60 protein-coding genes and 1 other RNA gene (2 of these 61 only partly in view) are annotated in these 53,783 nt (G+C 64.4%); 26 read left to right on the top strand and 35 right to left on the bottom strand.

Annotated features, from left to right (window positions below; all coding sequences use genetic code 11):
* Positions 1-624 carry the 3' portion of a glutathione S-transferase family protein gene (locus tag ACJ8FR_RS01930; protein ID WP_407826918.1) on the top strand. Its footprint begins 18 nt before the window's first position, so the window shows 624 of its 642 coding nt (coding positions 19-642); its start codon lies beyond the left edge, outside the window; it ends in the stop codon at positions 622-624.
* Between the two features lie 9 nt (positions 625-633).
* Here the strand turns inward: ACJ8FR_RS01930 and ACJ8FR_RS01925 are convergent, their stop codons facing one another.
* Together ACJ8FR_RS01925 and ACJ8FR_RS01920 are read right to left on the bottom strand one after the other, a co-directional pair.
* Positions 634-1,500 carry a dienelactone hydrolase family protein gene (locus ACJ8FR_RS01925; protein WP_407826917.1) on the bottom strand — a complete coding sequence of 289 codons (867 nt, stop codon included), beginning with the start codon at positions 1,498-1,500 and terminating at the stop codon, positions 634-636.
* A gap of 308 nt (positions 1,501-1,808) precedes the next feature.
* Positions 1,809-2,555, bottom strand: a complete 747-nt coding sequence (locus tag ACJ8FR_RS01920; RefSeq protein WP_407826916.1) for a Bax inhibitor-1/YccA family protein — start codon at positions 2,553-2,555, stop codon at positions 1,809-1,811.
* A gap of 192 nt (positions 2,556-2,747) precedes the next feature.
* Between ACJ8FR_RS01920 and ACJ8FR_RS01915 the strand changes: the two genes are divergently transcribed.
* Together ACJ8FR_RS01915 and ACJ8FR_RS01910 are read left to right on the top strand one after the other, a co-directional pair.
* A complete protein-coding gene (locus tag ACJ8FR_RS01915) occupies positions 2,748-3,800 on the top strand; it encodes a metallophosphoesterase (protein ID WP_407826915.1) in 1,053 nt (350 codons plus the stop codon).
* 18 nt (positions 3,801-3,818) lie between these two features.
* On the top strand, positions 3,819-4,850 hold the full coding sequence (locus tag ACJ8FR_RS01910; protein ID WP_407826914.1) for a hypothetical protein: 1,032 nt from the start codon (positions 3,819-3,821) through the stop codon (positions 4,848-4,850).
* On the opposite strand, the gene ACJ8FR_RS01905 is transcribed toward ACJ8FR_RS01910, so the two are convergent.
* Complete coding sequence (locus ACJ8FR_RS01905) at positions 4,843-5,508, bottom strand: DUF4956 domain-containing protein (RefSeq protein WP_407826913.1); 666 nt, start codon at positions 5,506-5,508, stop codon at positions 4,843-4,845. The genes ACJ8FR_RS01910 and ACJ8FR_RS01905 overlap by 8 nt on opposite strands.
* 42 nt (positions 5,509-5,550) lie before the next feature.
* On the bottom strand, positions 5,551-6,375 hold the full coding sequence (gene ppk2, locus ACJ8FR_RS01900) for a polyphosphate kinase 2 (RefSeq protein ID WP_407826951.1): 825 nt from the start codon (positions 6,373-6,375) through the stop codon (positions 5,551-5,553).
* 194 nt (positions 6,376-6,569) lie between these two features.
* On the opposite strand from ppk2, the gene ACJ8FR_RS01895 reads away from it, so the two are divergent.
* Both ACJ8FR_RS01895 and thpR read left to right on the top strand, forming a co-directional pair.
* A complete protein-coding gene (locus ACJ8FR_RS01895; protein ID WP_407826912.1) occupies positions 6,570-7,133 on the top strand; it encodes a hypothetical protein in 564 nt (187 codons plus the stop codon).
* Between the two features lie 43 nt (positions 7,134-7,176).
* On the top strand, positions 7,177-7,710 hold the full coding sequence (gene thpR, locus ACJ8FR_RS01890; RefSeq protein WP_407826911.1) for an RNA 2',3'-cyclic phosphodiesterase: 534 nt from the start codon (positions 7,177-7,179) through the stop codon (positions 7,708-7,710).
* Between the two features lie 34 nt (positions 7,711-7,744).
* Here the strand turns inward: thpR and ACJ8FR_RS01885 are convergent, their stop codons facing one another.
* Both ACJ8FR_RS01885 and ACJ8FR_RS01880 read right to left on the bottom strand, forming a co-directional pair.
* A complete protein-coding gene (locus tag ACJ8FR_RS01885) occupies positions 7,745-8,146 on the bottom strand; it encodes a nuclear transport factor 2 family protein (protein ID WP_407826910.1) in 402 nt (133 codons plus the stop codon).
* A 129-nt stretch (positions 8,147-8,275) separates the two neighbouring features.
* On the bottom strand, positions 8,276-10,342 hold the full coding sequence (locus ACJ8FR_RS01880; protein WP_407826909.1) for a M13 family metallopeptidase: 2,067 nt from the start codon (positions 10,340-10,342) through the stop codon (positions 8,276-8,278).
* Between the two features lie 238 nt (positions 10,343-10,580).
* On the opposite strand from ACJ8FR_RS01880, the gene uvrA reads away from it, so the two are divergent.
* Positions 10,581-13,559 carry an excinuclease ABC subunit UvrA gene (uvrA, locus tag ACJ8FR_RS01875; RefSeq protein ID WP_407826908.1) on the top strand — a complete coding sequence of 993 codons (2,979 nt, stop codon included), beginning with the start codon at positions 10,581-10,583 and terminating at the stop codon, positions 13,557-13,559.
* Between the two features lie 168 nt (positions 13,560-13,727).
* Here uvrA and ACJ8FR_RS01870 read toward each other — a convergent pair whose 3' ends face one another.
* Positions 13,728-15,746: a P-loop NTPase fold protein gene (locus tag ACJ8FR_RS01870; protein WP_407826907.1), complete on the bottom strand. Its 2,019-nt coding sequence runs from the start codon at positions 15,744-15,746 to the stop codon at positions 13,728-13,730.
* The gene (locus ACJ8FR_RS01865) at positions 15,747-16,241 is read right to left on the bottom strand and encodes a hypothetical protein (protein WP_407826906.1); all 495 of its coding nucleotides are present in this window, start codon (positions 16,239-16,241) and stop codon (positions 15,747-15,749) included.
* A 399-nt stretch (positions 16,242-16,640) separates the two neighbouring features.
* Here ACJ8FR_RS01865 and ACJ8FR_RS01860 point away from each other — a divergent pair, with 399 nt between their 5' ends.
* Positions 16,641-16,826, top strand: coding sequence for a hypothetical protein (locus ACJ8FR_RS01860; protein ID WP_407826905.1), 186 nt, complete (start codon positions 16,641-16,643; stop codon positions 16,824-16,826).
* Between the two features lie 447 nt (positions 16,827-17,273).
* Positions 17,274-17,588 (top strand): PepSY domain-containing protein, encoded by a 315-nt coding sequence (locus tag ACJ8FR_RS01855; RefSeq protein WP_407826904.1) that lies wholly within the window; start codon positions 17,274-17,276, stop codon positions 17,586-17,588.
* 53 nt (positions 17,589-17,641) lie between these two features.
* Here the strand turns inward: ACJ8FR_RS01855 and ACJ8FR_RS01850 are convergent, their stop codons facing one another.
* A complete protein-coding gene (locus ACJ8FR_RS01850; protein ID WP_407826903.1) occupies positions 17,642-18,367 on the bottom strand; it encodes a hypothetical protein in 726 nt (241 codons plus the stop codon).
* A 476-nt stretch (positions 18,368-18,843) separates the two neighbouring features.
* On the opposite strand from ACJ8FR_RS01850, the gene ACJ8FR_RS01845 reads away from it, so the two are divergent.
* Together ACJ8FR_RS01845 and ACJ8FR_RS01840 are read left to right on the top strand one after the other, a co-directional pair.
* Entirely contained in the window at positions 18,844-19,488 is a 645-nt protein-coding gene (locus tag ACJ8FR_RS01845; protein WP_407826902.1) for a hypothetical protein, read from the top strand.
* A gap of 105 nt (positions 19,489-19,593) precedes the next feature.
* Positions 19,594-19,812 (top strand): hypothetical protein, encoded by a 219-nt coding sequence (locus ACJ8FR_RS01840; protein ID WP_407826901.1) that lies wholly within the window; start codon positions 19,594-19,596, stop codon positions 19,810-19,812.
* Positions 19,813-19,828: 16 nt separating this feature from the next.
* Here ACJ8FR_RS01840 and ACJ8FR_RS01835 read toward each other — a convergent pair whose 3' ends face one another.
* The 6 genes from ACJ8FR_RS01835 to ACJ8FR_RS01810 form a co-directional block, all read right to left on the bottom strand.
* Positions 19,829-20,014 (bottom strand): DUF3606 domain-containing protein, encoded by a 186-nt coding sequence (locus tag ACJ8FR_RS01835; protein WP_407826900.1) that lies wholly within the window; start codon positions 20,012-20,014, stop codon positions 19,829-19,831.
* A 156-nt stretch (positions 20,015-20,170) separates the two neighbouring features.
* Positions 20,171-20,368 (bottom strand): hypothetical protein, encoded by a 198-nt coding sequence (locus tag ACJ8FR_RS01830; protein WP_407826899.1) that lies wholly within the window; start codon positions 20,366-20,368, stop codon positions 20,171-20,173.
* 137 nt (positions 20,369-20,505) lie between these two features.
* Positions 20,506-20,877, bottom strand: coding sequence for a GFA family protein (locus tag ACJ8FR_RS01825; RefSeq protein WP_407826898.1), 372 nt, complete (start codon positions 20,875-20,877; stop codon positions 20,506-20,508).
* 6 nt (positions 20,878-20,883) lie between these two features.
* Positions 20,884-21,399, bottom strand: coding sequence for a superoxide dismutase family protein (locus ACJ8FR_RS01820; RefSeq protein ID WP_407826897.1), 516 nt, complete (start codon positions 21,397-21,399; stop codon positions 20,884-20,886).
* Entirely contained in the window at positions 21,392-23,260 is a 1,869-nt protein-coding gene (locus ACJ8FR_RS01815; protein WP_407826896.1) for an acetyl/propionyl/methylcrotonyl-CoA carboxylase subunit alpha, read from the bottom strand. The genes ACJ8FR_RS01820 and ACJ8FR_RS01815 overlap by 8 nt, the downstream gene beginning before the upstream one ends.
* Before the next feature lie 654 nt (positions 23,261-23,914).
* Complete coding sequence (locus ACJ8FR_RS01810; protein WP_407826895.1) at positions 23,915-25,516, bottom strand: carboxyl transferase domain-containing protein; 1,602 nt, start codon at positions 25,514-25,516, stop codon at positions 23,915-23,917.
* A 116-nt stretch (positions 25,517-25,632) separates the two neighbouring features.
* Between ACJ8FR_RS01810 and ACJ8FR_RS01805 the strand changes: the two genes are divergently transcribed.
* From ACJ8FR_RS01805 to ACJ8FR_RS01785, 5 genes are all read left to right on the top strand, one after another.
* Complete coding sequence (locus ACJ8FR_RS01805; RefSeq protein WP_407826894.1) at positions 25,633-27,708, top strand: M13 family metallopeptidase; 2,076 nt, start codon at positions 25,633-25,635, stop codon at positions 27,706-27,708.
* A gap of 247 nt (positions 27,709-27,955) precedes the next feature.
* A complete protein-coding gene (locus ACJ8FR_RS01800) occupies positions 27,956-28,852 on the top strand; it encodes a TSUP family transporter (RefSeq protein WP_407826893.1) in 897 nt (298 codons plus the stop codon).
* Entirely contained in the window at positions 28,849-29,910 is a 1,062-nt protein-coding gene (locus ACJ8FR_RS01795) for a 2-oxoglutarate and iron-dependent oxygenase domain-containing protein (RefSeq protein WP_407826892.1), read from the top strand. Before ACJ8FR_RS01800 ends, ACJ8FR_RS01795 begins: the two co-directional genes overlap by 4 nt.
* A gap of 81 nt (positions 29,911-29,991) precedes the next feature.
* Positions 29,992-30,624 (top strand): DUF1326 domain-containing protein, encoded by a 633-nt coding sequence (locus ACJ8FR_RS01790; protein WP_407826891.1) that lies wholly within the window; start codon positions 29,992-29,994, stop codon positions 30,622-30,624.
* Positions 30,608-31,351, top strand: a complete 744-nt coding sequence (locus ACJ8FR_RS01785) for a DUF2182 domain-containing protein (protein ID WP_407826890.1) — start codon at positions 30,608-30,610, stop codon at positions 31,349-31,351. Before ACJ8FR_RS01790 ends, ACJ8FR_RS01785 begins: the two co-directional genes overlap by 17 nt.
* On the opposite strand, the gene ACJ8FR_RS01780 is transcribed toward ACJ8FR_RS01785, so the two are convergent.
* The gene (locus ACJ8FR_RS01780) at positions 31,348-32,499 is read right to left on the bottom strand and encodes an isovaleryl-CoA dehydrogenase (protein ID WP_407826889.1); all 1,152 of its coding nucleotides are present in this window, start codon (positions 32,497-32,499) and stop codon (positions 31,348-31,350) included. The two genes, ACJ8FR_RS01785 and ACJ8FR_RS01780, sit on opposite strands and share 4 nt — an antisense overlap.
* 57 nt (positions 32,500-32,556) lie before the next feature.
* Positions 32,557-32,994 carry a c-type cytochrome gene (locus ACJ8FR_RS01775; RefSeq protein ID WP_407826888.1) on the bottom strand — a complete coding sequence of 146 codons (438 nt, stop codon included), beginning with the start codon at positions 32,992-32,994 and terminating at the stop codon, positions 32,557-32,559.
* A gap of 203 nt (positions 32,995-33,197) precedes the next feature.
* Here ACJ8FR_RS01775 and ACJ8FR_RS01770 point away from each other — a divergent pair, with 203 nt between their 5' ends.
* The 3 genes from ACJ8FR_RS01770 to ACJ8FR_RS01760 all read left to right on the top strand — a co-directional run bounded on the left by ACJ8FR_RS01770 (position 33,198) and on the right by ACJ8FR_RS01760 (position 35,476).
* A complete protein-coding gene (locus ACJ8FR_RS01770; protein ID WP_407826887.1) occupies positions 33,198-34,391 on the top strand; it encodes an acetyl-CoA C-acyltransferase in 1,194 nt (397 codons plus the stop codon).
* A gap of 140 nt (positions 34,392-34,531) precedes the next feature.
* Positions 34,532-34,954 (top strand): hypothetical protein, encoded by a 423-nt coding sequence (locus ACJ8FR_RS01765; protein WP_407826886.1) that lies wholly within the window; start codon positions 34,532-34,534, stop codon positions 34,952-34,954.
* Between the two features lie 135 nt (positions 34,955-35,089).
* Entirely contained in the window at positions 35,090-35,476 is a 387-nt protein-coding gene (locus ACJ8FR_RS01760; RefSeq protein WP_407826885.1) for a hypothetical protein, read from the top strand.
* A gap of 10 nt (positions 35,477-35,486) precedes the next feature.
* On the opposite strand, the gene ACJ8FR_RS01755 is transcribed toward ACJ8FR_RS01760, so the two are convergent.
* The 10 genes from ACJ8FR_RS01755 to ACJ8FR_RS01710 all read right to left on the bottom strand — a co-directional run bounded on the left by ACJ8FR_RS01755 (position 35,487) and on the right by ACJ8FR_RS01710 (position 42,811).
* Entirely contained in the window at positions 35,487-35,879 is a 393-nt protein-coding gene (locus tag ACJ8FR_RS01755; protein WP_407826884.1) for a RidA family protein, read from the bottom strand.
* A gap of 16 nt (positions 35,880-35,895) precedes the next feature.
* Positions 35,896-36,372, bottom strand: a complete 477-nt coding sequence (locus ACJ8FR_RS01750) for an SH3 domain-containing protein (RefSeq protein ID WP_407826883.1) — start codon at positions 36,370-36,372, stop codon at positions 35,896-35,898.
* Positions 36,373-36,374: 2 nt separating this feature from the next.
* The gene (locus ACJ8FR_RS01745; protein ID WP_407826882.1) at positions 36,375-37,781 is read right to left on the bottom strand and encodes an NAD(P)H-dependent flavin oxidoreductase; all 1,407 of its coding nucleotides are present in this window, start codon (positions 37,779-37,781) and stop codon (positions 36,375-36,377) included.
* A gap of 146 nt (positions 37,782-37,927) precedes the next feature.
* Positions 37,928-38,317 (bottom strand): hypothetical protein, encoded by a 390-nt coding sequence (locus ACJ8FR_RS01740; RefSeq protein WP_407826881.1) that lies wholly within the window; start codon positions 38,315-38,317, stop codon positions 37,928-37,930.
* Positions 38,318-38,457: 140 nt separating this feature from the next.
* A complete protein-coding gene (nadC, locus tag ACJ8FR_RS01735; protein WP_407826880.1) occupies positions 38,458-39,306 on the bottom strand; it encodes a carboxylating nicotinate-nucleotide diphosphorylase in 849 nt (282 codons plus the stop codon).
* Positions 39,307-39,314: 8 nt separating this feature from the next.
* Positions 39,315-40,148: a metallophosphoesterase family protein gene (locus ACJ8FR_RS01730; RefSeq protein ID WP_407826879.1), complete on the bottom strand. Its 834-nt coding sequence runs from the start codon at positions 40,146-40,148 to the stop codon at positions 39,315-39,317.
* Between the two features lie 39 nt (positions 40,149-40,187).
* Positions 40,188-40,703 carry an NUDIX hydrolase gene (locus tag ACJ8FR_RS01725; protein WP_407826878.1) on the bottom strand — a complete coding sequence of 172 codons (516 nt, stop codon included), beginning with the start codon at positions 40,701-40,703 and terminating at the stop codon, positions 40,188-40,190.
* Complete coding sequence (locus tag ACJ8FR_RS01720; protein WP_407826877.1) at positions 40,700-41,374, bottom strand: TPM domain-containing protein; 675 nt, start codon at positions 41,372-41,374, stop codon at positions 40,700-40,702. Before ACJ8FR_RS01720 ends, ACJ8FR_RS01725 begins: the two co-directional genes overlap by 4 nt.
* Entirely contained in the window at positions 41,371-42,210 is an 840-nt protein-coding gene (locus ACJ8FR_RS01715) for a TPM domain-containing protein (protein ID WP_407826876.1), read from the bottom strand. Before ACJ8FR_RS01715 ends, ACJ8FR_RS01720 begins: the two co-directional genes overlap by 4 nt.
* 1 nt (position 42,211) lies before the next feature.
* The gene (locus tag ACJ8FR_RS01710; protein WP_407826875.1) at positions 42,212-42,811 is read right to left on the bottom strand and encodes a LemA family protein; all 600 of its coding nucleotides are present in this window, start codon (positions 42,809-42,811) and stop codon (positions 42,212-42,214) included.
* Positions 42,812-42,955: 144 nt separating this feature from the next.
* Here ACJ8FR_RS01710 and mscL point away from each other — a divergent pair, with 144 nt between their 5' ends.
* Positions 42,956-43,381 carry a large conductance mechanosensitive channel protein MscL gene (mscL, locus tag ACJ8FR_RS01705; RefSeq protein WP_407826874.1) on the top strand — a complete coding sequence of 142 codons (426 nt, stop codon included), beginning with the start codon at positions 42,956-42,958 and terminating at the stop codon, positions 43,379-43,381.
* A gap of 12 nt (positions 43,382-43,393) precedes the next feature.
* On the opposite strand, the gene ACJ8FR_RS01700 is transcribed toward mscL, so the two are convergent.
* Positions 43,394-44,191, bottom strand: a complete 798-nt coding sequence (locus tag ACJ8FR_RS01700; protein WP_407826873.1) for a hypothetical protein — start codon at positions 44,189-44,191, stop codon at positions 43,394-43,396.
* A 56-nt stretch (positions 44,192-44,247) separates the two neighbouring features.
* Positions 44,248-44,630: a transfer-messenger RNA gene (gene ssrA / locus ACJ8FR_RS01695) on the bottom strand.
* Here ssrA and ACJ8FR_RS01690 point away from each other — a divergent pair.
* Together ACJ8FR_RS01690 and ACJ8FR_RS01685 are read left to right on the top strand one after the other, a co-directional pair.
* Complete coding sequence (locus ACJ8FR_RS01690; protein ID WP_407826872.1) at positions 44,616-44,951, top strand: hypothetical protein; 336 nt, start codon at positions 44,616-44,618, stop codon at positions 44,949-44,951. The genes ssrA and ACJ8FR_RS01690 overlap by 15 nt on opposite strands.
* Positions 44,952-44,969: 18 nt before the next feature.
* Positions 44,970-45,710: an NUDIX hydrolase gene (locus ACJ8FR_RS01685; protein WP_407826871.1), complete on the top strand. Its 741-nt coding sequence runs from the start codon at positions 44,970-44,972 to the stop codon at positions 45,708-45,710.
* Positions 45,711-45,794: 84 nt separating this feature from the next.
* Here ACJ8FR_RS01685 and ACJ8FR_RS01680 read toward each other — a convergent pair whose 3' ends face one another.
* The 3 genes from ACJ8FR_RS01680 to ACJ8FR_RS01670 form a co-directional block, all read right to left on the bottom strand.
* On the bottom strand, positions 45,795-46,061 hold the full coding sequence (locus ACJ8FR_RS01680) for an SWIB/MDM2 domain-containing protein (protein WP_407826870.1): 267 nt from the start codon (positions 46,059-46,061) through the stop codon (positions 45,795-45,797).
* Between the two features lie 75 nt (positions 46,062-46,136).
* Complete coding sequence (locus tag ACJ8FR_RS01675) at positions 46,137-46,949, bottom strand: LD-carboxypeptidase (RefSeq protein WP_407826869.1); 813 nt, start codon at positions 46,947-46,949, stop codon at positions 46,137-46,139.
* A 49-nt stretch (positions 46,950-46,998) separates the two neighbouring features.
* On the bottom strand, positions 46,999-47,736 hold the full coding sequence (locus ACJ8FR_RS01670; protein ID WP_407826868.1) for a hypothetical protein: 738 nt from the start codon (positions 47,734-47,736) through the stop codon (positions 46,999-47,001).
* Positions 47,737-47,923: 187 nt separating this feature from the next.
* Here ACJ8FR_RS01670 and murC point away from each other — a divergent pair, with 187 nt between their 5' ends.
* The 3 genes from murC to ACJ8FR_RS01655 are packed head-to-tail and all read left to right on the top strand — an operon-like array spanning position 47,924 to position 50,204.
* Entirely contained in the window at positions 47,924-49,321 is a 1,398-nt protein-coding gene (murC, locus tag ACJ8FR_RS01665; protein WP_407826867.1) for a UDP-N-acetylmuramate--L-alanine ligase, read from the top strand.
* A complete protein-coding gene (locus tag ACJ8FR_RS01660; RefSeq protein WP_407826866.1) occupies positions 49,321-49,698 on the top strand; it encodes a hypothetical protein in 378 nt (125 codons plus the stop codon). The genes murC and ACJ8FR_RS01660 overlap by 1 nt, the downstream gene beginning before the upstream one ends.
* Positions 49,698-50,204, top strand: a complete 507-nt coding sequence (locus tag ACJ8FR_RS01655) for a 5' nucleotidase, NT5C type (protein ID WP_407826865.1) — start codon at positions 49,698-49,700, stop codon at positions 50,202-50,204. The genes ACJ8FR_RS01660 and ACJ8FR_RS01655 overlap by 1 nt, the downstream gene beginning before the upstream one ends.
* 3 nt (positions 50,205-50,207) lie before the next feature.
* Here the strand turns inward: ACJ8FR_RS01655 and ACJ8FR_RS01650 are convergent, their stop codons facing one another.
* Together ACJ8FR_RS01650 and ACJ8FR_RS01645 are read right to left on the bottom strand one after the other, a co-directional pair.
* Positions 50,208-50,759: a hypothetical protein gene (locus ACJ8FR_RS01650; protein ID WP_407826864.1), complete on the bottom strand. Its 552-nt coding sequence runs from the start codon at positions 50,757-50,759 to the stop codon at positions 50,208-50,210.
* A 194-nt stretch (positions 50,760-50,953) separates the two neighbouring features.
* On the bottom strand, positions 50,954-51,181 hold the full coding sequence (locus ACJ8FR_RS01645; protein WP_407826863.1) for a hypothetical protein: 228 nt from the start codon (positions 51,179-51,181) through the stop codon (positions 50,954-50,956).
* Between the two features lie 143 nt (positions 51,182-51,324).
* Between ACJ8FR_RS01645 and ACJ8FR_RS01640 the strand changes: the two genes are divergently transcribed.
* Together ACJ8FR_RS01640 and ACJ8FR_RS01635 are read left to right on the top strand one after the other, a co-directional pair.
* Complete coding sequence (locus tag ACJ8FR_RS01640; protein ID WP_407826862.1) at positions 51,325-52,557, top strand: sensor histidine kinase; 1,233 nt, start codon at positions 51,325-51,327, stop codon at positions 52,555-52,557.
* Complete coding sequence (locus ACJ8FR_RS01635) at positions 52,544-53,290, top strand: LytR/AlgR family response regulator transcription factor (RefSeq protein WP_407826861.1); 747 nt, start codon at positions 52,544-52,546, stop codon at positions 53,288-53,290. Before ACJ8FR_RS01640 ends, ACJ8FR_RS01635 begins: the two co-directional genes overlap by 14 nt.
* On the opposite strand, the gene ACJ8FR_RS01630 is transcribed toward ACJ8FR_RS01635, so the two are convergent.
* A protein-coding gene (locus ACJ8FR_RS01630) for a dicarboxylate/amino acid:cation symporter (RefSeq protein WP_407826860.1) crosses the window boundary here: on the bottom strand, positions 53,287-53,783 show its end. Its footprint extends 787 nt past the window's final position; the window shows 497 of its 1,284 coding nt (coding positions 788-1,284); its start codon lies beyond the right edge, outside the window; it ends in the stop codon at positions 53,287-53,289. The two genes, ACJ8FR_RS01635 and ACJ8FR_RS01630, sit on opposite strands and share 4 nt — an antisense overlap.

Genomic DNA, 53,783 nt, shown 5'->3' with positions numbered 1-53,783 from the left:
TACACCAACCCGCAGTCGCGCGGACGGATCGTCCGCTGGATGCTCGAGGAGGTCGGCCAGCTCTACGAGACCGAAGTCATCGCCTACGACCGGATGAAGAGCCCGGACTATCTCGCCGTCCATCCGCTCGGTAAGGTGCCGGCGATCAAGCACGACGGCCGCGTGGTCACCGAATGCGCGGCCATCTGCGCCTATCTAGCCGATGTCTTCCCGCAGGCGGGGCTCGGCCCACGCGAGGAAGAGAAGGCCGATTATTACCGCTGGCTGTTCTACGCCGCGGGTCCGCTCGAAGCCGCCGTCTCCAACCAGGCGATGGGCTGGCAGGTGCCGCAGGAGCGCGAACGCATGTTCGGCTACGGCAATTTCGAAAGAGCTGTCGCGGCCGTCGACGAGCTATTGTCGCTGCACGATTATGTCTGCGGCAACCGCTTCACGGCCGCCGACGTCTATGTCGGCTCGCAGATCATGTTCCCGCTGCAATTCGGCATGCTGCCCGAGCGCGACAGCTTCCTCAGATACCGCGAGCGTCTGCAGGCGCGCGATGCGTACAAGCGCGCGAATGAGATCGACGAAGCGATCATCGCCGAGATGCAGGCAAGCCCTGCTCAGCCGCAGCCGGTCTAAGCGCCCGCGTCAGGCGAGGTTCGCGCGATACAGGCGCAGCAACTCGGCCCAGGCCCGCTCTGCTGACGCGTGATCGTAAACCTGGCTGCCCGGCACGCACCAGCCATGATCCGCGGGATAAACCTCGACCACCGCCGGACGCTTGGCGGCTGCGAACGCCGCCTTCAATATGGTCTTCGCCTCGGGCTGCTTCTGGTCGTCGTTACGCGCGATCGCCACCACGAAGCTCGCCTTCGTCTTGGGGATCAGCAAATGCGGGCTGTTCGCGTCCTTGGTTACCAGGCCGCCGCCATGGAAGCTGCCGACCGCGCGGATCCGGTCCGATCGGACCGCCGCGGCGTGGAATGCGAACGGGCCGCTGAAGCAATAGCCCTGCACCCCTGCGCCCTTGCGGCGATTGGTTTGCTTCTGCTTGTCGAGGAAGGTGATGAACGCCGCCACATCCTTGTCGATGGCGGCGTCGGTCAAGGTGGCCTTCAAGGCGAGGAGCGGCTGGACCTGCTTCGGATCATTGAAGTCGAACTCGCCGGTCACGATCGGCGCGCGCTTGGTCCGGTAGAAGGGGTTCGGCACCAGCACGACATAGCCTTCGGCCGCGAGCCGGCGACCCATTTCCCTGAATACGGGCCTCAGGCCGAGGATGTCGGGCCACATCAACACGGCCGGCCACGTACCCTTCCCCGCCGGATGAAACAGCACCGCATCCGCCGAGCCGTCGGGCGTCGGGACCATCACGTCCGTTTCCGTGACATTCGCGGCCAGGGCGGCGGTCGGCAGTCCGGCAATGGCGGCAACCGATGAAATGGTCAGCACGACCGACCGGCGGGTGAAGGACGTGTCGGCGATGTAACCCTGGTGATTGTCGCTATCGCACATCGAAATTCTCCTTCGCACGAGCGCCTGTGCTTTTGTCGATCGCTCGTTAGTCGATCCGAGACCGAGCAGCCAAGCGCCCGCATCGAAGGGCGCCGTTTCTTTTCGTTTCGCTAACCATGTCCATTCGATCAAGCTTAACACCGACTCGGTTAAACCGGTTTCGCAGCCACCTTACCCCCCGGCTGCTTTGCACAAGTCCGGTCCTGCCAACCGTCCGCTTGAACTGGCAGGACCGGAATTGCCCCTAAAGAAAAAGGGCCGGCGGATCGCTCCGCCGGCCCTCTCTTTTTTGCCCTGTCCCGCGGCGGTTAGCGGCGATTGCCCATGAACCGAAGCAGGAACAGGAACATGTTGATGAAGTCGAGGTACAGGTTGAGCGCGCCCATGACCGCGGTCTTGGCCATCGCCTCGCCGTTCCCCGCGACCGCGAAATAGATGCTCTTGATCTTCTGCGTGTCGTAAACGGTGAGGCCCGCGAACAGGAGCACTCCGATCGCGCTGATCGCAAGGTCCAGCGCGGGTGAGCGCAGGAAGATATTGATCAGCAGCGCGGCGAAAATGCCGACAACGCCCATGATGAGGAAGGTGCGGAAGCCCGACAGATCGCGCTTGGTCGTGTAGCCGTAGAGGCTAAGTCCGAGGAAACCTGCGGCCGTGGCGAAGAAAGCCTGGGCGATCGAAGCGCCGGTGTAGACCAGGAACAGGCTCGAGAACTGTACGCCGACAAGCGCCGCATAAAGCCAGAACAGCACTTGCGCGGTACCGGCCGAGATGCGGTTGATGCCGAAGCTCAGTGCAAACACGATCCCGAGTGGCGCGAACAAAGCGACCCAGAACAGCGGCGTCGCGTGCCCCGTCGCCGGATTGACGATCAGGTTGATCAGGCTCGAGTTCGCGAACAGCATCGAGACGATGCCGGTCAGCAGCACGCCCGATGCCATGTAGTTGTACACCGACAACATGTAGGACCGTAGGCCCACATCGCGGGCGGCGCGCGGTACGCTTACCGTCGCGGCGGTCGCGCCGGTCGTCTGCGGGTCTTGCCAGTTGGCCATTCTATCTCCTTTGCGCGGGCGAAGGGCCCGTTCGCTACGTTCGAATATATCGTGGATGCCCGAAGGGACTTCAAGCGAAACACGACAAACGGGCGAATGGCTGAACGCCTGTTCATGATTGCGTACGAAGCAGCCGCATTGCCCATCGCCCGAAGCAGTGCGACACTAAGGCCCATGCCGGAGGGGCCGAGAGTGACCCGCGTCAAGCCGATGGTCCGCATCGCAGCGCTCGCGCTTGCGGCGTTGAGCGGCATCCTCGCCGGCCCCGCAGCCGCGGCAGCGCCGCAACGCATCGTCGCTGTCGGCGACCTCCACGGCGACTATTCCGCGTGGCGTGACATCGCGCGCGCCGCTGGGCTGATCGATGGCTCCGGCCGTTGGGCGGGCGGCAAGACCGTTCTCGTCCAGATGGGCGACATCACAGATCGCTGGGCGGATTCGCTCAAGATCGTCCGCAGCTTGCAGCAGCTGCAAAAGGAAGCGCCGCGCAAGGGTGGAATGGTTATCGTCGTCCTCGGCAATCACGAGGCGATGAACCTGCTCGGCGACAATCGCTATACGACGCCGGGCGAATATGCGGCGTTTGTCGACGGCCAGTCCGCCGCGCGCCGCGAGCGCGTCTACCAGGCCAATCGCGCAGCGCTCGAGGCGGCTGCGCGCATCGCAAACCCCAAGGCGACCGCGGAGCAGGTTCGCGCGGCCTGGATGGCCGAGCACCCGCTCGGCTGGGTCGAGCACAGGCTCGCCTGGAGCCCGTCGGGCGAGCTTGGCAAATGGGCGACGCGCAACCCGGCAATCGCGCGGGTCGGCGGCACCCTGTTCGCGCACGGCGGCCTCAGCGCCGAATATGCCAGGCTGCCGATGGAAGAGGTCAACCGGCGGGTCGCTTCGGCCATGGCCGCGGGCGACGACAGCCCGGCGAGCATCCTGTCCGATCCGTTGGGGCCGTTATGGTACCGCGGACTGGTTACCGCCGATCCTGACGCGCAGGCCGCTCGCGCCGCTGCGAAACCGGCAACTCCGCCGCTGACACCGGAGCAGGAGCTCGGCGCCGTATTGGCCGCCTACCATGCGCAACGCCTGGTCGTCGCCCACACGCCGGGCCTTGCGGGGATCCAGATCCTGTTCGGTGGCCGTCTCGCGCGCATCGATACCGGGATCTCGCGGTTTTACGGCGGGCCGCTGACCTGGCTCGAGATTAAAGGCGACGTGATGACCGCGCACAGCGTGGCGCGCTCGCCGTAAGGAATGAAGGAGGGGGCCATGAGGACATGGATGTCGGCGCTTGCTTGCGCCTTGCTTGGCGCGGCGGCGCCCGTTGCAGCCCAGGCGCCGGAGCCTCTGTTCGCCGCCGGCGACCCGATCCACATCACGATCCGGGCGCCGGTGACGCAGCTTGGCCGCAACCGCGAGGGCAAGGGCGCCGTTAGTGGGACGCTGACCGACCCGGCGGGACAGGTCCTGCCTGTGAGTCTGCAGCTTCGCGGCATCACGCGTCGCAGCGCCGACGTGTGCGAATTTCCGCCGCTGCGCGTCGATTTCACATCGCCGCCGCCAGCGACCTCGCTGTTCGTCCACCAGGGCAAGCTCAAGCTCGTTACCCATTGCCGTAGCACGGCGGGCTTCCAGCAATATGTGCTGCTCGAATATGCGATCTACCGCATGGCCAACGTGCTGAGCCCGCGCAGCTTCCGCGTGCGGCTGGCCAACATCGATTACACGGACCCAAGCGGCCGCCCGATCACGTCGCGCATCGGTTATTTCATCGAGGATCTGAGGGACGTCGCCAGGCGCAACGGCATGAGGGAAGCGCACGCGCCGAGCCGAATCCCGGCCACGGACCTCAGCCCGGCCGACGCGGCGCGCTACGCCCTGTTCCAGCATATGATCGCCAATCACGACTGGTCGATGCGTGCCGGCCCGGCGGGCGAGGATTGCTGCCACAACGCGAAACTGATCGGCGTCACGGCGCCGGGGATGGCGGTGCCGTTGCCTTATGATTTCGACTTCTCGGGCCTGGTGGGGGCGCCCTACGCAACGCCGCCGGACGAGCTCCAATTGTCCAGCGTCAGGCAGCGCGCGTATCGCGGCTATTGCATGCATAATGCGGAGGCGCTCGCCGCGGCGCGTCAGTTTCGCGATGCGCGGCCTCAGCTGATCGCCGCGATCACCTCGACACCGGGGCTCGACGCGCGGACGCAGCAGCGCGCGATCGCGTTCCTCGACCCGTTCTTCGCTGACATCGCGACCGATCAATCGACCGGTGCGCGGGTGCTCAACCGCTGCGTCAACTAGACTTTTCTTCGACCACGACGACCGTCGTGCGCTCCTGGATGCCGTCATAGTCGGCGAGGAACCGCTTCATCCCCGCCCGCTCGCCATATTCGGTGATCCACAGCAGCGCGAAGCAGTAATTGAAGGCGATGCTGATCACCGCCGCAAGCTCGATCGCGCCGATCCCGCCGGCGAGCCCGATGCCGACCGACAGCAGGATGAACAGAGCGTCGCCCGAGCTCTTGAGCGAGTTTCGGAACCGTACCGCGCCGGCGATCCCTGCGAGCGAGAATGCCAGCGCCAGGCTGTTCTGCACGATGATCACGATTCCGGTGACGATCATCGGCAACACGATGATCGTGTTGACCAGCGACTGATCGTAATCGTCGCCGGCGCGCACCGCCATGTAGACCCAGCTGACCGGCAGCGAGACCATGATCGCGGAGATGATCGCGGCGACCAGCCAGAAGATGCTCTGCCCGAGATTGGCGACATGCGCCGCGCGCACCGCTTCGCTGGCCTGCAGCGGGTTCTTGGCCGGCTGGCTGATCAGCTGCTCGACCCCGCCGACCGGCAAATAGCCACGCACCCCGGGCCATAGCTTGAGCGCGACGAACACGGCCATGCCGATGACCAGATAATAGATGGTGATCTGAACTAGCAGCTTGCGTGCAGGCATCCCCTGTCCCCCTTCGAAGGCGCGGCGCATTCCCTGATTTCGTCAGCCGTGCCCGTGCTTGTGCCCGTGATCATGCTCTCCGATCCGATAATTCGCGATCGGCTCGAGCACGCCGAATCGCTCCTTCAACGGCTTGTGCCCGAGCGGCGGCCAGATGATCTCCGCCAGCGGCAGCTCGGTGTCGGGTACGCGGTCGAGCAGATCGCGCAGCAGCGTCAACCGGCCGAGCGGCTGATCGTTGAAATCGACCAGCGTCCAGGGCGCGAACTCGGTATGCGTTGCCGCCAGCATCATTTCGCGCGCCTCGGTGTAGTCGTCGTAATGCTCGCGCGCCTTGATATCGATCGGCGACAGCTTCCACCGTTTCATCGGATTGTTGAGCCGGTTCTCGAACCTTTCCTCCTGCACCGCCTGGTCGCAGCACAGCCAATATTTGAACAACAAGATGCCGTCGTCGACCAGGTGGCGCTCGAACTCGGGCGCGGCGTTGAGGAAGTCCTGCGTCTGGTCGGGCGTACAGAAATCCATCACCTTCTCGACGCCGGCGCGATTGTACCAGCTGCGGTCGAACAGGATGATTTCGCCGGCCGCGGGCAGATGCTCGATGTAGCGCTGGAAATACCATTGCGACCGTTCGCGCTCGTTCGGGCTCGGCAGCGCGACCACGCGGCATTGGCGCGGGTTCAGGAGCCGCGCGAACATGTCGATCGATCCGCCCTTGCCGGCCGTGTCGCGCCCTTCGAACAGGACGACCATGCGCTGGTTCGTCTCCGATACCCAGCGCGCCATCGCGCCGAGCTCCTTCGCCATCGGCTTCAGGAGCTCGTCATATTCCTCTTCGCTGAGCCTGCTCTTGCCGCTCACCAGCGCCCCCTGCCGAAGCGCTGTTGTGGCATGGGCAGGGGCCGATTGGAACCACCCGTGAACGCACAGTAAACGACGGCGGTGAGCGTGGCCGAATGGATCGCGGGTTTGCCGCGCTCACAGAAACATCCGTTACGGTGTGAAGCTTATTGGGGCTTTAGCAGTCGCCCGCCTACGCAACCGTAATGGAAGGCGCGGTGGCAATTCAGGCAATGGAACCGGAACAGGAACGGCGCGCCGGCACCGACTCGCGGAGCAATATCTTCGTCGTCGCAACGATCGCCTCCGCCGAGGCGTTCGGGCCAGTGCGGGTCCGCAACATGTCTCCCTACGGCGCGTTGATCGAGGCGGCCGTCTTGCCGGCTGCGGGTTCGCCGGTGCGAGTGAGCCGCGGCCACTTGACCGCATCGGGGATTGTCGCGTGGCACAGCGGCAATCGCGCAGGCGTCCGTTTCGACTCTGCCATTTCCCTGGCGGACTGGCTGCCGCGCGGCGTCCGGACCCAGCAGCAACAGATCGATGAACTCGTCTACTCGCACAAGAGCGGCACTTCCCCGCGGGGAATGGCTGCAGCCGGCTCGTTGACGCCCAAGCGAGCCAGCGACGTCCGGAACGAGCTTCTCGAACTCGAACAGACGCTCCGGCGAGTGGCCGAGGATCTCGCACAGGACATGCCGACCTGCGAGCGACACCTCGCCCAAATCCAGCTGATCGACGTTGCGGCGCAAAGGCTCGCCGCACTGGCAGCCATTTCCACGTAAGCGGTCGCTCGTCCGGCGCCGGGCAATGCGCTAACCGGCCGCCATGCATCGGCTGTTCGTCGCCATCCGCCCGCCCGAGCACATCCGCGACCTGCTGATCGACGCGATGGACGACAGCGCCGACTTCCGCTGGCAGGACGACGAGCAGCTGCACCTGACCTTGCGCTTCGTCGGCGAGGTCGAGCGGCCGTTCGCCGAGGACTTGGCAGATGCGCTCGGCCGGATCCGCGCCGAATCTTTTCAAATGCGCGTCAGCGGCGTCGGCCGCTTCGAGCAGCGCAATTCCGGCGCATTGTGGGCCGGCGTCGACCCCAAGCCGCCGCTGGCCGCGCTCGCCGCCAAGGTCGAGCGTACGTGCGTCGCCGCCGGCCTCGAGCCCGAACGCCGCGCCTTCCACCCGCACATCACGCTCGCGCGCTGGAAAGGCCGCCGTGCGCGCGAGCTCGCGAGCTTCCTCGAGCGCACGCGGGGCCTGGCGTCCGATCCGTTCGAAGTGCACGAATTCACCCTGTTCGAAAGCCGCCTGTCACGGCACGGCGCGCATTACGAGGAGGTGGCGAGCTATGCGCTCGCCTGAGTCTTGATTGCTCGCCTTCGACCCATAGCGACCATCAGCGCTCGCCGCTGGACGAAAGCGAATACAATGGCTGTCCGGGGAGCTGGTCGAAAAAGAGATAGACGGCGGCGATCTTCCCCCCGCGAGCAATGATGAAATCGCTTCCGGCATATTCCGGCGCTTTGCCGGGCGCGCCCGACACCCACCGGACCCTGCCGCCATCGCCGACTTCCTCGGGTTCACCGAGCGGCTGATACTTGAAGTCGGGATGGGTCGCCTTGATCACGCCGGCGATTCGATCAATTTCGTCGCGGCCGCGATAAATCCCGCCTTTGGGATCGTAGAACACTGCGTCTTCGTGGAATATCTCATCGATCGCCGAGCGACGGCGCACGGGGTCAGTTTCGCCGAATACGTCGTCGAGGTTTCGCAACAGCAAGGTCGAAATCCGGGCCATCTACTGCTCCAATTGTCCGCTCTTCAGACACTGAAGATCGGCGCGGAAATGCGCGCCGCAAGGGGGCACTTCCGTGTGCTGGAGGTACAGACCTGTGACGGTTCGCGCCGCCGGCTCATCGCCGGCAGCTTACCAGATGTGCGCGCGCTTCTCCGGCGGGATGTACATCGAATTGTCGGGCGTGATCCCGAACGCGTCGTACCAGGCTTGCACGTTGCGCAGCGGCCCGAGCACCCGGAACCGGCCCGGGCTGTGCGGATCGGTCGTGACCTGGCTGCGCAGCGCATCCTCGCGCTGCTTCTCGCGCCACACCTGGGCGAACGCCAGGAAGAAGCGTTGCTCGCCCGTCAGTCCGTCGATCACCGGCGCGGGCTTGCCGTTCAGCGAACGGTGATAGGCATCGAGCGCAACCTGGATGCCGGCAAAATCGGCGATATTCTCGCCCATCGTAAGCTTCGGGTTCACGAACGCGCCGGGGACCGCTTCGAACTTTGCATATTGGTCGCCGAAGACCTTCGTCTCGGCGTCGAATCTTTTCCCGTCCTCGGGGGTCCACCAATCGCGCACGGTGCCGCTGGCATCGTATTTGCGGCCCTGATCGTCGAAGCCGTGGCTCATCTCATGCCCGATCACGGCGCCGATGCCGCCGTAATTGACCGCGTCGTCTGCGTTGGGGTCGAAGAAGGGCGGCTGGAGGATTCCGGCCGGGAAAACGATCTTGTTCTCGCCGCCGCCATTGTAGGCGTTCACCGTCTGCGGGTTCATGCCCCACTTCTTGTGGTTCACGGGCTTGCCGAGGTCTTCCATGTCGTAGGCGTAGTTGAAGCGGCTGGCGCGCTGGACGTTGCCGTAAAGATCGTCGGGCCGGATTTCGAGCGCGCTATAGTCGCGGAACTTGTCAGGGTAGCCGACCATCACCGCCATCCTGGCGAGCTTGTCGACCGCGGCTTTCTTGGTCGCATCGCTCATCCAGCTGTTGCCCTGGATGCGCGCCGCCATCGCCGTCTTCAGGTTGGCGACCAGCTCGACCATCTTCGCCTTGGACGAAGGCGGGAAGTAACGGCTGACATAATCCTGGCCGACAAGCTCGCCGAGCGAACCGTCGACGAGGCTCACGGCGCGCTTCCACCGCGGCCGCTGCTCGGTCACACCGCTGATCGTCTTCACGTAATCGAAGCGGCTGTCGACCATCGCCTTGTTGAGATAGGGCGAAGCCTGGTCGGCGGTGTGGAATGCCTCCCACTCCTTCAGCGTCGAAAGCGGCGTCTTGGCGTAGAGCGCCGCAATGTCGCGGATCGCGCTTTTCTCGTTGACGATCATGCGCTTCTGCGCGGGAACATTCGCGCCGGCGAAGAAAGCGGACCAATCGACGCCGGGCGCATATTTCGCAAGCGTGGCGCTGCTCATCGGGTTGTTGGTCTTGTCGATGTCCCGCCGGTCGGCGCTCGCCCAGCTGACCTTCGCGATCGCCGTCTCGAACGCCAGCACGCGGCCTGTCGCGGCCGCCGGGTTCGGCTGACCGATCGCCTTGAAAGTACGCTCGACATAAGCGCGATACGCATCGCGCTGCGGCTTGAAGGCCGGCTTGAGGTAGTAATCGCGGTTCGGCATGCCGAGACCGGCTTGGTACACATAGAGCGCATCCATCGACGCGTCGGCGGTATCGGGCTCGACGTCGAACGCGAAGGTCGAGCTTCCGAACGCGCCCTGGGTAGTGCCCATGTGCCGCGCGAAGGCGGCCTTGGTCTTGATCGCCGCGACCTTGGCAAGATCGGCCTTGAGCGGCGCGATGCCAACCTGCTCGACGCGGTTTTCCTCCATCATGCTCTGGTAGAGCGCTCCATATTTGTTCGACGCCGGAGCGCTGGTGACTAGCGCTTTGAGCTGGTCCTGGCTGAGGTCGAATACCTCGTAGAACGAGCCGACCTCCGGCTTGTCCGCTGGGATCGCGGTCTTGGCGAGCCACGTGCCCGATGCGTACTTCTGAAAGTCCTCGCCCGGCTTCACCGACATGTCGCGCGCCGAAAGGTCGACCCCCCAAGTGCCGAGCTTAGCATGCGCCGGAGTCACTACGGTCGTCGCGGTTGCGGCCGAGGTCTGAGCTCCCGCCGGAATCGTCCAGCAAGCCGTCGATGCCGCGAGCAGCAGCGCCGCGGCGCGCGCACGCGTGAATGTGTTAAAGCCCGAAACCTGCATGATTTTTCCCCGCCAATGCAATGAGATAGTGCCGCTATGGGCAGCGAACCGCTAACCCATCCACCGTCCATCGACAAGCGTCACGACTCCATCGACGAAGGTGATCCAGATGTGACGGCAGCCCTCGCGGCGCGCTAATCTGGCAATTCGCTTCTGCGCACCCATATTTCCGCAAGCGGCGTTGACCGGCCGCGCCCCCTCGCGCTAGACTAGAACAGAAGCGGAACGAAGCACCAGTATGCTGACCCACATTTCCGTCCGCGGCGCGCGCGAGCACAACCTCAAGGGCATCGACGTGGACATCCCGCGCGAGAGCCTGACGGTCATCACCGGCCTCTCGGGCAGCGGCAAGTCGAGCCTCGCCTTCGACACCATCTACGCCGAGGGCCAGCGCCGCTACGTCGAGTCCCTCTCCGCCTACGCGCGGCAATTCCTCGAGATGATGCAGAAGCCCGACGTCGAGCATATCGACGGCCTCTCGCCGGCCATCTCGATCGAGCAGAAGACGACCAGCCGCAACCCGCGCTCGACCGTCGCCACGGTGACCGAGATCTACGACTACATGCGCCTGCTGTGGGCGCGCGTCGGCGTGCCTTATTCGCCCGCGACCGGGCTGCCGATCGAGGCGCAACAGGTCAGCCAGATGGTCGACCGCGTGATGGCGCTCCCCGACGGCAGCCGCCACTACCTGCTCGCTCCGGTCGTCCGCGGCCGCAAGGGCGAGTACCGGCGCGAGCTGGCCGAGTGGCAGAAGGCCGGCTTCACCCGCGTCCGCATCGACGGCGTCTTCTACCCGATCGAGGAAGCCCCCGCGCTCGACAAGAAGTACAAGCACGACATCGAGGTCGTGGTCGACCGCATCGTCGTCCGCGAAGGGATCGAGCCGCGCCTCGCCGACAGCTTCGAGACCGCGCTCAAGCTCGCCGACGGCCTCGCCTTCCTCGACCCGGCAGACCCGGTCGAAGGTGCTGCCGAATCCGAAAGCGGCATGAAGCTCGACTACGCCCCGCCTGGCCGCATCGTCTTCTCCGAAAAATTCGCCTGCCCGGTCTCGGGCTTCACCATCGCCGAGATCGAGCCGCGGCTGTTCTCGTTCAACGCGCCCCAGGGCGCCTGCCCGGCCTGCGACGGCCTCGGCGAGAAACTGGTGTTCGACGAGGACCTCGTCGTCCCCAACCACGCTTTGTCGATCCGCAAGGGCGCGGTCGTCCCCTGGGCCAAATCCAACCCGCCCAGCCCCTATTACATGCAGGTGCTGAGCTCGCTCGCCCGCGCCTACGATTTCGAGCTCGACGTGCCGTGGAAGGACCTGCCCGAGGAGGCGCAGCGCGTCATCCTGTTCGGCACCGGCGGCCGCCCCGTGACCCTGCGCTTCATCGACGGCAAGCGCAGCTACGAGGTCAAGAAGCCGTTCGAGGGCGTCATCGGCAATTTGAACCGCCGCATGCTCCAGACCGAGTCCGCGTGGATGCGCGAGGAGCTGTCGCGCTACCAGTCGTCACGCCCGTGCGAAGTGTGCCACGGCGCCCGCCTCAAGCCCGAAGCGCTCAGCGTCAAGATCGCCGGCGAGGACATCTCGATGTCCTCCCGCCGCAGCGTCGCCGACGCTTTCGCCTGGTTCGCCGCGCTCCACGAGAAGCTCACCGCGACCCAGAACGAAATCGCCAAGGCGATCCTGAAAGAGATCAACGAGCGCTTGGGATTCCTCCACAATGTCGGGCTCGACTATCTCCACCTCGACCGCACCAGCGGCACCCTCTCCGGCGGCGAAAGCCAGCGCATCCGCCTCGCGTCGCAGATCGGCTCCGGCCTCTCCGGCGTCCTCTACGTCCTCGACGAGCCCTCGATCGGCCTCCACCAGAAGGACAACGACCGCCTGCTCGGCACCCTCCAGCGCCTCAAGTCGCTCGGCAACACCGTCCTCGTGGTCGAGCATGACGAGGAGGCGATCCGCGCCGCCGACCATGTGATCGACATGGGCCCCGGCGCCGGCGTCCACGGCGGCGAGATCGTCTGCCAGGGCACGCTCGACGACCTCTTGGCCTGCACCGACAGCCTCACCGCCGATTATCTGACCGGCCGCCGCGAGATCCCGCTCCGCGCCACCCGCCGCAAGGGCAGCGGCAAGTTCGTCACCGTCCACGGCGCCACCGCCAACAATTTGCGCGACGTCACCGCCGCCTTCCCCTTGAGCACCTTCACCTGCGTCACCGGGGTCAGCGGCAGCGGCAAGTCGAGCCTGACCATCGACACGCTCTATTCGGGCGCCGCCCGCGTCCTCAACGGCGCGCGCATCCCGTGCGGCCCGTGCAGCAAGATCACCGGGCTCGAAAATCTCGACAAGGTGATCGACATCGACCAGTCGCCGATCGGCCGCACGCCCCGGAGCAACCCCGCGACCTACACCGGCGCCTTCACCATGATCCGCGACTGGTTCGCCGGCCTGCCCGAGGCCAAGGCGCGCGGCTACAAGCCCGGCCGCTTCAGCTTCAACGTCAAGGGCGGGCGGTGCGAGGCGTGCCAGGGTGACGGCCTGATCAAGATCGAGATGCACTTCCTGCCCGACGTCTATGTCACCTGCGACGTGTGCCACGGCGCGCGCTACAACCGCGAGACGCTCGAGGTGAAGTTCAAGGGCCGCTCGATCGCCGACGTGCTCGACATGAACGTCGAGGAGGCGGCCGAGCTGTTCAAGGCGGTCCCCGGCATCCGCGACAAGATGCGCATGCTGCAGGAGGTCGGCCTCGGCTACATCAAGGTCGGCCAGTCGGCGACGACCCTGAGCGGCGGCGAGGCGCAGCGCGTCAAGCTCTCCAAGGAGCTGTCCCGCCGCGCGACCGGCAACACGCTCTACATCCTCGACGAGCCGACCACCGGCCTCCATTTCGAGGATGTCCGCAAATTGCTCGAAGTCCTCCACCGCCTGGTCGACACCGGCAACGCGGTCGTGGTGATCGAGCACAACCTCGACGTCATCAAGACGGCGGACTGGGTGATCGATTTGGGGCCGGGCGGCGGGGTCAACGGCGGCGAGATCATCGCCGAAGGCCCGCCCGAGCGGATCGCCGAGGCGCCGCTGTCGGCGACGGGGATGTATTTAAAACCCATGCTCGAAAGAGCATCCATCAAGCCCGTCATTGTTGAGACCACACCGAAACGTCCCAAGCGATCGCGGAAAGTTGAGCTGGAAGAGCCCGATCTTATGGCCGCTAAATGACGGGCACGGCCGATGCTTGCGAAGCAATTAGCCGAGCCGAAGGCGAGCCCCGGACTTGATCCGGGGGCGCGAGCGTGAAACCGGTCGTCGTCGACGTGGCGCCGAAGCGGGTGAAGCGGACGCGGAAGGTGGCGGTGGACGAGCCGCATTTGATTGGGGCGAAGTAGATTACTCCGCCTGTCCGCTAGGCTCTTCCTTCCGTGCCAAAAGATCGGCAGCGCTGCGTCGAAAACCCAACATGCGGAAAAGGCGTGCGAGCGCAGCAGGATCATCACCGAGACGCATACGAAGGTCTGCTTCTACAGGGTCCAGTAGCGATGGTTTTTTTGGAGCATCAAAGTAGCGAGATGTGATCCAGTCACGATCCACGTAATTGACTATAAGGAATGTTACCAGACGCTCGGCTGAAATCTCGTCAATCGGCGGAAATATCATCGAATAGAGCTTCACGACATTTGAAAGCATTTTCGCCTGCCGAAGCTCCAATCCCGCTGGTTCTACGACCAGAGCTAGGATCGTACCGCAGATCTCCCAAAGACGGGCCTCGCTTACCGAAGGCTGATCCGGCTTGTCTCCTAGGTCGGGAGTTACATCAGACGTACCCACCTCGGCGGAGTCGGTAACATAATCTCCTGACGCCAATGGCGTAGATATGCCCGAGATCGGCATGATTCCGATCTCCCTCAGATCCTCCTTGAATACTTCCGGAAGGCGAAATGGTACCTGTATAATCTTTTCGAGGAACCTACGGCCGAACTCCTTGCCTTCGTCGATGTACTCCGCAACCTGTTTATATTGGGCGTAAATGGCGGCCGCAGCGAACTCCTCATCGCATGCGATCACGCATAAGCTACCGTCGCATGTCAGACTGTGTATCGATCGAATGAAATCGACAACAACTTTGTTGTCACATCTGTCCAGGTCATCGAACAGGAATACGATAGGACCCCGTCGCTTTGATCTAGTAAATCTACGCACAAAGTCGAGATATCGGTAGGACTTGGACAGAGATTGTCGGGCATCAATGTTATGGGGCTCTCCCAACATGAGCTTCTCAAGCAGTGAAGCGGCAGGTTTAGCCAATACCGTCACCAAGCCTGCCGCAAGAATGCCGGCAAGCGTCCCCTTCGCGAACTGCTCAGCAGAGAAGGCTTTCCAGTCGACGAAGAGTACGGTGACTACAAAGCCAACGATCAAGCTGACCCAGGCACTCAGCCGCTTAAGGTTGTATCTAATCTTAAGTAAGACTTTAATTACAATAGCTCGCCACTTCACGCTCGGTACCTTGGACAGACTTCGAAGCAGCTCTCTATTCATGAACGTGAAAATATCTTCTTGGCCGTCCCACTTCCACGTGTTTATATGGACGGTCGCAAATCCGTTGATAGCCATTTCTTTCCCTAAGGAACGAAGCAGCGTTGATTTCCCAGATCCCCAAGGACCATAAATTCCAATCGTGATGAGTGACCTTGAAAGCTCCTCAGGGGATGCCGAACTTAGGGACGACTGCTCGATTAGGTCGATAGCAAGTTCGGTCATCTTTTGGGCAATTCTCGGCGTACTTAGAACCGGTTTTTGCGGGATTATATCTGGAATCACCTTTAGATCGTCGCGGAATACGCGATTAACGCGCTCTGCTATTTCGACCGGTCTTGCACCTTCAGGTTCACCGGGAATTTCGCCTTCGTATTTCCCGACGCCATGCGAGACATATGTCACCGCATCAAGGCGACTGATATCCTGCTTTTGAAGAAAGTAGACTGCGTAGCTTTCGCGTTCACTGAAAAGGGCTACGAGGACATTTGCGCCATTGATCTCATCCCGTCCTGATGATTGAACGTGCAAAATCGCTCGCTGTACTACCCGTTGAAAAGTGGACGTCGGGACCGGCCCACTCTCGTCAAAAGCAGCTAGGACTGCATTATCATCCTTAGTCTTGCGTTTCTTATTTTTGGTAGTCCGAATGTCTAGTGCTTTTAAATCATTTTCCAAGTAAGCACTGACATCATTTCGCAGCTCGTCACGATTAACACCGCATGCAACCATAACTTTCGCTGCGGCTGGGTCATCGATCAACGCGATCAGTAAGTGTTCGAGCGTGGCATACTGATGGTGCCTCTGTTCAGCCGCCTTCAGGGCGGCGTGTAGGGTGTTCTCAAGGTCTCGACTGAAACGGGGAGCGGCCATCTAAAACTTCGCCGGCGCGTCGGCTGGTGTTGCCTGGCACTGCCCCGAGTAATCGCCGGCTCGCCCAGAGATCGAAATCGTCCCCGTCACGCGGTCGATGTAGACCTTTGGATTGTTCATAAAGTTGACCGCTGCGCTGGCGTGAATTGAGCGCTCGTCCGCCTTTACGTTCTTCAGCTTGAACCAACCGTCCGAGCCGCCATGCAATGGCGGCAAAAGCGTGCGGGGCAGACGGATACGATCGTCACCGCTGAATAGACGAATATCCACCTGATCCGCGAAGCCTTGCTGGCGCGTTCCATAGACGGTCGTCGTGGTCTGGGCGCTACCAGAAACAGGCGTCGTCCCGACGGTCCCAAATGCCTGTGTGTTGCTATATCCGCTGACCGCGGTGGCCTTGTTGGCTGTGCCACCGCCACCGCATGTGAGATTTAATGGCTGCTGCGCAGCCACTTGGGCTGCGGCAACCGCAACCAACGCAATACCCGAGAACATGGATTACTTCCCCTGCGACTCGCTCCCCGAGCACGAGCGCCGACGAACGCTGCGCCAATATGCGAAATTGTGCAAAAATGGTCGCACGGGTCGCCATCCTGCCGCCGTGAGCCTCGTGCTCAATCATCCCGGGATGATTTGCGCGCGAAGCTGGTAAACGATACGCAATCCCTGCAGGCAAATGCCTGCGCGATGAACTCCGCTGGTGCTTCACATCGGCGCACCAGTGCCCCGCACCACCCTTAACGGCTTGTCATTCGAGGTCTTCAGGCGCCTCCTCGCCACGGGGGTACAGCCATGGAACGCGAGTCGGTGGAGTATTTCCGCGCGCGGGCGCGGGACGAATGTGAAGCGGCGCTCAATGCATCATGCCGTGCGGCTCGGCGGAGCCACAGCGAGATGGCGAAAGCTTACAAGAGACTGGCGGAGATTCATGACCTCGAGCGGCTCGGCGAGCTTGCCCCCGGCAAGGTGACCAGCATGGCGGAGGCGATGCGCCACCGCGAGCAGAGCGAGTACGGCCGCGGTGGCGCGCACGACCCAGCCTTGATCACTTTCGCCCCCGCCTCAGATGCAAAGATCTAAGGTCCCGCGGATGACCGAGCTCCCGCCGGCGTAACGGTAAACGATAGGCATACCGTGCAGGCGCTTGCCTATTCAGGCGCCGACGCGTCTGAAAAGTCCTGTCCTACAGCACCCCTTTTGTGGCTTAAGCTCGCGGATGCCTGTCCTGAGCCATGTCGAAGCACGCCGCTCCTTCGCCGCCCCGCGCCACCCGTCGTCTCGGCTTCCTCGCGCGCCCATGCGCACGCACGCGCCCGTGCCCACGCGTGTGGGATCGCTGCGTTTGCTGCGTTTCGGAGCGGCGCAAGATGCTTCACGACCGTGAACATTGGTGAAGATTGGGCGCAGGAGCCGGCCGCCCCGGACGCAGCGCGCCGTCGAGGTTCATCTCCGTGCAAACTTCGAACAACTATTTGATCGGACGAGGCATTTTTGCCTTCTGTGGAGAATATCCTCGTGGAGAATATGATGCGTAAATTGCTGTGTTTCACGGCCGCCGCGTCGCTCGGCGCGACCGGTGCGATGGCCGCGACTGGCGGCGGTCGTTTCGCCGGGTCCGAGCTGTTGCCGTTGGCCAAGGTCTCGCTCGCCCAGGCGCGCGCGACCGCGACCGCTTCGCGCCCCGGCCGGATCACCGATCAGGAGCTCGAGAAGGAAAGCGGCGGGACCGGCCTGCGCTATTCGTTCGACATCAAGAGCGCGGGCAAGACGTTCGAAGTGGGCGTCGACGCGAGAACCGGCAAGGTGCTCGAGAACAAAAGCGAAGGCGCCAACCCCGACTAAATTGCCTGCGACAGGAAGGCAGCACGACGGATCGTGCTGCCTTCCTCCGAAGCCTAGTGCTGCGCCTGACCTGCCGCCGCAGCCGCAACCGTCATCGGCGCTGCCGAACCGCCCACCTGCAGCGGCGCCTGCGCGGCGACCGGCATCGACAGCGGCACATCCTCGTCGACGAAGCTCTTGACGATCGACCCGGCCGGCACTTTCGCGCTGGTGCCGGTCATGAAGAAGCCGGCGGGCAGGAAGACGATCGCCGACACCGCGACCGCGCCGACGCCGCCCGCGACGCCCTTGTCGTCGAACGCGCCGCTGAGCTTGATCTGGCGCCCGTTGACGGTGACGTAGAGCACGCGCGCCGAAAGATGGCCCGACTTGCCCCACATGCCCTTGTTCTGGACGTCGGTGATTTCGCCGACGGCCGGACTGCCGACCGGAATGACGTTGACGCCCTGGACGATGACCGGCTCGGACGTTTCGAGATGGAAGCGGTCGCCGACGCGCAGCTGCTTGCCCTTGGTCGTCAACTCCTGCGTGAGCCGCAGCGGCACTTCGGTGCCGACGCGGAGGATGGCGCTGGTCATCATCGGCGCGGCGACCGGTGATCCCGGCGCCGGCGCGAACTGAACTTGCGATGCCGGCAACGGGACGGCGCCGACGCCCGACAGCGCCTGCTGCGCCTGGGCATAACCGGCAGCGCGCGCCTGGGCCGGATCGACCGCCGAATGCGGTGCGGCCGATTGCGCCGCCGCGGCTGCGGCAGCGACAAGAATCGAAAATGTCATGAACTCACTCCCTGAAGAACTCACTCGCCCCCGAGCGCGAGCGTGCAGCGACGCTGCCCCGCTTCATTCATCCGCGACCGACAAATAATATGTTAACGACCTATCTCTCACCGCTTGGTGGCTGCCCAGCCGAAACAATTTTCCTACAGCACCCCTTTTGTGATTGTTGTCGCGCCGCATGTCATGCCGCGGCGCGCCTTCAATCGACCCGATCTCCGCGCGTTCGCCCGGGCACGTGCGCACGTGTAGGCTTGCTGCAATTGCTGCGTTTCGAAGCGCACCTCCCCGCGCATATATGGCGTCAACTTTGTCAACTTTTGTTGGATTGGCCACCGCGCCGCGTCGCCCAAGATCCCAAAGCCGGCACACCCCCCGCCCTCCTGTCGTTCTCAGTCGATGCAGCGAATTGGTTGCGGCGTTCGTTCTACCCCCGAACTCACCGGCGCTTTCCGGTCGAGAGCGAAGGGACTCCCATGATGAACGTCACCAGCATTCTCGCCGCATCGGCGGCGATCGGAACGCTCGCGGCTCCCGCCGCGGCGCAATATTACCCGCAACCGCAGTACCAGCAGCAATATCCGCAGCAATATCCGCAGGGCTACCCCCAGCAGGCTTACCCCGGCTACGGCCAGGGCTATGTCCAGGGCTATTCGCAGAACCCCGTTCAGCAGATCATCGATAGCCTGCTCGGCAACCGCTACAGCGTCACCGACCGCCAGGCGGTGTCGCGCTGCGCCAGCGCCGCGCTGACCCAGGCGCAGGCCCAGTACGGCGGCGGCTATGGCGGTTACGGCAACCGCTACGGCCAGCAATATGGCCAGCAGAATGGGTACGGGTACAACCGCGCCGCGGGCCTGCGGGTGACGGCGATCACCGAAGTCGAGCGCCGCTCGTCGGGCCTGCGCGTCTCGGGGACTTTGGGCTCCGGCGGCGGATACAACAGCGCCTATGGCGGCCAATACGGCTATCAGGGCCAGGGCGATCAGGGCCAGGGCTATGAGGGCCAAGGCTATCGGGGTCAGGCCTATGCGGCGAACAGCCTCAGCTTCCGCTGCAACGTCGACTATAACGGCTCGGTCACCGGAATCCGCGTCCGCCCGGCCGGCGGCTATCGCGGCTAAGCTGCTTGCCCCGGCGTGACCGTGCCACCGCGTTCGGTCTCGCCGGGATGAACTCCGCCGCGGTCATCGTTCTCGCTCCACAACGACTTTCAAATGGGGCGGGACATGATGCAGCAAGCCATTCGACAGGAAAGCCGGCAGGAGGCCAATTACATCGTCTATATCCTCGACGGTGTCGGCAAGATCCGCGGCGCGGAGTGGATCGCCGCGTGCGACGACGCCGACGCGATGGCCCAGGCCCGCCGCCTCAACCTCTCGACGCAGTGCGAGCTGTGGCAACGCACGAGGAAAATCTCACGCCTCGCCCCCGCCGCCGATGATTGAAGCCGCCGCCGCGGCCTTAGACGATCGTGGCCGGTCCCTTGATCGTCGCGACCGCTTCCTCGAGCGTTTTGCGGTCGTTGCCGTGCTGCTTGATCAGGTCTCGCACCTGGTCGTCGGTCAGTCCGTGCTTCTGGGCGAAATAGCGCACTTCGCTCGGATCGCTCGCCGAAACCCGGCTGCGGTCGCTTTGGGTGTTGGACATGGTCGAACTCCCTCGATTGGACCTTGAAAAACGCCATGCGACTCCGGACGGTCCGCTCCGGCGCAGCGCTGCCTTCCGCCGCTGCGCCCGTCGCTGCAAGTGGAATGTGCCCGGGCGTGGCGCCGCCGGGGCGAAGCCCGATCCCGCGAAAGGGCGTCAGCCCGCCTGGCGTTCGCCCTCGAGCTGCGCGACCAGGCGCCGGCCGTCCCAGATCTCGCATTTGGAGCCGAACCCGGTGGCTTGTGCCTGAGCGATGGCGTCCGCGTCGTTCGCCGCCTCGATGAAGTCGGCCGTGAGTTCCTGGTGCGCGGCGTCGTAGCAATAAACGCGATAGATCTTGAGCGGAGAAGACATACGAACGTCCCACGACACAGCGGGAGCTCTCCATTGTCTCTCGGTCACCGCTACGCTGAGGCCACTGGCGGTGATGGCGCTTGGTACGACGTCCATCCCGGACAGGCACTAACCTTAGTTAACAAGGTGAAATGAAATCAGCGAGCTGGCTTGGCATTGTCGAGGTAGCGGACCTCGAGCGGCTCGCCGTCGAACAGCATTCTGCCCTCGGATACCGCGAAGCCGTCGAGCAGCCGGGCGTTGACGCCGACGCGGCCGTAGCTTTCGCCGGTCGACTCCCAGTGGGTCCCGCAACCGCAGCTGGGGCAATGGTGGAGCGAGATCATCCGGTCGCCCCAGATGTAGGATGCCGTCTCGCCGCTGATCCGCACGCCGCCGTCGTCGGGATAATAAGCGACCAGCCAGCCAAGCTTGGTGCAGACGCTGCAATTGCACGACCCGACCCATTCGGGCGACCCCGGCGCCTCGATCCGTACCGCGCCGCAATGGCATGCGCCCGTAACCGGCATTCGCGGTCAGCGGAGCTCGGCGCCGGGGCGGAGGACCGCGCAGGCGATGCGCGCGCCGCTGTTGCCGCTCGGGTCGGTCTTGTAGTCGTCGCTTTGCGCATGGATCACCAGCGCGGCGCCGTCGGCGTCGAGCAGGTTCGCCATCGCCGCGCCGGGCAGCACGACCGTCGCGCCGAGCACGCCGTTGGCCGCGACCTCGACGTTGGGCAGGTCGCCGGCGTGCGGCCCTTGCGGGTTGTTGAGCCCGTGCTGCCGTCCCGCCGGGTTCCAATGCGGACCGGCGCTGGCGAAGTCGGGCGGGTCGCAGCGGCCGACCGAGTGGACGTGGACGCCGTGGAGGCCGTGGGTCAGCCCGGAGGCGGCGATGTGGAAGCTGACCCCGCCGGCAGTCTGCCAGGCGCGCACCGTTCCGATCTGCTGCCCGGCGCCGTTGACCAGCGGCATCGGCGCGCCGCCCTGCGGTTCCTGCGCCGTGGCGCAGGCGGTGACGAGCAATGTCAGGAGAAGAGTGAATCTACGCATCGGCTTCGACCTTCACCAGAATTTGTCCTTCGCTGACCTGGGCGCCGGCGGTGGCGGTGAGCTCGGCGACAATGCCGTCGAACGGCGCGGTCAGCGCATGCTCCATCTTCATCGCCTCGAGCGTCAGCAGGCGCTGGCCCTTGGCAACCTTGTCGCCGGCCGCGACGTCGACCGCGGTCACTTTGCCCGGCATCGGCGCCTCGATCTCGCCGTCGTGGACACCGTGCCCCGCAACTACACCTCCCCGTCCCGGAAGGTCGAACTTGTACCCGGATCCGAACATGAAAAGGAGAAGCGAATCTCCCTCCCACTCGGCACGAGCAATGGAGAACGGGTCGTCCGACGCAATGTCGACCGTCCGCGTTTCCCCGTCGTGAGTCAGCGTTACCCGGCAGCCAGCAGCGGCATTCAAACGAAACCCGGCCAACGGGCTGACATTGAAGCGCTCGACGAATGTGCGCGCGGCAGTCCGCCACAGGTTCGGATGCGCGTCCTCCCTGCTGATAAGTCGGTCTTCAAAGCGAGCAATGAAGCCGGTGTCGATGTCTCCGGTAACAAATTCGGGATGGCCCACCGCATTCATCAGGAAGTGAGCGTTCGTCTTCAGCGGCCAGATCCGGCTGTGATTAATCGCGCTGATCATCTTCCCGATCGATTTTGCGCGGGTTGGCGCATGTGTGATCAGCTTGGCTATCATCGGATCGTAGAATGGCGTGATCTCGTCGCCCTTCTCGAAGCCAGTGTCGATCCGGACCCCCTCCTTATCGAACTGGAAGAAGTCGAGCTTGCCAACGCTCGGCAGGAAGCCCTTCGCCGGATCCTCGGCGTAAAGCCGCGCTTCGATCGCGTGGCCGCTGATCGACAGTTCGTCCTGTCGCTTCGGCAATTCGTGACCGGAAGCGACAACCAATTGCCAAAGTACCAGGTCCTGCCCCGTGATCTCCTCGGTCACCGGATGCTCGACCTGGAGCCGCGTGTTCATTTCCATGAACCAGACGCGGTCGGCGCGGAGGCCCTCGGACGCGTCGGCGATGAACTCGATCGTCCCCGCGCTTTCATAGCTGACCGCCTGCGCCGCGCGCACGGCCGCGCAGCAAACCGCCTCGCGAGTCTCCGCGTCCATGCCGGGCGCGGGCGCTTCCTCGATGACCTTCTGGTGGCGACGCTGGAGCGAGCAGTCGCGCTCGAACAGGTGAACGACATTGCCGTGACTGTCGCCGAACACCTGCACCTCGATGTGGCGCGGGCTTTCGATCCATTTTTCGAGGAGGACGACGTCGTTGCCGAAGCTGGATGTGGCTTCGCGCTTGCAGCTCTCGAGTGCGTCATCGAAGTCCTCGGCGCGATCCACCTTGCGCATGCCCTTGCCGCCGCCGCCCGCGACCGCCTTGATCAGCACCGGATAGCCGATCGTATCGGCCTCCTTCCTGAGACGCTTCGGGTCCTGATCCTCGCCGAGATAGCCGGGAGTCACCGGGACGCCTGCTTCGGCCATCAGCTTCTTCGCCGCGTCCTTGAGGCCCATGGCGCGGATGCTGACCGGCTTCGGCCCGACCCAGATCAGGCCGGCGTCGATCACAGCCTGGGCGAAGTCTGCGTTCTCGGAAAGGAAGCCGTAGCCGGGGTGGATCGCTTCCGCGCCGGTCGCTTTCGCCGCTTCGATCATCACTTCGCCGCGCAGATACGACTCCCGCGCCGGGCTCGGCCCGATGTGCACCGCCTCATCCGCCATGCGCACGTGCAGCGCCTTGGCGTCTGCATCGGAATAGACCGCGACCGTGCGGATGCCCATCCGTCGCGCGGTGCGGATCACCCGGCACGCGATCTCCCCGCGATTGGCGATGAGGAGGGAGGTGATCACGCCAATTCCTCCCCGAAACGGCGAGGGGGACCAGCCGCCAGGTGGTAGACGAGGCCGGCTTGGCAACACTTCGCCATCATTGCGGCGATAGACATGTGATGCTTGAGGTCCTCGGAATCTTGCCTCCGAAATGAGACGTGTAATTGCCTCCCGAGGAAATCCACAGCCGTTTCGCTGTCAAACCAGCGTCGGAGGCTCGCCTTTTCAGGACGCTGACTGGTGCGGCAACATCAATCTCGAGAAGTATGGGCGGAACGGGGGTAAAGATCCGCGAGCCTGGAACACCGTGGATCGGCTTCTCGTCGAAGGCAGATATGAGCCTAATCGGAAGACCTAGAAACTTCAACGGCTGTCTTGGGACAAACATGTAAATGCCGTCTTCATTGTCGCCGTAACGAACAAGCCTATTTCTCAACATGGCATTTATCGCATCCGCAGGCTGAGTTGCCTGATCGCATCTGATTTGCTCGACTAAGGCAGCCTCGGTCCGTTCGATCAGATTGCGAGAGGGCGCTGCTGATCCTGGATCAGGCACGGCTGCTGAAAAGAGCAAGGCTGCAACAGTTCGGACAACGCGTGGGCCCCCTCCACCGCACTCCGTGCGGTCCCCCTCCCCGTTCCGGGGAGGAATTGATGCGCTCGCGTCCACTGGGATCACATCCTGAACACGCCGAACTGCGGCCGGTCGGGGATTGGCGCGTTCAGCGTCACCGCAAAGGCCAGGCCGAGCACATCGCGCGTTTGCGCCGGGTCGATGATGCCGTCATCCCACAGCCGCGCGGTCGCGTGCCACGGATTGCCCTGCGCTTCATAATCGTCGCGGATCGGCTGTTTGAACGCTTCGACTTGTTTGGCCGTCCATTTCGCGGCGTCGCGGTGGACGGCCGCGAGGACGCTCGCCGCCTGCTCGCCGCCCATCACGCTGATGCGGCTGTTGGGCCATGTGAAGAGGAAGCGCGGCGAGTAAGCGCGGCCGGCCATTCCGTAATTGCCGGCGCCGAAGCTGCCGCCGATCAGCACGGTGACCTTGGGCACCTGCGCGGTGGCGACGGCGGTGACCAGCTTGGCGCCGTGCTTGGCGATGCCCTTGGCTTCGTACTTCCCGCCAACCATGAAGCCCGAGATATTTTGCAGGAACAGCAAGGGCGTGCGCCGCTGGCAAGCGAGCTCGATGAAGTGAGCGCCTTTGAGCGCGCTCTCGCTGAACAAGACGCCGTTATTGGCGAGGATCGCGACGGGAATGCCCCAGATGTGGGCGAAGCCGCACACCAGAGTTGAGCCGTAGAGCGGCTTGAACTCGTGGAATTCGCTAGCGTCGACGATGCGCGCGATGATCTCGTGCACGTCGTAAGGCGCGCGGACGTCCTCGGGGATGATGCCGTAGAGTTCATCGGCGTCGAACAGCGGCGGGCGCGGGTCGCGCAACTCTAGCGCGGCGCCGGATTCAGGCTGCAATGTCGAGACGATGTCGCGGACGATGGTCAGCGCGTGCTCGTCATTCTCGGCGAGATGGTCGACGACGCCGGATTTGCGCGCGTGGAGGTCGCCGCCGCCCAATTCCTCGGCACTGATCTCCTCCCCCGTTGCGGCCTTCACCAGCGGAGGTCCGGCGAGGAAGATCGTGCCCTGCTCGCGGACGATCACGCTCTCGTCGCTCATCGCGGGCACGTAGGCGCCGCCGGCGGTGCAGCTGCCCATCACGCAGGCAATCTGCGCGATGCCCTTCGACGACATCTGCGCCTGGTTGAAGAAGATGCGGCCGAAATGGTCACGGTCGGGGAACACATCGGCCTGGTGCGGCAGGTTCGCGCCGCCGCTGTCGACCAGATAGACGCACGGCAGCCGGTTCTGCTCGGCGATCTCCTGCGCGCGCAGGTGTTTCTTGACCGTTAGCGGATAGTAAGTGCCGCCTTTGACCGTCGCATCGTTGCACACGATCATCACCTGGCGCCCCGAGACGCGGCCGATGCCAGCGATGATCCCGGCGCCCGGCACCTCGCCCTCGTACATGTCGCACGCCGCGAGCTGACCGATCTCGAGAAACGGCGAACCGGGATCGAGCAGCCGCTCGACGCGCTCTCTTGGAAGTAATTTGCCGCGCGATACGTGGCGTTCGCGGTGCTTCTGCGGCCCGCCCTTGGCGGCCTCGGCAACGTCGGCGCGGAGCTTTTCGGCGAGCGCGCGGTTGTGCGCTGCACGGGCGCGGAACTCCTCGCCGTCCGTCGCGATATTGGTCTCAAGCCGCGGTGCGCTCATGCCGCCAGGATCGTCCGTTGGTCGAAAAGCCGTGCCGCTCGCCTAGCCGCTGCTTGCGGGCTTGCAAAGCAGCGCTTCTAGGAACGGCGTTCAAGCCTTGGGAGAGGGTTCACGTGATGCACAAGCCACTGCTTTTGATTTTCGCCTCCGCACTGGCGCTCGGCGCGTGCAACCGGACCGGCGGCGGGACCACTGCTAGCGAGCAAAAACAGGGCACGGGCATCGGCATCGAAACGGCGTGGATGGACAAGTCGGTGAAGCCCGGCGACGACTTCTTCAGCTATGCCGACGGGGACTGGGTCAAGAATACCCCGATCCCGCCGGACCGTTCGCGCATCGGCGGCTTCTGGATCGCCGATTTGCAGCGCGAGAAGAACACGCGCGAACTGTTCAAAGCGATCCTCGATGCCAACCCGACCAGCGGCAACGACGCGCTGATCGCCAATTATTACAAGGCCTACCTCAACACCGACGCGATGGACAAAGCGGGACTCTCCCCAGCGAAGGCGGATTTGGACGCGATCGGCAAGATCGGCGACAAGCACCAGCTGAGCGCGGCGATCGGCGGTACTTTGCGCGCCGACACCGACCCGCTCAACGCCACCAACTACCAGACGCAGAACCTGTTCGGCGTCTTCGTGACGCAGGGCCTCGCGACTCCCGGCGAGCAAATCCCCTATTTGATGCAGGGCGGTATCGGGCTGCCCGAGCGCGATTATTATCTTTCGGCCGACCCGAAGATGGCGGACATTCGCAATAAGTACCGCACCTACATCCAGACGATCCTGCAGGACGCCGGCTATCCCGATGCGCAGGGGGCCGCCGGCCGGATCATGGATCTCGAGACCAAGATCGCCAGGGCGCATGAAGCGCGCGCGATCAGCGAGGATACCGGCAAAGGCGCGCAGGTGTGGACGCGGGCCCAGCTCGAGCAGAAGGCGCCGGGGATCGACTGGACCGCGCTGCTCAACGCGGCCCAGCTCGGCACCGTGCAGAAGTTCGATGCGTATCACTTCGCGGCGATTCCGAAGCTCGCCGCGCTGGTCGGCTCCGAACCACTGCAGAACTGGAAGGACCTGCTCGCCTTCCACACGCTCAACCAGCACGCGAACGTGCTGCCGAAGCCATTCCGCGATGCGAACTTTGCCTTCTACGGCACGACGCTCGCAGGGACGCCGCAGCAGCGGCCGCGCGATGCCCTGGCGCTCAACGCGACCAGCAACGCGCTGCAGGACGCGGTCGGCAAAGCCTATGTCGACAAATATTTCCCGCCCTCGTCCAAGGCGCAGATCGAGAAGATGGTGGTCAATCTGAAAGCGGCCTTCTCGAGGCGGGTGAAGGCGATCGACTGGATGGCGCCGTCGACCAAGCAGGAAGCGCTGAAGAAGGTCGACAGTATCGTCGTGGGCGTCGGCTATCCCGACACCTGGCGCGATTATGGCGGCCTGACGATCACCGCCGACAATGCTTATGCCAACGAGAAGAATGCCGCCTTGCAGGAGTACCGGCACCAGATCGCCAAGATCGGCAAGCCGATGGACCGGCACGAATGGTGGATGCCGCCGCAGCTGGTCAACGCCGTGAACCTGCCGGTGCAGAATGCGCTCAACTTCCCGGCAGCGATCCTGGTCAAGCCATTCTTCGACCCCAATGCCGATGCGGCGTTCAACTATGGCGCGATCGGCGCGACCATCGGGCATGAGATCAGCCACAGCTTCGACACCGGCGGCGCGCTGTTCGATGCGCAGGGAGCGCTGCGCAACTGGTGGACCCCGGCGGACCTCAAGAGGTTTCAGGCGATCGCGGACATGCTCGCCAGGCAATATGACGCCTACGAAGCGCTTCCCGGCCTGCACGTGAATGGCAAGCTGACGCTCAACGAGAATATCGCGGACGTCGCCGGACTCGGCGCGAGCTACGAGGCGTACAAGGCGTCATTGAACGGCAAGCCCGCGCCGGTGATCGACGGCCTCACCGGCGACCAGCGCTTCTTCATCGCGTTCGCGCAATCCTGGGCGGTGAAGTCGCGGCCCGAAACGCTGCGGCAGATCGTGCTCACCAACGGCCACTCTCCCGAGCAATTCCGGGCGCTGGCGCCGCGCAACATCGACGCCTGGTATCCCGCCTTCAATGTCCAGCCCGGACAGAAGCTCTATCTCGCGCCGAACCAGCGGGTGAAGATCTGGGGCTAGGCAGCTCTCTATTTCGCCGAGATCAGGGGCTGCTTGACGACGCGCAACGGCTTGCCATAGCAAGGCGCTCGATGCCCAACCTGGACGCCATCGCCGCCGACCGCACCGCGTACCTCTGGTGGCGCGGCCGTCCCCATGCGGCGCGATGGCGCGACTGATCGAATAGCCTTCAGATCGTCGACTGCCCGCCCGCCATCGGCGGGCTTTTTTGTTTCAGGTGAAAATCTATGACATTCGAGACACGGCAATGTTGATTGCGCTTCTCATTCCGCTCGCCTTGGCGATCCTCGTCTACGCGTTCGTGCTCGCGCGCGCGTCGATTGCCCGCCGCGCCGCGCCGACCGGCGAAGCCTTGTTGCTCGGCGCAGTGGTCAATTTCTTCGACACATTCGGCATCGGCTCGTTCGCGCAGACCACCGCGTGGATGAAGTTCCGCAAGATGGTGCCCGACCGGCTGATCCCGCCGACGATGATCGCAGGGCTTACGCCGCCGGCAATGGTCGAAAGCATCATCTTTCTGATCCTGCTCGGAGTCCGTGTCGATCCGGTTCTGCTGTTCGGCGGTGCCATGGCGACATTCGCGGGAGGGGTCGTCGGCGCGCCCCTGGTTGTCCGCTCCCGCGCCTGGATCGTGCAGATGACGGTCGCCATTGGGTTGACGATGGCCGGTATCGCATTCGTGCTTGCCATCGCCGGCAAACTGCCGACGGGCGGCACTGCGTCGGGTTTGCCGATGGGTCTGACGATCATCGCGATTGCTGCGAGCTTCGTGTTTGGGCTGTTGGCCAATTTCGGGGTCGGCAATTATGCGCCAACCCTGGCGATGCTGAGCCTGATGGGAATGGACCCGCATTATTGCTTTCCGATCATGGCGTCGGGCGCATCGCTGATGGGCGCCGGATCGAGCATCAGGTTCATCAAGGTGCCGGATATCGACCTTCGGATCGTCGTCGGACTTGCGCTCGGCGGGATCCCAGCGGTGCTGGTCGCGGCGCTGATCGTCAAGAAAATGGACGTCGACATCCTTCGCTACGTGATCACCGTGGTCGTATTCTATACCGCCGCAGTGATGGCGCGCGCTGCTGTCCGGGGTCACCGTGAACATCGGGCGGAGGGCGTAACGGCGCCATTGGCGGCATCATGACCGATCCCCAGGCCCTCAACCGCGAATTCGAAAAGTACGATCAAGTACGAAAGGCGCACACCTATCGCCTCGCCGAGGACGCGGGCGACGAGTTCGACGAGGAATACGAGATCGCCACCCTCGACTTCGGACGTTTCCTGCATGGGAATGACGGCGACAAGGCGCGCTTTGCTGAGGAGTTCGCGCAGGCACTGGGCGAAATCGGCTTCGCGGTCCTGACCGGGCACGGTGTCGATCCGACCCTCTATGACGAGATTCACGACCGCGTGGCGCAGGTTTTCACGACCACGCCGCTCGACGAAAAAATGCGCTTCCGCGCGAAGCGGCACGGCTCGGTCAATCAGGGCTATTTCCCGATCGAGGAAACCAGCGAAATCCATCCCGACCTGGTCGAGGGCTGGGTGTGGTGCAGGCGCGCGTTCGACGTCCCCCAGCGGCGGGACGCGCCATTCCGCGCCGAGGATTATTGGCCGCGCGCGGACCATGAGCCGGCATTCCGCCGGCTCGTGCTTGCTCACGAGGCACTCTTCAAGCCGATCGCCCAAGCCATGTTCCAGGGTCTCGGCGTCGATCCCGACATCTACGACCGCAAGCTGACGGACACGAATTTCGGAATGCGGCTGAATTACTATCCGCCGATGACCGCCGATCAGGACAGCTCGGGCGCCGGCCGCCTGCTCGGCCACGAGGACGTCGACCTGTTCACCATCCTGCCCGCAAGCCGGACCGATGGGCTGCAGGTGTGGAATCACCGCAGCGGAAAATGGGTGCGGATGCGTGCGCCATGGGGCTCGATCATCATCAACACCGGCGATTACATGCAGCGGATCACCAACGACCGGCTGCCCTCGACCACGCATCGCGTCGGCAAACCCAGCGACGGATCGCATCTTTCAGCGCCACGCGTTTCTTTCCCGATGGCGGTTTATGTCTGGGAGGACGAGCTGCTCGAGGTCCTCCCCGGGCTGGGCGAGCCGAAATATGCGCCAATCAAGGCGATCACCTTCCACACCCGCAGCACGAGCAAATTCTACGGCGACGATTATGCGGTCGGCTGAGGCGAGGTGGTCAGCGCGAAAGCTACCGCGACTCCGGGGCTCCATGATATAGGCACCATGTAATGGAGGAGGCCGGTTGCGATGACCTATTGGGAGTTCAAGGGCCGAGAGCTGGTCAATTGCTCGTGCGAATACGGTTGCAACTGCCAGTTCAACGCGTTGCCGGACAAAGGACATTGCTACGCGGTTGCGGGAATCGTCATCGACGAGGGCCGTCACGGCGATACACGCCTGGACGGGCTCAAGATCGGCGCCGTTTTCAAATGGCCCGGCGCCATTCACGAAGGCAATGGCGAAGCGCTCGCCTTTGTCGATGAGCGCGCCAATGAGGCCCAGCGCGACGCGCTCCTCAAGATCATGACGGGCCAGGACACGGATTCGTTCGCGACCATGTTCGCGGTCTATGCTTCGACCGTCACCAAGATGAACGAGCCGGTGTTCACCGCGATCGACTTCGAGGTCGACCCCGACGCACGCCGCGCCCGTTTATCCATCCCCGGCTATGTCGAGACGGTGGGAGAGCCAATCCGCAACAAGGTCAGCGGAGCGGAATCGCGGGCGCAGATCGTGCTCCCCGACGGCTTCGAATATGCCGTCGCCGACATCGGCAGCGCGTCAAGCACGGTCCATCAGACGATGCCGCTAGAAATGAAGGACAGCTACGGCCAGTTCGCACATCTCAATCTCAACAGCCACGGTGTGGTCCGCGCCTGATCTGACCACCCGGATCGTGCGGCACGAGCGCGCGCTGGTTGCCGCCAGCGTCGCCCTCCTGGCCGCGCTCGGATGGTGGTACATCGCTGCCCGCGCGACGATCGGCGGCACAGCCGGCATGACCGCGATGCAGGCCGAGACCCCGCCGCTTGGCGCGCTCGTGCTTATGTGGTGGCTGATGATGGTCGCGATGATGCTGCCGTCGGCCGCGCCGGCAATCCTGTTATATTCGCGGGTTCGCGACATGCGAATTCGCGATGCGGCTATCGCTCGGACATGGGTGTTCCTCGCCGGCTACCTCGCGGTATGGCTATTGTTCTCCATTGCGGCGGCGGTCGCGCAAAGAATCCTCACCGGGCCGTCAATGGATCTCGGCAACCGCTTCGCTGAAGGCGCGGTGCTGATCGCCGCCGGCGTCTATCAGCTCTCGCCGATCAAGTCGGCCTGCGTGCGCCAATGCCGCTCGCCGTCTCAATTCATCACCCGCTACTGGCGGCCAGGATGGGATGGCGCCGTCCGGCTTGGATTGAGACATGGCGCTTACTGCCTCGGCTGCTGCTGGATGCTGATGGCGCTACTGTTCGTCGGCGGCGTGATGAACCTGCTGTGGGTCATCGGCCTGACGCTGATCGTCGCGACGGAGAAACTTCTTCCCCGCGGCGATTGGTTAGGCCGAGCCGCGGGCGTGGCGCTGATTGGATGGGGTGCTTTGCGGCTGCTCGCTTAGACGCCGATCACCTCGCGGCCGATGAGCATCCGGCGGACCTCGTTGGTGCCGGCGCCGATGTCGAGCAGCTTGGCGTCGCGGTAATAACGCTCGACCGGCCAGTCCTTGGTGTAGCCGGCGCCGCCGAGCGCCTGGACCGCCTCGTTGGCGACCTTCACCGCATTCTCGCTCGCAAGCAGGATCGCGCCGGCGGCGTCGTGGCGCGTCGTCTTGCCGGCATCGCACGCCCGCGCGACCTGGTAGACGTAGGCGCGGGACGAATTGAGCGCGACGTACATGTCCGCGATCTTGGCCTGCATCAGCTGGAAGCTGCCGATCGGCTTGCCGAACTGCTTGCGCTCGCGGACATAGGGCAGGACCACGTCGAGGCAAGCCTGCATGATCCCGATCTGCATTCCAGCGAGGATGGTGCGCTCGTAATCGAGGCCGCTCATCAGCACCTCGACGCCCTTATTCTCCTGCCCAAGGATATTTTCTGGCGGGACGAAGCAGTCGTCGAACACCAGCTCGGCGGTCGGCGATCCGCGGATTCCAAGCTTGTCGACCTTCTGCCCGACCGAGAAACCTTCCATGTCCTTTTCGATCATGAATGCGGTGATGCCGCGGCTGCCCTCGCCGGTCTTGGCGTAGACGACGAGCGTGTCGGCGATCGAGCCGTTGGTGATCCAGAACTTGGTGCCGTTGAGGCGATAGCCGTTGCCGCTCTTGTCGGCCTTGAGCTTCATTCCGACCACGTCGCTGCCCGCGCCCGCCTCGCTCATCGCCAGCGCGCCGACATGTTCGCCGCTGATCAGCTTGGGCAAGTACTTGCGCTTCTGCTCGGGGTTCGCCCAGCGCCGGATCTGGTTGATGCAAAGGTTGGAGTGTGCGCCGTAGCTGAGGCCCACCGAGCCGGACGCGCGGGCGACCTCTTCCTGCGCGACGACATGCTCGACATAGCCGAGGCCGAGGCCGCCATCCTCCTCCTCGACCGTGATGCCGTGGAGGCCGAGCTCGCCCATCTGCGGCCACAGGTGCCGCGGGAACTCGTCCGTCGCATCGATCTCGGCGGCGATCGGCTCGATCTTGTCCTTGGCGAAACGCCGCGTCGTCTCGCGGATCGTATCGGCCATTTCGCCGAGGTCGAAATCGAGTGTGGCGTCGGTCATCTGAAATCCTCTCGCTCAGCGCCGCTAGCACGAGAGGATGAAAGGTTGAAACCGACCTTAGCCGGTGCCGCGCTCGGTCTTGGCCGGCGGAGCGGCCGGAGCCGCCGGAGCCGCCTGGACGGGCGGTGGAATCTCGGTCGCGGGCTTGGTCGATCCGCGATGGCAAGTGAAGCAGGTGACCTTCGCGTCCGGCAGCCCGGTGATCGCGGGCAAATGCTCGGTGTTGATGTGCTGCGCTAGGCGCATCATGTCCCGCGCGATCTTCTTGTGGTCCTTCGCGTCGGAGGCGAAGTCGAAGGTCGACAGCGGCTGCCCTTCGGTCCCGACGTGGCAGTAGGTGCAACGCACGCCGAGCGACTGCGCGAAGAACTTCATGTTGGTCAGCAGCTCGGCGCGTCCGATGTCCTTGGGAAGCACCTTGAGGTTCTTGAACGGCGGCACCGCGAAGGGCGGCTGAGCAGCGGGGGGAGGCGTTTGGGCAACCGCAACAGACACGCCGAACAGAGCGGCTGCAGCTGAAAGTACGGTAAGTGATGCGCCAGGCCTCATGCTCGTCCCCTCGATCGCGACCCGGCGACAATGGCTTACGCATCGCGGGGGTCAACCGCCAATTGCCGCGTTGATCGGAAAGCCAATTTGAACAAGTGCTTCGAGCATCTTATGTGCGCTGCAGCATCCCGACTCCGGAGCAGCAGCAAATGGCTACCAACCCCGACTCGATCGTCATCCTTTCCTACGCCCGCACGCCGATGGGTAGCTTCCAGGGCGCGCTGGCTGGCGTCAGCGCGACCGAGCTTGGCGCCACAGCGGTCAAAGCCGCGGTCGAGCGCGCGGGGATTTCGGGCGACCAGGTCGACAAAGTGTTCATGGGAAATGTGCTTCCTGCCGGCCTCGGCCAGGCCCCGGCGCGCCAGGCGGCGCTTGGCGCCGGCCTGCCCCGCTCTGCGGAAGCCGTGACGATCAACAAGGTCTGCGGATCAGGCATGCAAGCGACAATCTTCGCCCACGACATGCTGACCGCAGGCTCGGCCGACGTGATCGTTGCCGGCGGCATGGAGAGCATGTCAAACGCGCCGTACCTGTCGAAGAAGTATCGCTCGGGGGCGCGTATCGGCCACGACACGATGTACGACCATATGATGCTCGACGGGCTCGAGGATGCGTATGAGCCGGGCCGCGCGATGGGCACTTTCGCCGAGGAAGCCGCCGAGGAATATCAGTTCACCCGCGAGGACATGGACGCCTACGCGATCGAGAGCCTGCGCCGCGCCAACGACGCAATCTCGAGCGGCCGGTTCGAGAAGGAAATCGTCGGCGTGACCGTAGTCAGCCGCAAGGGCGAATTCACCGTCGACGTCGACGAGCAGCCCGGCAAGGGGGATCCCGCAAAAATCCCGCAGCTTCGCGCTGCCTTTGCCAAGGACGGGCGGATCACCGCGGCGACCTCATCATCGATTAGCGACGGCGCCGCGGCGCTGGTGCTGACCCGCCAGAGCATCGCCGACAAACTCGGCAAGACGCCGGTCGCTCGCGTGGTCGCCCATGCCGCGCACGCGCAGGAGCCGGCCAAGTTCACCTCTGCCCCGGTGCCGGCGCTGCACAAGGTGCTGGAAAAGGCCGGATGGAGCGTCGACGACGTCGACCTGTGGGAAGTCAACGAGGCGTTCGCCTGCGTCGCGATGATCGCCATGCGCGACCTCGGCATCCCGCACGAAAAGATCAACGTGAATGGCGGAGCGACCGCGCTCGGCCACCCGATCGGCGCCAGCGGCGCGCGGATTACGACGACGCTGATCGCCGCGCTCCAGGACCGCGGGCTCAAACGCGGCGTCGCGAGCCTGTGCATCGGCGGCGGCGAGGCAACCGCCGTGGCGGTCGAGCTGGTCGACTAGTCTCAACCGGCGCACCGTCCGGCTTCGTCGGGGTGCAAATTCATCGTTCGCCAATCTGGGGTTAAGCTTCGCCCCGCGAGAGCCGCCGTGCGCGCCGGGGGCCGCGACTGTGCGTTCCGAGTCGTCGACGGAGATGCCCCATGAAGCCAATCACCGCCTTAATGATTTCAACGCTCGCCGGCGTGAGCACTTTTGTGCTCGAAGGCTCCGATCCCAAGGCACATGCCGCAGCTTTTCGCGTTCCCGATGGGCCTGACTGGCGTCAGGTTATGCTCGCCCGCGATCCCGGCGAAACGGGAATCGATCACCGCCTGGCGATGATCACGTCGCACCTCGATTTGTCTCCCTCGCAGGCGACCAGCGTAAGGGCGATCCTTGACCGCGAGCACAACCGCATCGAAGCGGTGTTGCTGACCGCGCCGCCGTCGCTTCGCCGCGATCAATTCGTCGCCGAGCGAAACGAGATGCGGTCGAAGACGCGGCAGCAGATCGATGTGCTGCTTAATAATGACCAGCTCGAACTGGCCCAAGCCATGCATAGGGCTGCGCTGCAGCGCAGTTAGGAAGCTACTTCTTCCACGTATAGGCCTGGCACTCGAGCTCGAGCAGGGCCTTGGTGAAGAAACCGCTGTAGGGCTGGATTCGCGGTTGCAGCTTCGCAGGAGTAAGAGCGCTCCCTTCAAAAGGGGAGAAAGCCGATGCGCGTCACCATCTGCCTCACCGCCGCCGTCCTTCTATGCGCCGGCGCAACGCCGGCCGGCGCCAAGACGGCCGCCAAGCACGCTGCATTCCAGCTCAACCAAACGACCTGGATTTTCGTCGAAAAGGGCAAAAAGGTGCGGGAGTCGATCGACGCCGACGGCAATTACATTGAGAACAGTGTCGCCGGGAAGCACATCGATCACGGCACGGCGGTGATGAAGGACGACAAGGCCTGCTTCACCAGCGCGATGACCAAAGACGGCGAGATGTGCTGGACCACGAGGGCGGTGAGGATCGGCCATTCGATGGTCACTACCAACGACAAGGGACGAAAGCTGAAGGTGACGCGCGTCGCTTACGTCGCGATGACCATCCCGAAGTAGCGCGTACGCGCTACTTCTTCCCCGTGTAGGCCTGGCACTCGAGCTCGACGAGGCCGCCGAGTGCCAGGCCGCTCGTGCCGAACGCGCTGCGCGTCGGCAGCGGCTCGTTGAAATAGTCCAAATAGACTGCGTTGAACGCGGACCACTGCTTCATGTCGGCGAGCATCACCGTGCAATGGAACACGTCAGCAAAATCGAGGCCGGCGCTTTCGAGTACCTCGCGAATATTCTCGAGAGCCTGGCGCGCCTGGCCTTCCATGCCCTCGGCAAGCGTGCCGTCGTCGCGGAACCCCATCTGCCCAGAGAGATAGAGGATGTCGCCGACGCGCACCGCGGACGAGAAAGGCAGCGGTCGGCCGCCGAGAGTTGAGCGGGGCAGATATTCGGGTCCGCCTTCGGCCATTTGCTTTCCTCCGCGCTTAGTCGACCACCTCGCCGTCACTGACACCCCAGATGTCCCACATGCGGATGAAGCCGTCATGCTTGCCGATCTCGATCCGGCACCAGCCGTCGTTGCACTTGCTGATCCGTCCGACGACGCCCGCTTCGGCCATGTAGCGCGCCTTGGCGCCGTCATAAGCGCCCACGCGCACTGGCCGCGGCGCGCCCGGCTTGACCAGCGCCGTCCGCCGGTCGCTGAGCAGGGTCACGAGCATCCAGCCCTGTGCCCCGTCGGGGTCCTGGATCAGCCGCCAATTGTCGTACTTCTTGATGACCCGCACGGGCAGGTCGCGGCGCTGGTACAGCCATACGCCAGGATAGTTCTTCCCCGGCCCCGTTCTGGTCATCGCCTGCCCGCTCGCGATCGAGGCCCAGTAAGGCGGCTGCCTGTCCTGCGCCGCCGCAGGTGCCGCGACGGCAACAATCAGGAATGCGGTAAGCGCCCCCTTGGCCAACATCACGCGCCGGTCAGAATCCTGTCCACCAATTGCTTCACTGTAGGGATGAAGCCGTTCGAATAAAATGGGTCAGTTCTGAAGCGGAACGCCGAGTGCCCCGCGAACATCAAATTATGCTCGACCGATCCGCCATGGGCAATGTCCTGGAGCGTCTTCTGGATGCAGAAACTGCGCGGATCGGCCAAGCGGCCAGTCGAATTCTTCTCATTGTCCGCCCAGGATGAAAAAGCGCACTGGCTGAGGCAGCCCATGCACTCGGACTGGTCGATGCGGATCTGTTTTTCTTCCTCCGGCGTGACGAAGATCAACGTGTCGTCCGGACTCTTCATCGCGTTGGTGAAGCCGCGCGCATACCATTCGCGGGCGTGGATCAGGTCGCCCTTGGTGACCCAGTAATTCTTCTTGGTGCCGATGCCGACGTCGAGCTGGAAATGATGGTCGCCGATCGGTTCTTTCGTGTAGGCGATCTGGCGTTCGCTGCGCGCCTCGAGATTGCGCAGGAACGGATTGCGCACGGCGGATGAATAGAAACCCGTGGGCGAGAAGCGGTGCAGCAGCACGTCGCCGTCCTCGAGCGTCATCAGCCGCGCCTTCCACTCCGGCGGGATCGGGCTCTCCTGTGTCAGCAGGGGCCTCGTGCCGAACTGGAAGATGATTTGGCCGAGCTCGGGATTGTCGATCCAATTGGCCCATTCGTCGAGCCGCCACACGCCGCCGGCCATGACGATCGGAACGCTGTCCGCGATGCCCTGCTCGCGCATCGTGTCGCGCAGCGCCTTGACGCGCGGATAGGGATCCTGCGGCTTGCGCGGATCCTCGGCGTTGCTGAGGCCATTGTGGCCGCCGGCGAGCCAGGGATCCTCGTAGACGACCGCCGCGAGCCATTCTGCGGCCTTGTGATAGGCGCGCTTCCACAACGCGCTGAACGCACGTGCCGAGCTGATGATGGGCAAGTAATTGACGCCGTACGACGCAGCGATTTCGCTGAGCTTGTAGGGCATGCCAGCGCCGCAGGTGACGCCGGTGACGAGGCCCTTGGTGCGCTCGAGCACGCCATGCAGCACGCGCTGGGCTCCGCCCATCTCCCACAGCACATTGATGTTGATCGCGCCTTTGCCGGACGCCATCTCATAGGCGCGCTGGACCTGCGCAACCGCGCCGTCGATCGCATATTTGATCAGTTCTTCGTGGCGCTCGCGGCGCGTGAGGCCGGCATAGATCTGCGGGACGATCCGGCCTTCCGGATCATAGCTGTCGGCGTTGACCGCGGAGACGGTGCCGATGCCCCCGGCGGCCGCCCAGGCGCCGCTGCTCGCGTGATTGGTGGCGCTGACGCCCTTGCCGCCTTCGATCAGCGGCCAGACCTCACGTCCGCCGTAGAGGATGGGCTGGAGGCCCTTGAACAAGCTTACTCTCCCGCGAATTCGGCGGCTATATAAGCGCTAAGTCGTCAAATGCTCACTAAAATTGCCGTGACGCGGGCCCCTAACGAACCAGGCCGGGAATCGCTTCCCGGCCTAGCCGTTATCTATCGCTTGGAATTCGCCGTGACCTAGTAGCGGCGATAGCGATGATGATGGTGATTGCCGCTTGCGATGGCACTGCCGATCACCGCGCCGATGACGCCGCCGACGAGCGCGCCCGTGAGGCCGTTAGAGTTGTTATAGCCACGATTGCCGTAGCCGCCGTAGGAATTGCCGTAGTAGCCGCCATTGCCGTAACCATAGACCGGATAGCTGCTGTAGCCGCTGGAGTAACCATAGCTCGGATAGGCGTTACCGTATCCGTTGTAGCCGTTTGAATAGCCGTTCGAGTATCCGTAGCTCGGATAAGAATAGCCGTAGCCGCCGTAGCCGCCGCCGTAATAGCCTTGAGCCTCCGCGGCCGCGGGAACTGCTACGAATGCGGTTGCCGCCAGGGCCAGTGCGATTTTCCTGAACATCAAATTACTCCTCAGATTCTGTCCTGGCCGTCCGGGACTCGCGGCCATCGTGATACCAGCTTTTGCTACTTCCTTACTGTCGAGCGACTGAATGATGCCGTCAGCCGACCGCAAGCTTTCCTGCCGGCCTCGAGGGGCGGTCAAGTGCCGCGCGAATAATCGAGGCCGATGTCGGGGGCGGGCGCGGATTGGGTGATTCGTCCGACCGAGATGAAGTCGACGCCGGTCTCGGCGATAAAACGGATCGTTTCGAGCGTGACGCCCCCGGACGCTTCCAGCGGGACCCGCCCGGCGACCAGCGTCACCGCCGAGCGCAACGTCGCCGGGTCCATATTGTCGAGCAGAAGGCGGTCCGCACCGGCGGCGAGCGCCGGTTCGATCTGGTCGATGCGATCGACCTCGACCTGCACCTGGAGTCCGGTCTCGGCCGCCTTGGCGCGCCGGACCGCTTCACCGACACCACCGCACGCCGCGACATGATTGTCCTTGATCAGCACCCCGTCGTCGAGGCGCATGCGGTGGTTCTGAGCGCCGCCCATGCGCGCCGCATATTTGTCGAGCACGCGCAGGCCCGGAATGGTCTTGCGCGTATCGAGCAGGATTGCGCCGGTGCCGGCGATGGCATCGACATATTGGCGCGTGAGCGTCGCGATACCCGAGAGGTGCTGGAGCGTGTTGAGCGCGGATCGCTCGCCGGCAAGCATCGCGCGGGCGTTCCCGCTCAGGCGCATTAACGTCGAGCCGTGGTCCACAAGGTCGCCGTCGTTACCCGGAAGCGCGAGTTCGACCTTCGGATCGAGCGCGCGAAAGAACGCTGCGGCGACCTCCAAACCGGCCACGACCATCGGCTGCCGAGCGTTCATCTCGGCGTCGAAGCGCGCATCGGCGGCGATGGTCGCGTTCGAGGTCACGTCGCCGCCTTTGCCAAGGTCCTCGGCGAGGACGCGCGTCACGAACTCATCGAGGTCAAAGCCATCGGGAAGCGCCATGCGCCGCCTTAGTGCGCCGACTCCGCGGATTTCAATATGCGCCAGCGGCCGTCCTGCCACTCGTAACGCTGCGCGTCGCTGGCCCTGAAGTCGCCGCTTTTCCAGGCGTGGACCGTGATCGTCGCCACGCCCTCGGCAATATCGATCGTATTGAAGCTCTGCTCCTGCTCGCGCACGCGGGTCGAGGTCGCCGTGCCGGCCTGGACAACGAGCACGCCGCCGGCACGCGTGACAAGGTCGCCGGCGTCATGGCTCAAGGCGTGGTGATTGTGGCCGGCGAGCAGCATGTCGACGCCGGATTCCTCGACCGCGTCGAGCGCGAGTTCCTGGCGGCCTATCGCGCGTTCGACCTCTTCGCCGACCCTCAGCGCCAGCAGCGGATGGTGGGTGACGAGGATCCGCAATGTCTCGCCCGACGTCCGTGCGAATGTCTCGCGGATGAACTCGACCTGGTCGCGGTTGAGCCGTCCGTCCTTGAAGGTGAGCGATCGCGCGGTGTTGATCCCGAGCACGGCCACGCCCGGAAGCTCGATGAACGGGCACAAGGTGTCATCGATGAAGCGGCGGTAGCGCGCGAGCGGCGACAGGAAGCGGCGGAGGACGTCGTACAGCGGCACGTCATGATTGCCGGGGACGCCGAGCACTTCGTGCCCGCGCTCGCGCAACCTATCGAGGAACTCGCACGCTTCGCGGAACTCCTCGGTTCGCGCGCGCTGGGTGAAGTCGCCGCTGATCACGATGAGATCGGGCTTGAGCTTGTCGGCCTGCCATTCGACCGCCTCCACTAGCCGCTCGTCATGGGCGCCGAAGTGGAGGTCGGAAAGGTGGACGATGCGGGTCATGTCGGGTCATTCGAAAGAACGCCCGGTGCCGCTGGCAGTTCAGTAATTCAGGAGCAGCAGGAGCTTGACGTCGATCCCGAAGCCCTCGGCGCGCTTCTGCTCGAGGAAGTTGGGGATATCGGCGCGCGCGACGATATGGACGTTGATGTCCTCATTCTCGTCCCCGCCCCCGTCGCCGATCTTTCGCACGCCGTGGACGCGGACGAGCGTGAAGGCTTCGGCGAGCATTCCGGGCGAGGAATAGAATTCACCAAGTCTTTCAACGCGCTCGGCGGTGAAGCCCGTCTCCTCCTCAAGCTCCTTGATCGCGGTGGCTTCAATCGTGGCGTCAGGATCGAGGTCACCGACGAGACCGGCGGGCAACTCGACGCAGCGGCAGTCCGGCGCGACCCGCGGCTGGTCGACGAGGATGACCTTGCCGTCATATTCCGCGAGGATCACGACTGCGGCGATATCGTTGGCGCGGCTTGCATATTCCCATTTGCCGCGCCGCAGCGCGCGCACATATTTGCCCGCCCACATCACTTCGGGCGGCGGTAAGTCGTCAAGATTCATAGTTCGATGAGCTTGTCCGGGATCTCGTTGGTGTCGTCGCCAGTGCGTGGAAAATGTTCGGCCAGCACGGTCCCAACGCGCTCGATCGCGGCAACGATCCCGTCGCCCGGGCGGCCTTCGCGCACCTGCACGATCAGCGCTTCCATCGCCTCGCCCCAAGTGTGATCGTCGGTGACCTTGAGGATCGCTTCGTCGGCAACAATTTCCGCCCGCCGCTCGGCCATCGAGAGATAGATGAGGATTCCGGTGCGGCCGGCGGTGCGGCGTTCGGCTGCGGCCTTGAACACAGTGACGGCGCGGCGGCGCACTCGGCGGTGCTTGGTCGAGGCGGGCGTCAGCAGCAGCCGTAGCGGCATCCACTTGAGGATCAGCAGCGCGACGGTGAACTTGAGGGCGGCGAAAAACATGAGCAACGTCAGGAGCTGGCTCATCGTCGGATCAGGCGACCAGCCCCCAAACAGGAAATCGTACCACCAGACGAGCGCCGTCGGGCGCCATGCCGCCCATGCCAGGACCGCGAACAATGGGACCAGCGCCCAGTGCAGCGCGACGTCGTGATAGGGGTCGCTGATCGGCGTCGCGACCGCGACGATCTCGCCGTTGCTGTTCGCTTCGGCCGCGGCGATCGCTGCGGACACTTTCTCGCGGTCCGCGTCGGAGAGGCGGATCACCAGCTGCCTCCAGCACCGCCGCCGCCGAACGATCCGCCGCCGCCCGAAAAGCCGCCACCGCCTCCGCCTCCGCCCCAGCCGCCTCCTCCGCCACCCCAGGACGACCCGCCGCCGCCCCAGCTGCTGTCGCGCGAACCGCGGCTAAGCTCGTTGAGGCCCCAAAGCACGACCCAAGGGCTGATGCCGCCGTGGCGGCCGCGATAGCGGCGCCCGGCGCCGCGGCGAAAATGCGACAGGACGACGAAGCCAATCACCATCACCCAGAAGAGGATCGGAAGCGGGCTGCCGCCCGAATGCTGGCGCTGCTGCTGTGCCTGGGTCGCAGCAGCGACATTCTTCGCGGCTTGATCGGGCGGCAGGCTCATCTGCTTGATGATTGCGGCGGCGCCAGCCTCGATGCCGCCGCCATAGTCAGGCGGGTTCTGCTTGAAGTGCGGCAAAATGTCTTCGCGAGTGATCACGCCCGACATCGCGTCAGTCATGAAGGCGCCGGAGCCGTAGCCCGTCGCGATCCATACTTTGTGCTCATTGGGAGCGACCAGTAGGAGAACGCCGTCGTCCTTCCCTTTTTGGCCCAGTCCCCAAGCGCGACCGAGGCGGTAGGCGTAGTCGTCGACTGGATGGCCTTCCAGACTGTTGACGGTCGCAACTACGAACTGGCGTCCGCTCTGCGCCTCCAGCGCCGCCGATTTGCTGGTAAGGTCGTCGACCTGCGCCGGCGTCAGCAGGTGCGCTTGGTCGACCACGCGGCCCGTGAGCGGTGGAAAAGTCTGCGCCGCGGCAGGTGTGGCCAGCGCGAAAAGCGCCAGCCACAGGACGGCCAGGAGTTGTTTCACCTCAGCTCGCGTTGCCGAAATTGACCGTCGGCGCAGTCTGAGCGGCGGCCGCAGCCTCGAACGGGACCTTGGGCTTGGCGCCGTAGAACACCTTGGCGCCGATCGCCGTCGGGAAGGTGCGGACCAGCGTATTATACTGGCGCACGGACTCGTTGTAGTCGCGGCGCGCGACTTCGATCCGGTTCTCGGTACCCTCCAGCTGGTCCTGGAGCGCGAGGAAGTTCTGGTTGGACTTGAGGTCGGGATAGGCTTCGAACGACGCCAGCAGCCGGCCGAGCGAGCCGCTGAGCTGGCTTTGCGCGTTCTGGAACGCCTGCACCTTGGCCGGGTCGCTGAGGTCGCCCGCGTTGAGCTGAATGCTGGTTGCCTTGGCGCGGGCCTCCGTCACCTGCGTCAGCACCGTCTTTTCCTGCTGGGCATAGCCCTTCACCGTGTTGACCAGGTTCGGGACGAGGTCGGCGCGGCGCTGATAGTCAGCCTGCAGATCGCCCCACTTGGCGTTGACCTGCTCCTCGGCGGTGGGGACGCTGTTGATCCCGCAGCCGGCAAGGCTGAGGGCAGCGAGCGGCGCGAACAAACCCAAACGGCGAAAGAAGGTCATCGAATATCCCCTTGATCGTTGCGGCCATAAGTAGACGCACGGCTGTTGCGTTTCAATGCTGTCTTAATCCAGCAACACAGCAGTGGCTGGTGGCACGCCGTCCGCAATGGACTATGCTTGTTCCGTTGCAGCCAAGGGGGACACATGCTGAACGACTTCCGCGCATTCATCGCCAAGGGCAACGTGCTCGACCTCGCCGTCGCCGTGATCATCGGCGCGGCCTTCGCCAAGATCGTCACCAGCCTGACCGACGACATCATCATGCCGATCATCGGCAGGATTTTCGGCGGGCTCGACTTTTCGAGCCATTTCCTGCTGCTCGGCCCCGTGCCCGCGGACTATCACGGGTCGATGACCGATTATGCCGCGCTCAAGAAAGCCGGCGCACCGGTGCTCGGCTGGGGCGCGTTCCTGACCGAAGTCGTCAGCTTCGTGATCCTCGCCTTCATCATCTTCCTGATGGTGCGCTGGGCGACCAGGATGATGCGCAGGCGCGACGAAGGGCCGGCCGGCCCGAGCGAGATCGAGCTCCTGATCGAGATCAGGGACGAACTGAAGAAGCGCGCCTGAGTGGCCTGAGGGCTAAAGCCGGATCAGCGTTTCCGGGATCTTGTTCGACGCGGGGCTGACGTCCCAATGGAGCTGTCTGCCGATCGGATGCGGCGCCGCGCCGTCCTCGCTGTTGTTGGTCAGGATTTCGCCGTCGGTGATGACCGTGAACCGGCCTTCCGCGCGCGAAACCGGTCCGCCCTTGGCCATGTCGCCCGCGCCCGCCGCGGCGGCACTCATCGGCCCAGCTCCGCCGGTAAATGCCGGCGCCGTCACCAGCACGGAACCGTCGGTGCGGCGCCTCAAGGCGACAAAGGGGATGATGAGATTGTTGTCGGGAAGCGCGGGGAACAGGAAGTCCTGCGTCGCCCGCCCTTCGAAATGGTAGTCGACGTCGAACACGCCGCGGCCGCGATAGATCACTGACCGCCACCCGGAATATTTGGACAGCTTGGCTGCGAAGGCGCGGTTGGATTCGTCGTCGAGTCCTGGCAGCCCAAAGGCCTTGGCCATCCCCTCGCTTTCCTTGCGCTTGTCCGCCGCGCGCTTCTCATAGCCCTCCTTCTGGGTCGCAATCTGGGCTTTTGTGCAGGGATGTGGGTGCATTTGCTTGCCGTCGGATATCGAGCAGGCGGCCATGTCGTCGCTCCACGGCGCGCCCTTGTCGGCATCCGGCGGAAGCTGCAGCACGATTTCACCGCGGTAATCGAGGACGAAGCCCCCGTCCTTGCGCAGGGTCAGGCCGGAATTGAAATGGCCCGGCCCCCACAGGCAGCCGGTGAGCAGCAGCGGTGCCGCGAGCGCGAACAGGCGCTTGGTCCAATGATGCATTGCGCGTCCCCCCCTTGGGTGAGGAGCGTAGCGCACGAAGATTGCGGGGGGAAGAAAGTGGGGAGCTTCTGTTGCCCGGTGCTCCCCGAACCGCTGGAATCCCCTTCTGTTGCCCGGTGGGGTCCAACCGCGCTTTAGCCTTGTAACTTCAGTCCGTTAGGACGTCAGTTACGCAGCAAGAGCGAGCGCCTCGTTATCGTTGGCACTTGTGTTTATGAGCCGTCACGGTGGCATCCATACCGATCGGCAATCGCGCCTTTATTGCACTCGTCGATCCTATATCGCCCCCATCAGCAACGGTGCGACCGCGCCGTTGGTGGTGGAGGCGCCGGGGTACTGCCCCCCGGGTCCGAAGTGCCTATTCCACGCAACATTCTACCGACATAGCCGGCGAACCGGCAGGGCCTAGATAGGGATTTTGCGCGTGAATCTCAAGCATGCCGCTGATATGGCTGACCGGGCCAAACGGTTTCACGGGGTATCGAAAGTGATGAAAAGACTTGCGTTTGTGATTGCTGGGACCGCTGCGCTCACCCTTGCTGCATGCAACAGGGACAACCAGGACGCGGTTCAGAATGCCGAGCTTAATCAGCCGAATGCCGACCAGCTCAATGAGCTCGCCAACCAGGCGGCGATGGACGCAGCCAATGCACAGGCTGCAGCGAATAATGCGCTAAATGCGGCCAACGAGCTGAACGCGGCGGCCGACAACACCGTCAATCCACGCGAAGCCGACGAGCAAAACGTCAGCGGCATGTAGGCCGGCCCGCGCGGGACGATGAGCGATGAGGCCATTCCCGCGGCGACGCTGATTCTGGTGCGTGAGCCGCCCGGCGGCTTGCCCGAGCTGCTGATGGTCGAACGCGCCGGCGGCATGGCCTTTGCGGCCGGGGCGCTGGTCTTTCCCGGCGGCCGCATCGACGCCGCCGACGGCGAGCTCGCTGCGGAAACCGGCGCCGATCCCGCCGCCGTTGCGGCAATCCGCGAAACGATCGAAGAAACCGCAGTGCCCGCGGGCGTCTCGCCCGTGCCGGATGCAGCGGCTGCCCGCGGGTTGCAGGATGCGCTCGTCGCCGACCAGCCGTTCGCCGGCCTGCTCGACGGCCTCGGCCTCAAGCTCGACCCGGCGGCTCTGACCCCGTTCGCGCGCTGGGTCCCGAGGTTCCATGCGGTGCGCCGGTTCGACACCTTGTTCTTCATCGCGCGCTGCCCGCCCGGCGAATGGCCACCGCAGGTGATCGAGGGCGAATGCGCGGGCGCGGAATGGCTGAGCGCATCCGACGTGCTGGAGCGCGACCGCCGCGGCGCAGCGCGGCTCATCTTCCCGACTCGCCGCACCCTCGAGAGGCTGGCGCAGCATCGGTCATTCGAAGCCATTCGGGCTGACGCGCTGGCGCACGACATCGTGCCGGTGACTCCGTGGGTGGAGGAGCGCGACGGCGAGCGTTTCATCACCATTCCCGACAATCTCGGCTATCCGGTGACCCAGGAACGGCTCGAAAGTGTTTGGCGCGGCTGATCGGAGCAGCCGAGTCGCGGACCGCGGAAACGAAAAAGGGACCCGCCCCGGCGGGTCCCTTTCCGGTCTCAAAGCTGGTCGAGCTTATTTCAGATGGTTCGACAGGTGCTTGTTCATCTCGAACATGCTCACCCGGTCCTTGCCCCCAAAGACCTTCTTGAGTGTCGCGTCGGCCATGATTTCCCGTTTGTTTTGCGGGTTTTGCAGGTTGTTCTTGCGAATGTGCTCCCACACTTTCGAAACCACCTGGCTGCGCGGTAACGGCGCGCTGCCGGTGATCGGGGCGAGATCCGCCGAGGGTTGAACCGGGCGGGCCAGTCCGCCCCCTGCCTTACGTGCGCCTTGTGCCATGTTGGCCCTCCTGTTGTTCCTCTCTGAGATAGAGCGCAAAGCAGCCCGCTTGGCAATGCTTCGACAGAGGGAAATTCAGTCGTTTCTCAAGAGAAACGGAACGACCCGGTTGTAACTGTCGTGACCGATGTCCGCGCGGCCGCCGTATTGAATGCCCGAACGGCGGCACCAATCCTTGACGATATCTGTCTCGTCACCCGCGAAATCGGGATCGTTGGGCAAGATGTCGGTAACGCGGCCGAGGCGGATTCGGCGCACCTTCCTGATGGCTTCGCCGGCGGTCACATGGAACATCGAACGGTCGATCCGATAGAGATGCTCGCCGACATCTTCGATCAGCAGATCGACGCCGGTAAAGTCGGGCTCGAGCGACGTCCCGAGCAGGTTCGATAGGACCGTCAGGTTGAAGGCCATCGCCGGCCCGTCGAGCCCCGGCTCGAGCGCGGCAGGATCGCGCCGCACCATCCAGTCGAGCGCCCGGTTGACGGCCGCCGCTCCACCCTCTCGAAGCGCGTCCTGCGGCATCGGTCCCCACGCCACTTCGACGCCCTCTTTGTGAAGGCCGGCGTGGAGAAAGCCGGCGTCGCTATATCCCATGTAGAGCTTTGACCGCGCGGCCGCGGGCAAATCGGCTAGCGCCGCCTCGGCGATGCGGTTCGACCCATATCCGCCGCGCGCGAACCACACGGCGTCGACCGATGGATCGGCCATCACCTCGCGAAGCGCCGCCAACCGGGTGTCGTCGGGGCCGGCGAAATGGCCTTCGGACAGGAAGCATTGCGGGTGGATGGCGAGTTCGCAGTCGCCGCGCCCGGCCACGATCTTCTCGACGGCCCCGGCCGCTTCTTCTTTGAGCCTGCAGCTCGGGGCGACGACGGCGATGCGCATGGCCGGGACTTATGGATGGACCTGCCCGATCTGCGCAATGGGCGTGAGATCAGGACGAGCGGCGCTTCCGGGTCGGCTTCTTGGCCTGGGCCTTACGCTGCGGCTTCGTGATCGTCCGATCGTGGCGGACGGATTTCGCCGCGTGCTTCGCTTCCTTGCGATCCGCGGCCGTCTGATGGCGACTCTTCTTCGCCACGCGCTTCGCGTCCTTACGGGCCTTGGCCGCGTCGTGACGGCTCTTTTTCGTCGTAGTCAGCGCCTTCGCCGCGTCGTGACGGCTCTTTTTCGTCGTCGTCAGCGCCTTGGCCGCGTCGTGACGGCCCTTTTTCGTCGTGGTCAGTGCCTTGCCCGCCTCATGATGACCTTTCTTTGCGCTTTTCCGCTCCTGGTGCCGATCCTTGGCCGCAACATGATGATTGCGCTTGCCGACCTGGTGCTTGTCGGTCGCACGGCCATGTTTCGCCTGATGATGCGAAGCGGCTTTCACCGCGTGATGATGCCCGGCGGCGTGGCGATGCACCGTCACGCGATGCCGCTTGCTCACGTGGCTGCGATTCGAAACCTTGCGGTGCCGAGTGCTCGCCGGAGCGTGGTGCGGCGCGATGTGGCGGCGGCTATGGGCGACGGCGCCATGATGACGGACGCTCGGCTGCCGCCCGAAGTTCGGGAAGGGCGGCGGCGCCGGCGGAACATAGGTCGCCGCGGGGGCCTGGTCGGGTCTTGCCTGCTGAACCGGCGGCGGCGGCTGGTCCGGCACGGTCTGCTGGGCCAGCGAGCCCGCGCTCACAAATGCCAGGGCAAAGCCTGCCCAAATCAATCTCAATCGTCCCACGAACCACCTCCCCGGATGTCGGAAGAATGCCAACTCGCGGCCGTCGTAGCGACCGCCGATCCTGCATTCTGCCGCAGCCAGCCCACGCTGCGGCGCACGCGGTGTGCTGGCATTCGGCAGCGCCCTCCAATAGGGCCGCGACATGATCGATTCTCCAGTCTTTTTCAGCGGCATCGGCGGCAGCGGGATGCTGCCGCTCGCGTCGATCGTCCGCGCCGGCGGCGCCAAGGTATCCGGCTCCGATCGCTCGCTCGACGCCGGGCGGACGCCGCACAAATTCGATTATCTGCGCTCGCTCGGGATCCAATTGTTCCCCCAGGACGGGTCCGGGCTGCAGCCTGGGATGACCCTGGTCACTTCGGCGGCGGTGGAGGCGACCGTGCCCGACGTCGTTCGAGCGAAAGAGCTTGGCCTGACCCACCTCACCCGGCCGGAGTTCCTCGCGCGACTACTCAATTCGGCGCAGCGCAGCGTCGCGGTCGGCGGCACCAGCGGCAAGTCGACGGTCACCGGGATGATCGGCTGGATCCTTCACGCCTGCCACCGCCAGCCGACCGTGATGAACGGCGCGGTGATGAAGAATTTCGTGACGCCGTCCGCACCGTTCGCCAGCGCCCTCGTCGGCGACGCGGAGCTGTTCGTCAGCGAGGTCGACGAGAGCGACGGATCGATCGCGCTCTACCGCCCCGAGATCGCGGTGCTGACCAACATCAGCCTCGACCACAAGGAAATGGACGAGCTTCGTCAATTGTTCGCCCATTTCCTCAATGCCGCGCGCAAGGCCGTGCTCAACCTCGACGATCCGGAGACGCGCGCCCTCTCCGACACCGTGCCGCGCGACAAGGTGCTCGGCTACGGGTTCGATAGCCCGGCCGCCGATGTCATGGGCAAGGACCTTCAGCTTGAACCGCAGGGCGTGCGCTTTGGCCTTGAGGCCGAGGGGAGCCGGCACGAGGTGCAGCTCGGCGTTCCGGGCCGCCACAACGCGTCGAACGCGCTGGCCGCGATCACGGCGGCGCGCGCGCTCGGCGTCCGGGTCGAAGATGCGGTGACGGCGATCGCGCGGTTCGATGGCCTGAGGCGCCGGCTGGAGATCGTCGGCGAGGCCGGCGGCGTGACCGTGATCGACGATTTTGCGCACAACCCGGACAAGATCGCCGCGACGCTGGCGACGCTGCGCGCGCAGCCGGGGCGGCTGCTGATCATGTTCCAGCCGCACGGCTATGGCCCGCTCGCGAAGATGGGGGAGGCGCTCGCCGAAAGCCTCGCCGACGGCATGGCGCCGGACGACCGCCTGTACCTTCCCGACCCCGTCTACCAGGGCGGCACGGTCGACAAGGGACGCGGGTCCGACTGGCTGTCCGGCGAGATCGGGCGCCACAATAGACGCGCGGAGCACATCGCGGAGCGGTCGGCGATCGGCACGGCGCTGGTCGCCGAGGCGCGGTCGGGCGACCGGATCCTGATCATGGGCGCGCGCGACGACACTTTGATTGATTTCGCCCGGGACCTCGTCGACCGGCTTGGCGTTGGAGGGTGATGGCCAAGCCCGGGACCGTCACCGGCTGGAAGCTACCGACAGATCAGCGTGAGGGGCTGCTGGCGCGCTTCCCGCCCAAGTATGTGAATGTGATCGCCGATCACGTGACCCTGCGCGTCGGTGCAACCCCGCAAACGCCGCTCCCGCGAAAGCCCGAAGCAAGGATCGTCGGTCGCGCGGACGACGGGAAAAGCCTCGAATGCCTGGTCGTCGAACTCGACGGCACCACCGATCGTCCCGACGGCTCGACCTATCACATCACCTGGTCGCTGGGCCCAACACGGAAGGCGCGCGAGAGCAACGACCTGCTGCGCGACAACGGCTGGGTTCCCCTCCCCCCCTCGATCGACGTCGAGCTGGAGCCCGCGCGCTTCTGATGCCGAAGGACCAGAACCCGCCGCGCCTGTTCCTCGACGCGGACGGCGTGCTCGCCGATTTCGACGAAGGCGCGCGTCGCCTACTCGGAATGACTCCGCGCCAGTATGAGGCGAAGCACGGCCGCGGCGCTTTTTGGAAGCGGCTGGCGCAGGCGAAAAACTTCTACGGGACTCTGCCCGAAATGCCCGATGCGCGGCTGCTGTTCGAGGGGGTCAAGCACTTGGAGCCGACGATCCTCACCGGCCTCCCGCTCGGCCGCTGGGCCGCTCCGCAAAAAATCGAATGGGCGGCCGAGCATTTCCCCGGCGTGCCGATCATCACTTGCATGGCCCGCGACAAGCACAAGCATATGCGACGGGGCGATGTCCTGGTCGACGACCGCGAGAACCATCGTCAAGCTTATGAAGCTGCGGGCGTGATGTTCGTGCACCACAAGAATGCCAGGGAGAGCCTCAAGCAGCTCGCCGAAATTTTTCCCTCGGTGAAAGCGCCCGAAGAAACCTAACGGTTAGGCGGCAGTCTTGAGGTCGACCTTCTCGACCCACTCCGGCCAGAACACCGGCTCGCGGCCCGACCAACCGGGCGCGGTCGCGGCGCTTTCGCTGATCGACTGGAGCAAGGTCCGACGGCGATCCGGGTGGAGGTGCGGCAGCGCCGCGGCGGCACAAAAGGCCGCCGGCAGCCACGGACGCGACGAAGCGCCGATCAGCCGCTCGTAAAGGAAGCGGTAGGCGGCGAAATTCGGCAGCCGGTCCTGGCCGAGGTCGAACGCGCTAATCGTGATCAGCATGCCGACGAACGGTTCGATCATGTCGAGGCCGCTGTCGTCGGGAACCTGCAGGCGCAGGTGATCGAGCTGCTTGTAAAGACGGGCCTGGGCGCGGATCGACGCGGCTTCGCCTTCGTCGCGGGCCCAGCATTCGATCGGGTCGCGGCGCCCATAAGCCACATCGAGCGAGCGGCGGATGTACCGCTGCGTCGCTTTGCTGAACCCTGCGAACTCCTTCATTTCGGAGATCAGCATGGCCCCGCTCGCCGGCTGGCTCGTCCGCGTAATCATGAACCCGACTCCTTATTCCCAGGCGGGATCATGCGGCGGTATTGGTTTCGAGAAACTTAACCACAGTCCCACCCCCCGTTCAGATTGAATCAGAGGGGAGTCACCGCGTCTAGGCTAGAAATTGACGTCCGAAGGGAAAACTGTGGATTGTTGATTATTTGCAACGGCGAGACTTTTTTGTGACGCCCCCGTCACTATTCGTCCGAATTCTCCGGAAAGCCCGACGATGGCGCGGGCTCGTCGGAAGAGCCTGGCTGCGATGCTGCGGACGGATCGGACGCATCCATCGATTCATCGCTGCCGACATCCGCCTTGAGGTCGGGGTCGCCGGGCTTGAGCTTGAGCTTCCGCTCGAGCTCGCGCTCAGGCGGAGCCGAGATGACCGGCGGCGGCGGATAGTCCGATTGCTTCGCTGCATTCACAGCCGGATCTCCTTGCCCTAACATTGCAGCCCGGAAACGACCGGAGAGGCGCCGACGTTCCGCAGACCGGCTCGTTTCGACCGGCTGCGCCGGCGGTTCTGCCAATGGGCAGGCGGTGGTTTGCGTGGCGGGAGTTTTGGGACATGACGGTACCAATGCTCATGATGCCTCCACCCCGGGTGCGGACGCAATTCGCCGACTGGCCGTTCGCGCTGAAATCGATCGTCGGTTTCTGGTGCTTCTACGCGCTGACCGTCGTGATCCGCGCTTTCCTTGGGTCCGACCCGTGGACCACGCTTCAGAACAAGCTGATCGTTGTCGGCATCGGCGTGCTCATCACGGGTCTCATCTATGCCGCGATCAGTATCTTCGCGAACCGCTCCAGCATTCGCCGCAAGGCGATCATCGCCGGCGTCAGCTCGGCCATTGCCTCGGTGGTGATGGGCGGCACGCTGGTGATGATCGAAGACATGATGCACGAGAGCAAGGAGCAGTTTCGGTTCCAGGCCCGCGAAGGCTTCACCGTGGTGGAGCAAGGCAATCAGATCAGGATCGAGCGCACCGCGCAGGAACCGCTGGTCCTCACCATGCCCAAGGTGCGCGAGCTCGATTGGATGAAGCGCGTCCGCTATGCGCTCGACATCGCGGTCACCTGGCTGTTCTTCTATATCGGCTGGAGCGCTTTCTACCTTGCTTATCAGGCCCAATCGGAGGCGCTCGGCGTCCAGCGAAGGCTGGCCGACGCGGAAAGCGCGGCCCAGGCCGCGCAGGTCCGGGCGCTGCGCTACCAGGTCAATCCGCACTTCCTGTTCAACACGCTCAATTCGCTATCCTCGCTCGTGATGACCGGCCGCACCGACCGGGCCGAGACGATGCTTCTGGCGCTCTCGACCTTCTTCCGCACCAGCCTCTCGCTCGACCCAAGCGCCGACGTCAGCCTGGAGGAGGAGATCGACCTCCAACGCCTGTATCTCGATATCGAGATGGCGCGCTTTCCCGACCGGCTCACGGTCGAAATCGACGTTCCCAAGGATCTTGAACAGGCACGCCTGCCGGCGCTGCTGCTCCAGCCGATCGTCGAGAACGCGATCAAATATGGCGTATCGAAAAGCCGGAAGGCGGTGATCGTCCGGATCGCGGCGCGCAGGCTGGCTGATAACCGGATGGCGCTCGAGATCAGCAACCGGCTCAAGCATGGCGGCAAGGACGAGCTGCCTGCCGCGACTCACGAAGGGACCGGGCTCGGCCTCGCCAACGTCTGCCAGCGCCTCGACGCGCGTTGGGGCAACCGCGCGAGCTGCCGTTATGGGCCGATGAGCGGGGGCGGGTACAAGGTCTCGCTGACGATGCCGGTCGAGACCGATGGTCGAGACTAAGCCGCTCCGCGTCCTGATTGCGGACGATGAGCCTTTGGCGGCCGAGCGGCTTCAGCTGCTGCTCGCGCGCGCCGAGGGTGCGCAGCTCGTGGGGACGGCAAGCGACGGCGACAGCGCCATCAACCTGACCGAGGCGCTCCATCCCGATGTCCTGCTGCTCGACATTGCCATGCCGGGGCTGGACGGGATCGGCGTCGCCCGGGCGCTCGCGGCCCAAAGCCCCTCGCCCGCCGTGGTCTTCGTCACCGCGTTCGACCAGTTCGCCGTCGCCGCGTTCGAAGTCGAGGCTGTCGACTATCTGATGAAGCCGGTCGAGCCCAACCGGCTCCAGCGCGCGCTCGACCGCGCCCGTGCCTATCTCCAGCAGCGCAGCACCCAGCCCGCCGCGGGCAAGGGATCGCGATGGCTCGATGAATTCTGGGCGTCGGACATGTCGGGGCTGGTGCGCATCGCCGCGCGCGACGTGGACCGCGTCTCGGCCGAGCGCGATTACATGCGGCTCCACGTCGGCCGGCGCAGCTGGCTGATCCACCACTCGATGGCAGCGCTCGAGGAGGGGCTCGACCCCGAGCTGTTCGTCCGGCTCCATCGCTCGGCAATCGTGCGCAAGGATTTCATCGCCGGCTTCACCCGCAACCCGTCGGGCCGCTGGATCGCCCGGCTCTCGGACGCCACCGAGCAGCCGGTCGGTCGGCTCTATTCGGATCGCGTCCGCGTTATTGCCGGCCGCTAGGCGCGGGCGCCGGCGCTTCGATCGACGATGCTCGCAAGGGCCACGTCGTGGGTGACGTTGCCGACCGTGCGGAAGATGTCGGGCACCATCTCGACCGCTACCAGGAGCCCGAGCGGAGCGATCGGCACCCCGAGCGCGAACGCGATTGGCGCAATTGAGCTGATGTAGCTCACTTCGCCCGGCAAGCTGACGGCGCCGTAGCTCATCACCGCACCGACCGCGGTCGCCGCGATCATCTGCGACAGGCTCGGCTGAATCCCGAGCCAGTGCGCGACGTAGAAGGCAACGGCGACGTTCATCGCCGGCCCGGTTGCGCGAAATAAGGCCACCGCGATGGGAAGGGTGACGTCGGCGACTTCGTCCCGAATGCCCATGGCTCGCGAAGCGGTAAGCATCGCCGGGAGCGAGGCGAGCGATGAGCGGGTCGAAATCGCGACCGTCTGCGGCGCGATCAAGCCGCGCGTGAACTCGCCCATTCGGACATTGCCGGCGA

It is taken from the genome of Sphingomonas sp., assembly GCF_045810705.1.
Taxonomy (GTDB): Bacteria; Pseudomonadota; Alphaproteobacteria; order Sphingomonadales; family Sphingomonadaceae; genus Sphingomicrobium.
This window is presented reverse-complemented; position numbering and strand designations above follow the sequence as displayed.

Coding starts and splice junctions, on each gene's coding strand:
- nadC (WP_407826880.1), bottom strand. CDS start 39,306: ATGGCGCTTCCCGATGGCTTTGACCTCGATGAGTTCGTGACGCGCGTC.
- ACJ8FR_RS01800 (WP_407826893.1), top strand. CDS start 27,956: ATGTTGATTGCGCTTCTCATTCCGCTCGCCTTGGCGATCCTCGTCTAC.
- ACJ8FR_RS01840 (WP_407826901.1), top strand. CDS start 19,594: ATGATGCAGCAAGCCATTCGACAGGAAAGCCGGCAGGAGGCCAATTAC.
- ACJ8FR_RS01710 (WP_407826875.1), bottom strand. CDS start 42,811: ATGACCTTCTTTCGCCGTTTGGGTTTGTTCGCGCCGCTCGCTGCCCTC.
- ACJ8FR_RS01910 (WP_407826914.1), top strand. CDS start 3,819: ATGAGGACATGGATGTCGGCGCTTGCTTGCGCCTTGCTTGGCGCGGCG.
- ACJ8FR_RS01640 (WP_407826862.1), top strand. CDS start 51,325: ATGACGGTACCAATGCTCATGATGCCTCCACCCCGGGTGCGGACGCAA.
- ACJ8FR_RS01865 (WP_407826906.1), bottom strand. CDS start 16,241: ATGTTCTCGGGTATTGCGTTGGTTGCGGTTGCCGCAGCCCAAGTGGCT.
- ACJ8FR_RS01805 (WP_407826894.1), top strand. CDS start 25,633: ATGCACAAGCCACTGCTTTTGATTTTCGCCTCCGCACTGGCGCTCGGC.
- uvrA (WP_407826908.1), top strand. CDS start 10,581: ATGCTGACCCACATTTCCGTCCGCGGCGCGCGCGAGCACAACCTCAAG.
- ACJ8FR_RS01825 (WP_407826898.1), bottom strand. CDS start 20,877: ATGCCGGTTACGGGCGCATGCCATTGCGGCGCGGTACGGATCGAGGCG.
- ACJ8FR_RS01740 (WP_407826881.1), bottom strand. CDS start 38,317: ATGTTCAGGAAAATCGCACTGGCCCTGGCGGCAACCGCATTCGTAGCA.
- ACJ8FR_RS01835 (WP_407826900.1), bottom strand. CDS start 20,014: ATGTCCAACACCCAAAGCGACCGCAGCCGGGTTTCGGCGAGCGATCCG.
- ACJ8FR_RS01700 (WP_407826873.1), bottom strand. CDS start 44,191: ATGCATCATTGGACCAAGCGCCTGTTCGCGCTCGCGGCACCGCTGCTG.
- ACJ8FR_RS01755 (WP_407826884.1), bottom strand. CDS start 35,879: ATGGCCGAAGGCGGACCCGAATATCTGCCCCGCTCAACTCTCGGCGGC.
- ACJ8FR_RS01725 (WP_407826878.1), bottom strand. CDS start 40,703: ATGAATCTTGACGACTTACCGCCGCCCGAAGTGATGTGGGCGGGCAAA.
- mscL (WP_407826874.1), top strand. CDS start 42,956: ATGCTGAACGACTTCCGCGCATTCATCGCCAAGGGCAACGTGCTCGAC.
- ACJ8FR_RS01905 (WP_407826913.1), bottom strand. CDS start 5,508: ATGCCTGCACGCAAGCTGCTAGTTCAGATCACCATCTATTATCTGGTC.
- ACJ8FR_RS01795 (WP_407826892.1), top strand. CDS start 28,849: ATGACCGATCCCCAGGCCCTCAACCGCGAATTCGAAAAGTACGATCAA.
- ACJ8FR_RS01685 (WP_407826871.1), top strand. CDS start 44,970: ATGAGCGATGAGGCCATTCCCGCGGCGACGCTGATTCTGGTGCGTGAG.
- ACJ8FR_RS01810 (WP_407826895.1), bottom strand. CDS start 25,516: ATGAGCGCACCGCGGCTTGAGACCAATATCGCGACGGACGGCGAGGAG.
- ACJ8FR_RS01790 (WP_407826891.1), top strand. CDS start 29,992: ATGACCTATTGGGAGTTCAAGGGCCGAGAGCTGGTCAATTGCTCGTGC.
- ACJ8FR_RS01635 (WP_407826861.1), top strand. CDS start 52,544: ATGGTCGAGACTAAGCCGCTCCGCGTCCTGATTGCGGACGATGAGCCT.
- ACJ8FR_RS01885 (WP_407826910.1), bottom strand. CDS start 8,146: ATGGCCCGGATTTCGACCTTGCTGTTGCGAAACCTCGACGACGTATTC.
- ACJ8FR_RS01765 (WP_407826886.1), top strand. CDS start 34,532: ATGAAGCCAATCACCGCCTTAATGATTTCAACGCTCGCCGGCGTGAGC.
- ACJ8FR_RS01660 (WP_407826866.1), top strand. CDS start 49,321: ATGGCCAAGCCCGGGACCGTCACCGGCTGGAAGCTACCGACAGATCAG.
- ACJ8FR_RS01870 (WP_407826907.1), bottom strand. CDS start 15,746: ATGGCCGCTCCCCGTTTCAGTCGAGACCTTGAGAACACCCTACACGCC.
- ACJ8FR_RS01760 (WP_407826885.1), top strand. CDS start 35,090: ATGCGCGTCACCATCTGCCTCACCGCCGCCGTCCTTCTATGCGCCGGC.
- ACJ8FR_RS01920 (WP_407826916.1), bottom strand. CDS start 2,555: ATGGCCAACTGGCAAGACCCGCAGACGACCGGCGCGACCGCCGCGACG.
- ACJ8FR_RS01675 (WP_407826869.1), bottom strand. CDS start 46,949: ATGCGCATCGCCGTCGTCGCCCCGAGCTGCAGGCTCAAAGAAGAAGCG.
- ACJ8FR_RS01655 (WP_407826865.1), top strand. CDS start 49,698: ATGCCGAAGGACCAGAACCCGCCGCGCCTGTTCCTCGACGCGGACGGC.
- ACJ8FR_RS01770 (WP_407826887.1), top strand. CDS start 33,198: ATGGCTACCAACCCCGACTCGATCGTCATCCTTTCCTACGCCCGCACG.
- ACJ8FR_RS01925 (WP_407826917.1), bottom strand. CDS start 1,500: ATGTGCGATAGCGACAATCACCAGGGTTACATCGCCGACACGTCCTTC.
- ACJ8FR_RS01850 (WP_407826903.1), bottom strand. CDS start 18,367: ATGACATTTTCGATTCTTGTCGCTGCCGCAGCCGCGGCGGCGCAATCG.
- ACJ8FR_RS01845 (WP_407826902.1), top strand. CDS start 18,844: ATGAACGTCACCAGCATTCTCGCCGCATCGGCGGCGATCGGAACGCTC.
- ACJ8FR_RS01820 (WP_407826897.1), bottom strand. CDS start 21,399: ATGCGTAGATTCACTCTTCTCCTGACATTGCTCGTCACCGCCTGCGCC.
- ACJ8FR_RS01780 (WP_407826889.1), bottom strand. CDS start 32,499: ATGACCGACGCCACACTCGATTTCGACCTCGGCGAAATGGCCGATACG.
- ACJ8FR_RS01730 (WP_407826879.1), bottom strand. CDS start 40,148: ATGACCCGCATCGTCCACCTTTCCGACCTCCACTTCGGCGCCCATGAC.
- thpR (WP_407826911.1), top strand. CDS start 7,177: ATGCATCGGCTGTTCGTCGCCATCCGCCCGCCCGAGCACATCCGCGAC.
- murC (WP_407826867.1), top strand. CDS start 47,924: ATGATCGATTCTCCAGTCTTTTTCAGCGGCATCGGCGGCAGCGGGATG.
- ACJ8FR_RS01855 (WP_407826904.1), top strand. CDS start 17,274: ATGCGTAAATTGCTGTGTTTCACGGCCGCCGCGTCGCTCGGCGCGACC.
- ACJ8FR_RS01650 (WP_407826864.1), bottom strand. CDS start 50,759: ATGATTACGCGGACGAGCCAGCCGGCGAGCGGGGCCATGCTGATCTCC.
- ACJ8FR_RS01830 (WP_407826899.1), bottom strand. CDS start 20,368: ATGTCTTCTCCGCTCAAGATCTATCGCGTTTATTGCTACGACGCCGCG.
- ACJ8FR_RS01880 (WP_407826909.1), bottom strand. CDS start 10,342: ATGCAGGTTTCGGGCTTTAACACATTCACGCGTGCGCGCGCCGCGGCG.
- ACJ8FR_RS01680 (WP_407826870.1), bottom strand. CDS start 46,061: ATGGCACAAGGCGCACGTAAGGCAGGGGGCGGACTGGCCCGCCCGGTT.
- ACJ8FR_RS01860 (WP_407826905.1), top strand. CDS start 16,641: ATGGCGAAAGCTTACAAGAGACTGGCGGAGATTCATGACCTCGAGCGG.